Origin of the sequence: Rhodococcus ruber (assembly GCF_027270735.1) — a bacterium.
Lineage (GTDB): Bacteria > Actinomycetota > Actinomycetes > Mycobacteriales > Mycobacteriaceae > Rhodococcoides > Rhodococcoides rubrum_A.
The window spans coordinates 1-57,671 of record NZ_JAPWIJ010000007.1 but is presented as its reverse complement, the minus strand read 5'-3'; the positions used below and the strand labels follow the sequence as shown (position 1 = coordinate 57,671).

The 57,671-nt window shown below is 64.9% G+C and carries 52 protein-coding genes (1 of these 52 running past the window's edge); 16 read left to right on the top strand and 36 right to left on the bottom strand.

Annotation, left to right across the window (positions count from 1 at the left end; all coding sequences use genetic code 11):
• The 8 genes from O4220_RS17330 to O4220_RS17295 all read right to left on the bottom strand — a co-directional run.
• Positions 1 to 886, bottom strand: the 5' portion of a protein-coding gene (locus O4220_RS17330) for a ferrochelatase (protein WP_269606449.1). It extends 197 nt beyond the left edge of the window; only the first 886 of its 1,083 coding nucleotides appear in the window; it begins with the start codon at positions 884 to 886; its stop codon lies beyond the left edge, outside the window.
• Positions 887 to 989: 103 nt separating this feature from the next.
• Positions 990 to 1,814, bottom strand: a complete 825-nt coding sequence (inhA, locus tag O4220_RS17325) for an NADH-dependent enoyl-ACP reductase InhA (RefSeq protein WP_032377850.1) — start codon at positions 1,812 to 1,814, stop codon at positions 990 to 992.
• 60 nt (positions 1,815 to 1,874) lie between these two features.
• Complete coding sequence (gene fabG1 / locus O4220_RS17320) at positions 1,875 to 2,597, bottom strand: 3-oxoacyl-ACP reductase FabG1 (RefSeq protein WP_269606446.1); 723 nt, start codon at positions 2,595 to 2,597, stop codon at positions 1,875 to 1,877.
• A gap of 66 nt (positions 2,598 to 2,663) precedes the next feature.
• On the bottom strand, positions 2,664 to 3,662 hold the full coding sequence (locus tag O4220_RS17315) for a VWA domain-containing protein (protein ID WP_269606443.1): 999 nt from the start codon (positions 3,660 to 3,662) through the stop codon (positions 2,664 to 2,666).
• A complete protein-coding gene (locus O4220_RS17310; RefSeq protein WP_420030412.1) occupies positions 3,659 to 4,657 on the bottom strand; it encodes a DUF58 domain-containing protein in 999 nt (332 codons plus the stop codon). Before O4220_RS17310 ends, O4220_RS17315 begins: the two co-directional genes overlap by 4 nt.
• A complete protein-coding gene (locus O4220_RS17305; RefSeq protein ID WP_269606943.1) occupies positions 4,654 to 5,910 on the bottom strand; it encodes an AAA family ATPase in 1,257 nt (418 codons plus the stop codon). Before O4220_RS17305 ends, O4220_RS17310 begins: the two co-directional genes overlap by 4 nt.
• A gap of 256 nt (positions 5,911 to 6,166) precedes the next feature.
• Entirely contained in the window at positions 6,167 to 7,678 is a 1,512-nt protein-coding gene (locus O4220_RS17300) for an NlpC/P60 family protein (RefSeq protein WP_420030411.1), read from the bottom strand.
• Positions 7,679 to 8,117: 439 nt separating this feature from the next.
• Positions 8,118 to 8,660 carry a DUF6676 family protein gene (locus O4220_RS17295; RefSeq protein ID WP_269606441.1) on the bottom strand — a complete coding sequence of 181 codons (543 nt, stop codon included), beginning with the start codon at positions 8,658 to 8,660 and terminating at the stop codon, positions 8,118 to 8,120.
• Positions 8,661 to 9,007: 347 nt separating this feature from the next.
• Here O4220_RS17295 and O4220_RS17290 point away from each other — a divergent pair, with 347 nt between their 5' ends.
• Together O4220_RS17290 and O4220_RS17285 are read left to right on the top strand one after the other, a co-directional pair.
• The gene (locus O4220_RS17290) at positions 9,008 to 11,818 is read left to right on the top strand and encodes an aconitate hydratase (protein ID WP_269606439.1); all 2,811 of its coding nucleotides are present in this window, start codon (positions 9,008 to 9,010) and stop codon (positions 11,816 to 11,818) included.
• Positions 11,819 to 11,935: 117 nt separating this feature from the next.
• Positions 11,936 to 12,502: a TetR/AcrR family transcriptional regulator gene (locus tag O4220_RS17285; protein ID WP_032377845.1), complete on the top strand. Its 567-nt coding sequence runs from the start codon at positions 11,936 to 11,938 to the stop codon at positions 12,500 to 12,502.
• A 7-nt stretch (positions 12,503 to 12,509) separates the two neighbouring features.
• Here O4220_RS17285 and O4220_RS17280 read toward each other — a convergent pair whose 3' ends face one another.
• Complete coding sequence (locus tag O4220_RS17280) at positions 12,510 to 14,141, bottom strand: ABC-F family ATP-binding cassette domain-containing protein (protein WP_057478701.1); 1,632 nt, start codon at positions 14,139 to 14,141, stop codon at positions 12,510 to 12,512.
• 155 nt (positions 14,142 to 14,296) lie between these two features.
• On the opposite strand from O4220_RS17280, the gene O4220_RS17275 reads away from it, so the two are divergent.
• The 3 genes from O4220_RS17275 to O4220_RS17265 are packed head-to-tail and all read left to right on the top strand — an operon-like array spanning position 14,297 to position 17,229.
• Positions 14,297 to 15,085 carry an SDR family oxidoreductase gene (locus tag O4220_RS17275; protein ID WP_269606433.1) on the top strand — a complete coding sequence of 263 codons (789 nt, stop codon included), beginning with the start codon at positions 14,297 to 14,299 and terminating at the stop codon, positions 15,083 to 15,085.
• Entirely contained in the window at positions 15,082 to 16,227 is a 1,146-nt protein-coding gene (locus O4220_RS17270; protein ID WP_269606431.1) for a lycopene cyclase family protein, read from the top strand. Before O4220_RS17275 ends, O4220_RS17270 begins: the two co-directional genes overlap by 4 nt.
• A gap of 51 nt (positions 16,228 to 16,278) precedes the next feature.
• Positions 16,279 to 17,229, top strand: a complete 951-nt coding sequence (locus O4220_RS17265) for a Ku protein (RefSeq protein WP_269606429.1) — start codon at positions 16,279 to 16,281, stop codon at positions 17,227 to 17,229.
• 21 nt (positions 17,230 to 17,250) lie between these two features.
• Here O4220_RS17265 and O4220_RS17260 read toward each other — a convergent pair whose 3' ends face one another.
• Genes O4220_RS17260 through O4220_RS17230 form a run of 7 tightly spaced genes read right to left on the bottom strand, consistent with a single transcriptional unit; the run spans position 17,251 to position 23,595 of the window.
• A complete protein-coding gene (locus tag O4220_RS17260; RefSeq protein ID WP_269606424.1) occupies positions 17,251 to 17,628 on the bottom strand; it encodes a metal-sulfur cluster assembly factor in 378 nt (125 codons plus the stop codon).
• Positions 17,625 to 18,122, bottom strand: a complete 498-nt coding sequence (sufU, locus tag O4220_RS17255) for a Fe-S cluster assembly sulfur transfer protein SufU (protein ID WP_269606423.1) — start codon at positions 18,120 to 18,122, stop codon at positions 17,625 to 17,627. The genes O4220_RS17260 and sufU overlap by 4 nt, the downstream gene beginning before the upstream one ends.
• Complete coding sequence (locus tag O4220_RS17250; RefSeq protein WP_269606421.1) at positions 18,123 to 19,415, bottom strand: cysteine desulfurase; 1,293 nt, start codon at positions 19,413 to 19,415, stop codon at positions 18,123 to 18,125.
• Between the two features lie 2 nt (positions 19,416 to 19,417).
• Complete coding sequence (gene sufC / locus O4220_RS17245; RefSeq protein WP_032403380.1) at positions 19,418 to 20,194, bottom strand: Fe-S cluster assembly ATPase SufC; 777 nt, start codon at positions 20,192 to 20,194, stop codon at positions 19,418 to 19,420.
• Between the two features lie 39 nt (positions 20,195 to 20,233).
• Positions 20,234 to 21,424 (bottom strand): Fe-S cluster assembly protein SufD, encoded by a 1,191-nt coding sequence (gene sufD / locus O4220_RS17240; protein WP_269606939.1) that lies wholly within the window; start codon positions 21,422 to 21,424, stop codon positions 20,234 to 20,236.
• A gap of 24 nt (positions 21,425 to 21,448) precedes the next feature.
• The gene (gene sufB, locus O4220_RS17235) at positions 21,449 to 22,894 is read right to left on the bottom strand and encodes a Fe-S cluster assembly protein SufB (RefSeq protein ID WP_032377835.1); all 1,446 of its coding nucleotides are present in this window, start codon (positions 22,892 to 22,894) and stop codon (positions 21,449 to 21,451) included.
• The gene (locus tag O4220_RS17230; RefSeq protein WP_420030425.1) at positions 22,891 to 23,595 is read right to left on the bottom strand and encodes a helix-turn-helix transcriptional regulator; all 705 of its coding nucleotides are present in this window, start codon (positions 23,593 to 23,595) and stop codon (positions 22,891 to 22,893) included. Before O4220_RS17230 ends, sufB begins: the two co-directional genes overlap by 4 nt.
• A gap of 346 nt (positions 23,596 to 23,941) precedes the next feature.
• Between O4220_RS17230 and mptB the strand changes: the two genes are divergently transcribed.
• From mptB to O4220_RS17210, 4 genes are read left to right on the top strand one after another with little or no spacing between them, the layout of a single operon-like run.
• Positions 23,942 to 25,612, top strand: a complete 1,671-nt coding sequence (mptB, locus tag O4220_RS17225; protein ID WP_420030424.1) for a polyprenol phosphomannose-dependent alpha 1,6 mannosyltransferase MptB — start codon at positions 23,942 to 23,944, stop codon at positions 25,610 to 25,612.
• Positions 25,609 to 26,553, top strand: a complete 945-nt coding sequence (locus tag O4220_RS17220) for an ABC transporter ATP-binding protein (RefSeq protein ID WP_170944818.1) — start codon at positions 25,609 to 25,611, stop codon at positions 26,551 to 26,553. Before mptB ends, O4220_RS17220 begins: the two co-directional genes overlap by 4 nt.
• 2 nt (positions 26,554 to 26,555) lie before the next feature.
• Complete coding sequence (locus O4220_RS17215; RefSeq protein ID WP_420030423.1) at positions 26,556 to 27,350, top strand: ABC transporter permease; 795 nt, start codon at positions 26,556 to 26,558, stop codon at positions 27,348 to 27,350.
• 55 nt (positions 27,351 to 27,405) lie between these two features.
• Positions 27,406 to 28,392 (top strand): COX15/CtaA family protein, encoded by a 987-nt coding sequence (locus O4220_RS17210; protein WP_269606412.1) that lies wholly within the window; start codon positions 27,406 to 27,408, stop codon positions 28,390 to 28,392.
• Positions 28,393 to 28,530: 138 nt separating this feature from the next.
• On the opposite strand, the gene O4220_RS17205 is transcribed toward O4220_RS17210, so the two are convergent.
• Positions 28,531 to 28,902, bottom strand: a complete 372-nt coding sequence (locus O4220_RS17205) for a hypothetical protein (RefSeq protein WP_269606410.1) — start codon at positions 28,900 to 28,902, stop codon at positions 28,531 to 28,533.
• Between the two features lie 136 nt (positions 28,903 to 29,038).
• Here O4220_RS17205 and O4220_RS17200 point away from each other — a divergent pair, with 136 nt between their 5' ends.
• Positions 29,039 to 30,004 carry a quinone oxidoreductase family protein gene (locus O4220_RS17200; protein ID WP_269606408.1) on the top strand — a complete coding sequence of 322 codons (966 nt, stop codon included), beginning with the start codon at positions 29,039 to 29,041 and terminating at the stop codon, positions 30,002 to 30,004.
• Between the two features lie 23 nt (positions 30,005 to 30,027).
• Here O4220_RS17200 and O4220_RS17195 read toward each other — a convergent pair whose 3' ends face one another.
• On the bottom strand, positions 30,028 to 31,035 hold the full coding sequence (locus O4220_RS17195; RefSeq protein WP_269606406.1) for a heme o synthase: 1,008 nt from the start codon (positions 31,033 to 31,035) through the stop codon (positions 30,028 to 30,030).
• 416 nt (positions 31,036 to 31,451) lie between these two features.
• Between O4220_RS17195 and tkt the strand changes: the two genes are divergently transcribed.
• From tkt to pgl, 5 genes are read left to right on the top strand one after another with little or no spacing between them, the layout of a single operon-like run.
• Positions 31,452 to 33,551, top strand: a complete 2,100-nt coding sequence (gene tkt / locus O4220_RS17190) for a transketolase (RefSeq protein ID WP_269606404.1) — start codon at positions 31,452 to 31,454, stop codon at positions 33,549 to 33,551.
• Positions 33,552 to 33,554: 3 nt separating this feature from the next.
• On the top strand, positions 33,555 to 34,679 hold the full coding sequence (gene tal, locus O4220_RS17185; RefSeq protein WP_269606402.1) for a transaldolase: 1,125 nt from the start codon (positions 33,555 to 33,557) through the stop codon (positions 34,677 to 34,679).
• Positions 34,680 to 34,685: 6 nt separating this feature from the next.
• Positions 34,686 to 36,242 (top strand): glucose-6-phosphate dehydrogenase, encoded by a 1,557-nt coding sequence (zwf, locus tag O4220_RS17180; RefSeq protein WP_269606400.1) that lies wholly within the window; start codon positions 34,686 to 34,688, stop codon positions 36,240 to 36,242.
• The gene (opcA, locus tag O4220_RS17175; RefSeq protein ID WP_269606398.1) at positions 36,239 to 37,147 is read left to right on the top strand and encodes a glucose-6-phosphate dehydrogenase assembly protein OpcA; all 909 of its coding nucleotides are present in this window, start codon (positions 36,239 to 36,241) and stop codon (positions 37,145 to 37,147) included. Before zwf ends, opcA begins: the two co-directional genes overlap by 4 nt.
• Positions 37,140 to 37,886, top strand: coding sequence for a 6-phosphogluconolactonase (pgl, locus tag O4220_RS17170; RefSeq protein ID WP_269606396.1), 747 nt, complete (start codon positions 37,140 to 37,142; stop codon positions 37,884 to 37,886). The genes opcA and pgl overlap by 8 nt, the downstream gene beginning before the upstream one ends.
• Before the next feature lie 232 nt (positions 37,887 to 38,118).
• Here pgl and O4220_RS17165 read toward each other — a convergent pair whose 3' ends face one another.
• The 16 genes from O4220_RS17165 to rpe form a co-directional block, all read right to left on the bottom strand.
• Entirely contained in the window at positions 38,119 to 38,508 is a 390-nt protein-coding gene (locus O4220_RS17165; protein WP_269606394.1) for a hypothetical protein, read from the bottom strand.
• 79 nt (positions 38,509 to 38,587) lie between these two features.
• Entirely contained in the window at positions 38,588 to 41,419 is a 2,832-nt protein-coding gene (ppc, locus tag O4220_RS17160; RefSeq protein ID WP_269606393.1) for a phosphoenolpyruvate carboxylase, read from the bottom strand.
• 51 nt (positions 41,420 to 41,470) lie between these two features.
• Positions 41,471 to 41,704 carry a preprotein translocase subunit SecG gene (gene secG / locus O4220_RS17155; RefSeq protein ID WP_027497008.1) on the bottom strand — a complete coding sequence of 78 codons (234 nt, stop codon included), beginning with the start codon at positions 41,702 to 41,704 and terminating at the stop codon, positions 41,471 to 41,473.
• 119 nt (positions 41,705 to 41,823) lie between these two features.
• A complete protein-coding gene (tpiA, locus tag O4220_RS17150) occupies positions 41,824 to 42,609 on the bottom strand; it encodes a triose-phosphate isomerase (RefSeq protein ID WP_032403368.1) in 786 nt (261 codons plus the stop codon).
• A gap of 3 nt (positions 42,610 to 42,612) precedes the next feature.
• Positions 42,613 to 43,824 carry a phosphoglycerate kinase gene (locus O4220_RS17145; protein ID WP_032377823.1) on the bottom strand — a complete coding sequence of 404 codons (1,212 nt, stop codon included), beginning with the start codon at positions 43,822 to 43,824 and terminating at the stop codon, positions 42,613 to 42,615.
• Positions 43,825 to 43,829: 5 nt separating this feature from the next.
• Positions 43,830 to 44,849 (bottom strand): type I glyceraldehyde-3-phosphate dehydrogenase, encoded by a 1,020-nt coding sequence (gene gap, locus O4220_RS17140; protein WP_032365753.1) that lies wholly within the window; start codon positions 44,847 to 44,849, stop codon positions 43,830 to 43,832.
• A gap of 120 nt (positions 44,850 to 44,969) precedes the next feature.
• Entirely contained in the window at positions 44,970 to 45,953 is a 984-nt protein-coding gene (gene whiA, locus O4220_RS17135) for a DNA-binding protein WhiA (protein ID WP_032377822.1), read from the bottom strand.
• Positions 45,944 to 46,969 (bottom strand): gluconeogenesis factor YvcK family protein, encoded by a 1,026-nt coding sequence (locus O4220_RS17130; protein WP_269606390.1) that lies wholly within the window; start codon positions 46,967 to 46,969, stop codon positions 45,944 to 45,946. The genes whiA and O4220_RS17130 overlap by 10 nt, the downstream gene beginning before the upstream one ends.
• Positions 46,966 to 47,832: an RNase adapter RapZ gene (rapZ, locus tag O4220_RS17125; protein ID WP_269606935.1), complete on the bottom strand. Its 867-nt coding sequence runs from the start codon at positions 47,830 to 47,832 to the stop codon at positions 46,966 to 46,968. The genes O4220_RS17130 and rapZ overlap by 4 nt, the downstream gene beginning before the upstream one ends.
• An 83-nt stretch (positions 47,833 to 47,915) precedes the next feature.
• A complete protein-coding gene (gene uvrC, locus O4220_RS17120; RefSeq protein ID WP_269606388.1) occupies positions 47,916 to 50,006 on the bottom strand; it encodes an excinuclease ABC subunit UvrC in 2,091 nt (696 codons plus the stop codon).
• A gap of 72 nt (positions 50,007 to 50,078) precedes the next feature.
• On the bottom strand, positions 50,079 to 50,537 hold the full coding sequence (locus tag O4220_RS17115) for a PH domain-containing protein (protein ID WP_269606933.1): 459 nt from the start codon (positions 50,535 to 50,537) through the stop codon (positions 50,079 to 50,081).
• 29 nt (positions 50,538 to 50,566) lie between these two features.
• Positions 50,567 to 51,064 (bottom strand): 6,7-dimethyl-8-ribityllumazine synthase, encoded by a 498-nt coding sequence (gene ribH, locus O4220_RS17110; RefSeq protein ID WP_269606386.1) that lies wholly within the window; start codon positions 51,062 to 51,064, stop codon positions 50,567 to 50,569.
• A complete protein-coding gene (locus O4220_RS17105; RefSeq protein ID WP_094618512.1) occupies positions 51,061 to 52,314 on the bottom strand; it encodes a bifunctional 3,4-dihydroxy-2-butanone-4-phosphate synthase/GTP cyclohydrolase II in 1,254 nt (417 codons plus the stop codon). The genes ribH and O4220_RS17105 overlap by 4 nt, the downstream gene beginning before the upstream one ends.
• Before the next feature lie 87 nt (positions 52,315 to 52,401).
• Entirely contained in the window at positions 52,402 to 53,013 is a 612-nt protein-coding gene (locus O4220_RS17100; RefSeq protein WP_032377818.1) for a riboflavin synthase, read from the bottom strand.
• A complete protein-coding gene (ribD, locus tag O4220_RS17095; RefSeq protein ID WP_269606379.1) occupies positions 53,014 to 54,045 on the bottom strand; it encodes a bifunctional diaminohydroxyphosphoribosylaminopyrimidine deaminase/5-amino-6-(5-phosphoribosylamino)uracil reductase RibD in 1,032 nt (343 codons plus the stop codon). It lies immediately after the preceding gene.
• A 22-nt stretch (positions 54,046 to 54,067) separates the two neighbouring features.
• Positions 54,068 to 54,742 carry a ribulose-phosphate 3-epimerase gene (gene rpe / locus O4220_RS17090; RefSeq protein WP_269606377.1) on the bottom strand — a complete coding sequence of 225 codons (675 nt, stop codon included), beginning with the start codon at positions 54,740 to 54,742 and terminating at the stop codon, positions 54,068 to 54,070.
• Positions 54,743 to 54,777: 35 nt separating this feature from the next.
• Between rpe and O4220_RS17085 the strand changes: the two genes are divergently transcribed.
• The gene (locus tag O4220_RS17085) at positions 54,778 to 55,167 is read left to right on the top strand and encodes an MmcQ/YjbR family DNA-binding protein (protein ID WP_269606376.1); all 390 of its coding nucleotides are present in this window, start codon (positions 54,778 to 54,780) and stop codon (positions 55,165 to 55,167) included.
• Between the two features lie 17 nt (positions 55,168 to 55,184).
• Here O4220_RS17085 and O4220_RS17080 read toward each other — a convergent pair whose 3' ends face one another.
• Positions 55,185 to 56,654: an RsmB/NOP family class I SAM-dependent RNA methyltransferase gene (locus tag O4220_RS17080; protein ID WP_269606375.1), complete on the bottom strand. Its 1,470-nt coding sequence runs from the start codon at positions 56,652 to 56,654 to the stop codon at positions 55,185 to 55,187.
• Complete coding sequence (gene fmt, locus O4220_RS17075; protein ID WP_269606373.1) at positions 56,651 to 57,574, bottom strand: methionyl-tRNA formyltransferase; 924 nt, start codon at positions 57,572 to 57,574, stop codon at positions 56,651 to 56,653. Before fmt ends, O4220_RS17080 begins: the two co-directional genes overlap by 4 nt.
• Between the last annotated feature and the right edge of the window lie 97 nt (positions 57,575 to 57,671).

Genomic DNA, 57,671 nt, shown 5'->3' with positions numbered 1-57,671 from the left:
CACGGGCAAAGGCCAGCCCGAGCTCGCGAGCTTTCTCCTCGGCCTCGGTGTCGAGATCCCACACGACCTCGAGATGGTCGGACACGAATCCGATCGGACACACGATCACCGCGTCGACCGACCGAGCCGAGAGCGCCTCGAGATGGTCGCAGATGTCCGGGTCCAACCACGGAACCTGTGGCGGTCCCGATCGGGACTGCCACACCAGGTCGTAGTCCTCGATACCGGACGCGGCCGCGACGAGCCTCGATGCCTCGGCAACCTGACGGCTGTAGAGGTGACCGGCGTCTTCGGGCGGACCGGCGTTGACATCGGCGGCCGAGGGGATGGAGTGTGCGGTGAACACCAGGCGTGCACCAGCGCGGTGCTGCTCGGGCAACGAGGCTCGCGCCGATGCGACGGCGTCGCTGAACGCGTCGACCATCAGCGGGTGGTCGTAGTACTGCCGGATCTTGAGCAGATGCGGTGCTCCATCGCCCACTGCGTCGCGGGCCCGAGCGATGTCCTCGTGATACTGCCTGCACCCGGAGTAGCCACCCCACGCCGACGTCGGGAACACCAGGGCATTGGCGATCCCGTCCGACTTCATGGTCGCCACGGTGTCCTCGATCATCGGATGCCAGTTGCGGTTTCCGAAGTAGATCGGCAGATCGATTCCGGCCGAATCGAATTCGTCACGAAGTGCAGAGATGATGTTGCGATTGAGCTCGTTGATCGGGGAAACACCCCCGAAATGCATGTAGTGCTCGACGACGGCGTCCAGGCGCTCGGGCGGCACTCCGCGGCCGCGAGTCACGTTCTCCAGGAACGGGCGTACGTCGGCAGGCTGTTCCGGTCCGCCGAACGAGAGCACCAGCAGTGCGTCGAAGTTTCCAGGGGTGGTCATATATCCATTGTGCCCTCGCCGCCGACAGGCCCGGGTGGGGGTCCGATCGGCGAACGAAACCTCCCGGTGGGCGAAACCACGCGCGGTTCCGCCCACCGCGACGTCACATGTTTTCGGGCAGGTACGTGTTGTGACTGGCTCCACCGTCGACGTACACGATGGATCCGGTGGTGCCGGGCAGCCAATCCGACAGAAGCGCAACGATCGACTTCGCGACGACGGTCGGATCGTTGACGTCCCAACCGATGGGAGCGGCACCGTCCCAGTACACGTTGAGCTGGTCCATCTTGGCTGCATCACCGGTCGCGGTACCCGCAATTGCCTTGGCGGCAAGAGTCCTGATCGGCCCTGCTGCAACAAGATTGGAGCGGATGCGCTTGGCTGCGCCCACTTCCCGTGCCACGTAACGGTTCACCGATTCGAGTGCGGCCTTGGCCACACCCATCCAGTTGTAGTACGGCATCGAGGTGCGGGGATCGAAGTCCATTCCTACGATCGAGCCACCCTCGTTCATGACCGGGAGCACGGCGCGCGCGAGCGACGCGTAACTCCACGCGGAGATCTCGAATGCCCTCGCGGCATCGGGGCCGGGGCCGTCGAGGAACGGCTTGGCATCCGGTCCCATCAGGGTGCGCGGTGCGAATGCGATGGAGTGCAGAACTCCGTCGATGCCCTCGGGGGCCACTTCGCGGACACGGTCGGCCAGCGCCGCCAGGTGCTCCTCGTTGGTGGCATCGAGCTCGATCGCCGGGGGCACCTCCTTGGGCAGCCGCTGCGCGATGCGGTCGATGAGCCGAAGCCGATCGAACCCGGTGATGATCACCTTCGCACCCTGCTCCTGCGCCATGGCAGCGGCGTGGAACGCGATGGAGGCATCGGTGATGATGCCGGTGATGAGAATGGTCTTGCCTTCGAGCAATCCGCCCATAGTGCTGTTTTCCTTAATTCGGAGGTGTACGTCTATCGAAAGCGTTGTGCGAGTAGGACTTCAGTGCCCCATACCCATACCGCCGTCGACGGGGATGACCGCGCCGGATACGTACGACGAGTCCGGTCCCGCGAGGAAGCTCACGACGGCCGCGACGTCCTCGGGCTGACCGAGACGTTGAAGGGGGATGAATTCCTTTGCCTTGCCGCGCAGGTCGTCCGAGAGCTCTGCGGTCATGTCGGTTTCGATGAACCCCGGGGACACGACATTCGCCGTGATGGACCGCGAACCCAGTTCCCTCGTGATCGACCGAGCCATGCCGATGACGCCCGCCTTGGACGCTGCGTAATTGATCTGGCCCGGTCCACCGGCCATGGCCACGACCGAACTCAGGAAGATCATCCGGCCCCAGCGTGCACGCAGCATGGCGCGGTTGGCGCGCTTGGCGACGCGGAAGGCTCCGGTGAGGTTTGCATCGATGACCCGCTGGAACTGATCCTCGGTCATCCGCATCAGCAACGTGTCGTCGGTGATGCCCGCGTTGGCCACCAGCACCTCGACGGGTCCCTGCTTCTCCTCGACCTCTTTGAAGGCAGCGTCGACCGAGTCGGAGTCGGTGACGTCGCAGACGACTCCGAACAGACCGTCGGGCGCTCCCGATCCGCGGTGGGTGACGGCCACCTTGTGTCCGTCGGCACTGAGCCGTTGGGCGATGGCCAGACCGATACCCCGGTTACCTCCGGTGACGAGTACCGATCGCGCGATGAAGTCAGGTGTGGACATGCCTAGCAACCTATCTGTTCGTCCTGCAATGACAAAGCGAAACTTACTGGTGAGTAATGACAGCGATCACGGCAATCGTTGCCGCATCACCAATGCCGACCCCAAGCCCGACGCGATGAACAGGACGCCGAGGATCAACCACGGCCGCGACGCGTCCCCTCGGGTGATCTCGAACCCGATCTGTTCCTCCAGGGTGTCGTACACGTCGCGCAGGTCCTCCAGCGACGACGCGGTGAAGAAGCTGCCTCCCGAGAGGGTCGCGATCTCGCGCAAGGACGGGTCGTCGACCGGCACCGGAACTCGTTCGACCCCGCCGCCGCCCTCGTCCTCGATCTCGACCGAGCCGTAGCTCGTGCCGAACGAGATAGTGGAGATCGGCACGCCCTTGTCCTTTGCCGCCCGTGCGGCGGTGTAGCCGCCGCGCGGGTCGTCGAGTTCCTGCGGCACGGTCTGCTTGCCGTCGGAGAGCAGCACGATCCGAGCAGGTGGGGCCGCGTCACCGCCGCCGAGAATGGCTCCGAGAGTGTCGATCGACTGCAGCGAGGTGAAGATCGCCTCACCGGTGGCCGTTCGCTCGCTCAGCTGCAACTTGTCGATGGCGGACTTGGTGGCTTCGCGGTTGGCCGTGGGAGACACCAGTACGGACGCGGTGCCCGCGAATGCGACCAACCCGAGGTTGATTCCTGGAGTCAGACCGTCGGCGAAGGACTTCGCGGCTTCCTGAGCGGCGGCCAACCGGGTCGGCTCGACGTCGGTGGCCTCCATCGACAGCGAGACGTCGATGACGAGCATGACGGTGGCACGGTTGCGTGGGACGCGCTCGTCCGCCGTGGGGCCCGCCATCGCGACAGTCAGAAACAGCAAACCGACCAGCACCAGGGCGGTGGGTAGGTGTCGCAATCGGTTCGGCCGGACGGGCGCAACCGACTCGAGCAGTTCCATGTTGGAGAAGCGAAGAACGTGCTTCTGCTTGCGCCGTTGGATCCAGATGTAGCCGACTGTCAGTGCGAGGACGACGACGAGAAATCCGAGCCACCACGGCGAAGCGAAATCGGTCAGGCTCATCGTGTACCGGTCCGAGCAGTATTGGTGAAACCGGATCCGATGGTGTGTCTGCGCGCGGTGACGAAGCGGACGACGTCGGCGATCCAATCACCGTCGGTACGTAGTGTCAGCCGGGGCGCTCCGCATCGCCGCAGCGCCTTCTCCACGTCGTCGCGATGCGCAGCCGCGGCACGGGCGAAATCTGCTCGTAGCCGAGGCGTCGTGCTGAATTCGCGAGTGCGGCCCGATTCAGGATCGTGCAGCACCACGTCACCGACGTCGGGTAGCTCGAGGTCACGTGGGTCGAGTACCTCGACCGCGAGTACGTCGTGCCGTGCCGAGATGGCTCGGAGCGACCGCTCCCAGTCGATAGGCCCGAGAAAGTCGCTGATCACCACAGCCATGCCACGACGGCGTTCCGGCCGACGCAACGCCTCGATGGCAGCTCGAAGATCGCCGCGTACGCCGTCGGCTGCCGCGGGTGTCGTGGCGATGGCGCGCAGCATCGACTGGGTATGCACCCGGCCGCCTCGTGCCGGAATCCGAGTGGTGCTGGCTCCGGTGGCCACAACCGCGCCGATTCGGTTACCGCCCCCGCCGGACAGATGGGTGATGGCTGCCGAGGCGGCAACGGCGAGATCACGCTTCTCACACCCGGTGGTGCCGAAGTCCAGGCTGGCCGACAGGTCGACCACGAGCCAGGTCTCCAGCTCGCGGTCGGCCACGGACTGGCGCACGTGCGGATGCGTCGTGCGCGCAGTGACCGACCAATCCATCTGGCGAACGTCGTCGCCGGGCTGATACTCCCTCGCGTCCCCCGGCTCGGAACCGGGACCGGGGATCAGCCCGAGGTGGTCCCCGTGCAGAACACCGTCCAGCCGTCGGCGCACCGTCAGTTCGAGGGTCCGCAATGCTGCGGCCAACTTCGGATCGCGCAGCTCACCCGAACGGAACGACGGCGGCCGAGAAATGGGGTTACTGCCGGCAGTCACAGGTGCGGTGTCGGGTCCGCTCACTGCCCCGGCGTACCGATCGACGATCCGTCACCCGACGGCTTCTGAAACGACGGTGCCGGTTGACCGTACTGGCCGCCCTGCGAAGGCTGCTGAGGTCCTGGCTGCTGCGATGGCGGCACCTGGCCCTGTGCGGGAAATTGCCCCGGAGCAGGGAACTGGCCGGCTGCGGGATACTGGCCCTGGGCCGGGTACTGACCCTGTGGCCCGGCTTGACGCCCGTCGAAGTGCGGGCCGTCGGAACCGGCTCCGTTGGTCTGCGGCACCGGAACCGCCTGCGGCGACACCTGCGGCAAACCGACGGTCTGCAGTACCCGAGAGATGACCGTCTCCGGAGTGACCTCGTCCGCGAGGGCGTCGTAGGACAACACCAGACGGTGCCGAAGCACATCGGGAATGACCTCGAGGACGTCCTGCGGCACCACGTAGTCGCGACCCCGGAGCAGAGCCAGCGCTCTCGACGCCGCGATGATCCCCAGCGTTGCGCGCGGCGATGCACCGTAGGCGATCCAGCTGGCCACGTCGTCCAGACCGAACTGCTCGGGCGTACGCGTGGCAGCAATGACCCGAACGACGTAGTCGACGAGCGCATGGTGCACGAACACCGAGCTGGCCAGATTCTGAAGCCGAACCAACTCGACCGGGTCGAGGATCTGCTTGGGCTCGGGCGCCTTGATGCCCATGCGGTAGACGATCTCGCGTTCCTCCTCGACCGTCGGGTAGTCGACGACGATCTTGAACAAGAATCTGTCGCGCTGAGCCTCGGGAAGGGGGTAGACGCCCTCGTTCTCGATCGGGTTCTGCGTTGCCATCACCAGGAACGGATCTGGCATCGGGAAAGTCCGGCCGCCGATGGTGACATGACGCTCGGCCATGACCTCGAGCAACGCGGACTGCACCTTCGCCGGCGCGCGGTTGATCTCGTCGGCCAAGACGAAGTTGGCCACGACAGGTCCGAGTTCGGTGTCGAACTCCTCACGGCCCTGACGGTAGATCCGGGTTCCGACGAGGTCGGTCGGGACCAGGTCGGGAGTGAACTGGACTCGCGAGAACGAGCCACCCACGACGCGCGCGAACGTCTCGACGGCAAGTGTCTTGGCGACGCCAGGAACACCCTCGAGCAAGACGTGTCCGCGGGCGAGCAATCCGACCAAAATGCGTTCGACCAGGCGATCCTGACCGACGATGACGCGTTTGACCTCGTACACGGCCTTCTCGAGAAGTTGGACGTCCTCGGCCAGGCCTGGGCTGTCCACCCGCTTCGGCTCCCCACCCTGTGGATCACGAGTCGAGGTCTCGACGTGGGCCGACTCCTCGTCGTTCGAAATCCGGCCGTCACGTGATGTCACCAAGAATTCACCGCTTTCAGTCGATCATCGTCGGGCGCGTGTCGATACCGCCGCGATCAACTATTCCAGGTGATCGCCGAGCGCGCCGAAAGGCACCCCCGCCGCGTGGCCGGAGTGGAGCCTGCGGAACGACTCGAGAGGCCGGAGTGGAGCCTGATCGTGCTCAGGACACCATGCGCACTGCGTAGGGAGTCATGCCGCTGTATCGCACGTCGGACACCTTGACCACCGAACCCGACTGTGGGGCTTCGAGCATCTTGCCGTCGCCGAGGTAGAGCGCAACATGCTGGCTGGCGTTCGGGCCGTAGAAGATCATGTCGCCGCGCTTCATGTCCGAGGACGGCACTTGCTTGCCTGCGGTGTATTGATAGCCGGTGTAGTGGGGCAACGAGATGCCGAGGCCGGCGAAGGCGTAGATCATCAGGCCGGAGCAATCGAACCCGACCTTGTTGTAATCGCCGTAGCTGTCCGCGACGCCGCCGTCCCTGATGCCCTTGGTCGGACCGTTCTCGTCGCCGCCGCCCCAGGAATACGGCACTCCCAATTGGCTCATTCCGCGATCGATCGCCAGTTCGACGGCCGCGCTTCCGGTGACCGACGGCGTGGTGGACGTCTTCGGTTTGGTCGGTGTCTTCGGCTTGGTGGGCGTGGTTGTGGTCGAGCTGTCCGTGTCGGTCGTCGCGCTCGAATCGTCGTCGACGTCCACGTGCGAGCGCTGGCCCTCAGCGATGGCCGCTGCGCGCTGCTGCGCCGCGAGGTTGGCCGACACGCGGGCAGCTGCCTGCACAGCAGCTTCCTTCGCTGCGGCGGTGGCGGCCGCGATGGCCGCATCCTCGGCTGCCTTCTGGGCTTCCCAGTCGCCGTAGGCCGCGCGCTGATCCTGCAGGCCAGCGACATTGCTGCGCGCCGAATCGAGCTCGGTCTGGGCAGCGTCACGCTGAGACTCGATCGCTGCTTTCTGGTCGGCCTCGGCCTGCAGAGCAGCTTGGGCCTCGGCGATGGCTTGCTCTGCCTCGGCCTTCTTGGCCTCGGCTTCCGACGCCGCAGCATCTGCCTGCTGCTTCGAGTCCCGCGCCGCAGAATCGCGATTCGCCTGTTCGGTCCGGGCCCGCTGGAGCCCGTCGAGCACCGCGTTCTGGCTGTTGGAGAGCACCTTCAGTACTTGGGCCCGATCCAAGACGTCGTCCGGTCCGCTCGAACCGAGGAACGACGCCATCGATGCAACCCCGGAACCCTGGGTATAGCTGGACTTCGCGAATTCGTCGAACTTGCGCTGGGCTGCCTGAATTTGGGTACCGGCATCGGCAAGTGCCTGTTGTGCTGCACCGACGACCGCGGCAGCGACGTCTGCGGCGTCGCGCGCATTCTGCAGATCCACCAGGGCCTTGTTGACGCCCTCTCGCTTCGAGGCAACTTCGTCGTCGAGTCGAGCGAGTTGCTGGTTGGCCGACGCAATCGCGTCGATCAGCTGACCGACCTGGCCAAGTCGGGAATCGACAGCACTTCCGGCGGCAGCGATATCGCTGTCGGATGGGTTCGGCGGCGGCGGCGGCACGGCGGCGGCAACTCCGGGAAGGGTTGCCATCAACGCGATGACGAGGCCGGCACCTACCAGCACGAATCGGGTACGGACGAGCGCTTTACGGCGGGTGGCGCGGACTGGACGTCGGCTCACGAATATCTCCCTCGGGTCCGGCATTCACTCAGGTCCGAGTCGAACCGTCGTGCCGCCGCAGCGCTTGCCGTCCCCACCCCGATCGCAGGTGACGGTGAGCGCTGTCGCCGGGCGGGAAAGAAGCACGCAGCGACACGACAGGTGTGAACCACGTCAGTCACACCCGAAGCAGTGGCCTCCCGAGTTCCCCACGGACGACACTCTGCCTTCTGCGACACTCCTTCCCCAGCAGTGCCAATGGCACCGTACGACACTTTGCACCCTAAAGAAACTCCAGTCCCAAATGACACATTTGTAATTTCACCAGGCACAACGCCGTGAACTCGGGGTTTGCCGGAAACAATTTTTCCGACTTTTTCCTGCGGCGCGGCCGTCATGATCGAGGGCCGGATCCACGGTGCGGGCGTCGGTCACCCGAACGACGCGTCGACGCGTAGGTTCAATTCTCGCCGGAGTCGCGATTCGCGCTCTCGGTGGCCGCGGCCCGAGCCCGGAATCTGCGGGCCTTCACAACTGCAGTCAGTGTGGCGACGGCAGCTACGACGACAACGAGTCCACCGGTGAGCAGGCCCCACGGCGTCTGATCTTCGACGAGTGTGTCCACGAAATTGTCGGCCGCGACGATGTGGTTTCCGGTGTACGTGCGGTCTTGACCGGCCTCGAGGGTCACTCGGCTGATGGAGTCGCTGAAGGTGCCCACCTGCCCGGGGCTCAAGACCAATACGGTGCCACCCTCGCGTGCACCGACCGCCGTGGCGAGGTCGCGCAGCTGCGAGTCGTGGCGCGGTTCGTTCGGCACGATGACGATGCTCAGATCGATGCCGTGTTCTTCGGCGCGGGCCACAGCTGCGGACAACGCTGCTTCCTCGTCGGCGGGCCCACTCACGCCGGTCTCGCGGACCGTGGCGACGATGCTGTCGACGTCCAGACCTGCCGGAATATCGGTGGCAAGTGGGGAAACGGCGTGAATCGGTTCAGGCATCTCTCGTCCAGTCGGTAGGAACCAGTCGCGTGAAACCCTACGTCACAGTGCTCTCGATACCCGGGAGGCGTGCAACTCCGAGGCAGCAACTGAGGCCGCCCTTCATTGCGTCGCTCGAAACAGTACGTGAGGATTGTGACGCGGGTCGTTCTGTCGGCATCCGCCGAGAAACGGACCCGCAAGTTTTCACAGGACAAGCGTACTGTTAGACTTCCATCGAGACGCTGCCCGAGCGTCCGCAGGCAATTCGCACGCCGGATGCCATGCCGAGACACACGGACATCGCCTCGCTTCAACCGTCGACACAGCCCCGTCGGCGGTGTGCCTCATAGACGAGTGGAGCTGAAGTGACCGCAAGTAATGATTCATTCGGTGCAAAGGGCACCCTCGAAGTCGGAGAGAACTCGTACGAGATCTTCCGACTGTCGGCTTTGCCCGGTGCCGAGAAATTGCCCTATGCACTGAAGGTCCTCGCGGAGAATCTCCTTCGCACCGAGGACGGTGCCAACATCACCGCCGACCACATTCGTTCGATTGCGTCGTGGGATCCGTCCGCGGAGCCGAGCTTCGAAATCCAGTTCACCCCTGCACGCGTCATCATGCAGGACTTCACCGGCGTTCCGTGCATCGTCGACCTCGCCACGATGCGTGAAGCCGTCACCACCCTGGGCGGCGACCCCAACAAGGTCAACCCCCTCTCCCCCGCCGACATGGTCATCGACCACTCGGTGATCCTCGACGTCTTCGGCCGCGCCGATGCCCTCGAGCGCAACGTCGACCTCGAGTACGAGCGCAACGGCGAGCGTTACCAGTTCCTGCGTTGGGGACAGGGTGCCTTCGACGACTTCAAGGTCGTCCCGCCGGGCATGGGCATCGTGCACCAGGTCAATATCGAGTACCTGGCACCGACCATCATGACCCGCAAGGGCCAGGCGTACCCCGACACCTGCGTCGGCACCGACTCGCACACCACGATGGTCAACGGACTCGGTGTGCTCGGCTGGGGCGTAGGCGGCATCGAGGCCGAGGCTGCGATGCTCGGTCAGCCCGTCTCCATGCTCATCCCGCGCGTCGTCGGCTTCAAGCTCTCGGGCGAAATTCAGCCTGGTGTCACGGCGACCGACGTGGTGCTCACCGCGACCGAGATGCTCCGCAAGCACGGCGTCGTCGGCAAGTTCGTCGAGTTCTACGGCGAGGGTGTGGCCGAGGTTCCGCTCGCGAACCGCGCAACCCTGGGCAACATGAGCCCCGAGTTCGGGTCCACCGCAGCCATTTTCCCGATCGACGAAGAGACGATCAACTACCTGCGCCTGACCGGCCGCAGCGACGAGCAGCTCGCGCTCGTCGAGGCGTACGCCAAAGAGCAGGGCATGTGGCACGACCCGAAGAACGAAGCCGTGTACTCCGAGTACATCGAGCTCGACCTCAACACCGTCGTTCCGTCCATCGCAGGCCCGAAGCGCCCGCAGGACCGAATCCTGTTGTCCGAGTCCAAGGTTGCCTTCCGCAAGGACATCCACAACTACGTCGAGGAGAACCACCCGAAGCACGAGGGTGACAGCAAGCTCGACGAGGCCCTCGACGAATCGTTCCCGGCAAGCGACTCCGCTTCGCTGAGCTTCGCCGAAGAGGATTCCGTCGACGTTCGTTCTGCCGCATACGGTTCCGAGGGCCGACCGAGCAAGCCGGTCCGGGTCACCACCGACGAGGCAGGCGAATTCGTCCTCGATCACGGGGCCGTTGTGGTTGCGGGTATCACCTCCTGCACCAACACCTCGAACCCGTCGGTGATGCTCGGCGCAGCACTGCTCGCCCGCAACGCCGTGGAGAAGGGCCTGTCCACAAAGCCCTGGGTCAAGACCAACATGGCACCCGGCTCGCAGGTCGTCACCGACTACTACGAGAAGGCCGGCCTCTGGCCGTACCTCGAGAAGCTCGGCTACTACCTCGGTGGTTACGGCTGCACCACATGCATCGGTAACACCGGCCCGCTGCTCGAGCCCATCTCGAAGGCGATCAACGACAACGACCTCTCGGTCACCGCAGTGCTGTCGGGCAACCGTAACTTCGAGGGTCGTATCTCCCCCGACGTCAAGATGAACTACCTGGCCTCACCGCCGCTGGTCATCGCCTACGGCCTCGCGGGCACGATGGACTTCGACTTCGAGACCGACCCCCTCGGCGAGGATCACGAGGGCAACCCCGTGTTCCTGAAGGACATCTGGCCGTCGTCGCAGGAAATCGAGGACACGATCAAGTCCTCGATCAGCCGGGACATGTTCAGCAAGTCCTACGAGACGATCTTCGCCGGCGACAGCCGCTGGCAGAACCTGTCCACCCCCGAGGGCGACACGTTCGAGTGGGATCCCAAGTCGACGTACGTGCGCAAGCCTCCGTACTTCGACGGCATGACGATGGATCCGGCTCCGGTCGAAGACATCAAGGGTGCACGCGTGCTGGCCCTGCTCGGCGATTCGGTCACCACCGACCACATCAGCCCGGCAGGACCCATCAAGGCAGGTACACCCGCTGCGCAGTACCTGGATTCGCACGGTGTCGAGCGCAAGGACTACAACTCGCTCGGATCGCGCCGCGGTAACCACGAGGTCATGATTCGCGGAACGTTCGCGAACATCCGCCTCAAGAACCAGCTGCTCGACGACGTCTCGGGTGGCTACACCCGCGACTTCACTCTCGACGGTGGTCCGCAGTCGTTCATCTATGACGCGTCGCAGAACTACCAGAAGGCCGGCATCCCGCTGGTCGTGCTGGGCGGCAAGGAGTACGGCAGTGGCTCCTCGCGCGACTGGGCTGCCAAGGGCACCTCGCTCCTGGGCGTCAAGGCCGTCATCACCGAGTCGTTCGAGCGCATCCACCGCTCCAACCTCATCGGCATGGGCGTCGTTCCCCTGCAGTTCCCGGCCGGTGAGAGCGCATCGTCGCTCAAGCTCGACGGCACCGAGACGTTCGACATCGTCGGCGTCGAGAAGCTGAACGAGGGCACTACCCCGAAGACGATGGCAGTGACTGCGACCAAGGAAGACGGAACCAAGGTCGAGTTCGACGCCGTGGTCCGTATCGATACCCCCGGTGAAGCGGACTACTACCGCAACGGCGGAATCCTGCAGTACGTTCTGCGCAACATGATCAGAGGCTAGTCACACGGCACTGTAGACAGACGCCACGCACAGCGATGGGCCCGGAACTCGATATGTGTTTCGGGCCCATCGCCGTATCGGTACGAGCCCCTTCATCGAAAAGTAGGAGTTTCACACGTGCCCAAGGTCAGCGAAGACCACCTGGCCGCTCGCCGCAGCGAAATACTCGACGGTGCGCGTAAATGCTTCGGAGAGTTCGGCTACGAGGGCGCGACGGTGCGACGCCTCGAGGAGGCGACGGGCCTCTCGCGCGGAGCCATCTTCCACCACTTCAAGGACAAGGACGGTCTCTTCCTCGCCCTGGCGCAGGAGGATGCCCGCCGCATGGCAGAGGTCGCGGCGACGCAGGGTCTGGTTCAGGTGATGCGAGACATGCTGGCCCAGCCGGAGCAGTTCGAGTGGCTCGGAACGCGGCTCGAGATCACCCGACGACTGCGAACCGACGCCGACTTCCGAACCAGCTGGGCCGAACGGTCGGCAGAGCTCACCGACGCGACCCTGGGCCGACTGGAACGGCAGAAGACGGCAGGAAAACTGCGCGATGACGTGCCCAACGACGTCTTGGCCGATTACCTGGACCTCGTGCTGGACGGTCTGGTCGCCCGAATCGCGTCAGGGCAGGGCGGGTCCAACCTTTCGGCCATTCTGGATCTGGTCGAAGAATCGGTTCGCAGGCAGGACTGAGGCCAGGTCAGGCGAGCTGAATGAGCTCCAGGTAGTCCTGCGACCAGTGATCCTCGGTGCCGTCGGGAAGGAGAATCACGCGTTCGGGTGAGAGTGCCTCGGCGGCGCCCGGATCGTGAGTAACCAACACCACGGCACCCTTGTAGCTGCGCAGCGCGTCGAGGACTTGCTCGCGCGAGATGGGATCGAGGTTGTTGGTCGGCTCGTCGAGCAGCAGCACGTTCGCCGCCGAGGACACCAGTCCGGCGAGCGCCAGACGCGTCTTCTCACCGCCGGACAGTGTTCCTGCCGGCTGCTCGAGCTGCGGACCGGTGAACATGAAGGCACCGAGCAGTGACCGCAGTTCCTGCTCCCCGGTGTCGGGTGCCGCATGACGGATGTTCTCCCACACCGACGCCATGTCGTCGAGGGTGTCGTGCTCCTGGGCGAAGTAACCCACGCGCATGCCGTGGCCGGGTTCGATCTCGCCGGTGTCGGCCTTCTCGGTGCCTGCGAGGATCCGGAGCAGCGTCGTCTTGCCCGCACCGTTGAGCCCGAGCACCACCACTCGGCTTCCTCGGTCGATCGCCAGATCGACGCCGGCGAAGATCTCCAGCGACCCGTACATCTTGGTCAGGTTCTTGGCCATCAACGGTGTCTTGCCGCACGGAGCGGGCTCGGGAAAGCGAATGTGCGCGACCTTGTCCGATACGCGCTCCGCATCGAGGTTGGCCATCAACTTGTCTGCGCGCTTCGCCATGTTTTGTGCCGCAACGGCTTTTGTTGCCTTGGCACCCATCTTGGCGGCCTGGACGCGCAGCGCACCCGCCTTCTTCTCCGCGTTCGCGCGCTCGCGACGGCGCCGCTGCTCGTCCGTCGCGCGTGCGTCGAGGTACTTCTTCCAGTTCATGTTGTAGATGTCGGCCTCACCGCGTACGGCATCGAGGAACCACACCCTGTTCACGACATCACCGAGCAGTTCGACATCGTGACTGATCACGATGAGTCCACCCTCGTGGTTCTGCAGGAAACTGCGCAACCAGGTGATGGAATCGGCGTCGAGGTGGTTGGTGGGCTCGTCGAGCAGCAGTGTGGTGTTCGATCGTCCGCCACTGCCGTCGGACGCGGCGAACAGAATGCGAGCGAGTTCGACGCGTCGGCGCTGACCACCGGACAGGGTCCGCAGCGGTTGACCGAGAATGCGGTCGGCCAAGCCGAGGCTGTTGCAGATGCGGGCCGCTTCGCTCTCGGCTTCGTAGCCGCCGAGGGATGCGAAGCGTTCTTCGAGTTCGCCGTACTTGCGGACGGCCTTGTCGAGCAGTGCCTCGTCGGCCACCTCGGCCATCAGGGCCTGTTGCTTCTCCATACTGTGCAGGAGCGTATCCAGGCCTCGGGCCGACAGCACTCGGTCCTTGGCCAGCACGTCGAGGTCGCCTTCTTTGGGGTCCTGCGGGAGGTACCCGAGGTCGCCGGTGCGCACGACCTCGCCCGCATAGGGCTCGCCCTCGCCGGCCAGAATCCGCAGCGTGGTGGTCTTACCTGCCCCGTTGCGACCCACCAGACCGATGCGGTCGCCTGCCTGTACCCGGAGCGCGGGCCCCTCGGTGGACAGAAGGGTCCGCACACCGGCACGAACTTCCAGGTCGGTGGCGGTGATCACGCGTGAGCTCCTAGCGATTGCCGAACAAGATCGTTGCCCGTCGACCGACGAGCGAACACAGGTGCGCCGAACGACGGCACAGCAAACCGCTATTTTAGCTCAGCATTCACGTGCCACCACCCAGGAACGACGGTGACACCGGTAACGTCTGGTCGATGACCGACGCCTCCGAACCAGTCACCCAACGCAGCGCACCGATTGCCGACCTCACCGGGCGTACCGCACTCGTTACCGGCGGCAGCCGGGGCATCGGCAAGGCAATCGCCGCAGAGCTGCTCGTTCGCGGCGCGAATGTAGCCATCACCGCACGTAAGCGCGAACCTCTCGTGGCGGCAGCAGCAGAACTGGGTGATTCCGTGCTTGCACTGGACGGCAATGCAGGCGATCCGGAACATCGACGCGACGCCGTGGCGCAGACCGTGGAGACCTTCGGCTCGCTGGACATCCTCGTGAACAACACCGGTATCAATCCCGTCTACGGTTCCCTGATGGATGCCGATCTGACCGGCGTGAGCAAGATCTTCGATACGAACGTCGTCGGCACCCTCGGCTTCGTCCAGCAGGCATTTCACGCCTGGATGGGCCAGCACGGCGGCGCGATCGTCAACATCGCCAGCGTGGCAGGCATTCGATCCACCGGTGTGATCGCGGCCTACGGTGCGTCCAAAGCCGCCCTGATAAGGCTCACCGAGGAGCTGGCCTGGCAACTCGGCCCCAAGATCCGCGTCAATGCCGTGGCACCGGGCGTCGTGAAGACCAAGTTCGCCGAGGCCCTCGTCGCCAACGGCGAAGACGCGGCGGCCGCCGGCTACCCGATGAAGCGTCTCGGAAACCCGGAAGACGTGGCCGCCCTTGTCGCCTTCCTGGTCTCGGATGCGTCGTCCTGGATCACCGGCGAAACCGTGCGGGTGGACGGTGGTCTACTCGCCACCGGCGGAATGTGAACGATTTCTCGGCCGATGTCGCGGTGGTCGGTCTGGGTCCGGCAGGCCGAGCAGTCGCTCATCGCTGTTCCGCGGCGGGCCTGGACGTGCTGGCCCTCGATCCACACCCGTCGCGTACGTGGACGCCGACGTACTCGGCCTGGGCAGACGAATTGCCGTCGTGGTTACCCGAGACCGCAGTCGCCTCGACAGCGCTCGAGCCTGCGGTGTGGACCGACCGCCATCGGATCATCGATCGCACGTACTGCGTGCTGGATACATCTGCTCTGCAAGCCTCGCTGGCTCTCGACCTCGTGCGGGTGCTCGCTGGAACGGCCGTCGACGTCACCGGTTCCCGCGTGACCACGTCCGACGGCACGATCATCGACGCTGGTCACGTCGTCGATGCCCGAGGGACGTTCGATTCGCGCGACCTCGCGCAGCAGACCGCTTACGGGATCGTCGTCGAACGGCAGCGCGCCGAGCCGATCCTCGAGGGAGCCGACGCCTGGTTCATGGATTGGCGCACCGACAACGGCGCGTCGCCCGGCGAAGCGCCCAGCTTTCTTTACGCCGTGGCGCTCGATGACGATCGCGTACTGCTCGAGGAGACCTGTCTCGTCGGTCGACCAGCGCTCGGCCTGGACGTCCTCCGTACGCGATTGCACCACCGGCTGTCCCAGCGCAATCTCGAACCCACAGGGCACGAGGCTGTCGAGCGAGTCCGCTTCTCTGTCGAACCGCCGCCGCGTTCGCGAGAACACACCGGACGAGGAGGTCCTGTGCTCTTCGGATCCCGGTCCAATCTGATGCACCCTGCCACTGGGTACAGCGTTGCGGCATCGCTGGCTTCCGCGGACCATCTGGTCGAGAGGTTCCGCGGCGGCGGTCATCCGCGACGAAGCCGTGCGATGCACATCTGGACGGTCCAGAAGCTTCGCAATCTCGGCCTCCGCACCGCGCTGGGGCTGGAACCGGAGATGGTGCCCCAGTTCTTCTCCAGCTTCTTCTCGCTCCCGGTCGAACTGCAGCGCTCGTACCTCTCCGGACACGACGATGCGATCGGAACCATGACCGCAATGCTGAAGATGTTTCCTACGCTCCCGCCCTCGGCCAGGCTGGCGATCGCGCGCACGGTAGCTCGACCGCTGCACGGAGCCTGACTTTCCTGCCAACGGTCGACACGCGGGTGCTCGGTCGGCGATCATGGACAGATGCGCAGCATATGGAAGGGCTCGATCGCCTTCGGACTGGTCAATGTTCCGGTGAAGGTCTACTCGGCCACCGAGCAGCACGACATTCGGTTCCATCAAGTGCACGCGAAGGACGGCGGTCGCATCAAGTACGACCGCATCTGTCAGGAATGCGGAAAGTCGGTGCAGTTCGCCGACATCGACAAGGCCTACGACTCCCCCGACGGCGAACGCGTGATTCTCACCGACGACGACTTCGACAAACTTCCGGCAGCCGAGAAGCACGAGATTCCGGTTCTCGAGTTCGTACCGACCGAGCAGATCGATCCGATTCTCTACGACAAGAGCTACTTCCTCGAACCGGACTCTGCGTCACCGAAGGCGTACGTTCTGCTGCGGGAGACGTTGGAAGAAACCGAACGCACTGCGCTCGTTCACTTCACGCTGAGGCAGAAAACCCGGTTGGCCGCGTTGCGGGTGCGTGACGACGTGTTGGTGATTCAGACGCTGCTGTGGCCGGACGAGGTCAGGGCAGCCGAGTTCCCCTCACTCGAAGATGCGCCGTCTGCGCGTCCGCAAGAGGTGAAGATGGCCACGTCGCTGGTCGAGAGCATGTCCTCGGAGTTCGACCCCACCGAATACACCGACGACTACCAGATCGAACTCCGCAAGCTGATCGACGAGACCCTTGCCAACGGGGGCGAGAAGGTCATCCATACCGAAGCCGAGAAAGACGACGACGGTGAGGATGCCGAGGTCGTCGATCTGGTCGCAGCGCTGCAGCGCAGTGTCGAGGCGGCCGGCAAAAACGCGAAGTCGGGCTCGTCGTCGACCTCGACGTCGACTCCCGCCAAGAAGGCACCCGCCAAAAAAGCGGCCGCGAAGAAGGCACCGGCCAAGAAAACTGCGGCAAAGAAGTCTGCTCCTGCCAAGGCCACGGAGTCGAAAGCCGACGAAGCGAAAGGCGCTTGACCGAGCAAAACCGTCGTCGGGTCAGACGGTGAAGCCGAGTGCCCTGAGCTGCTCGCGGCCGTCGTCGGTGATCTTGTCCGGACCCCACGGCGGCATCCACACCCAGTTGATCTTCAGGTCGGCGGCCAGACCGCTACGAACGAGCGCGCCGCGGGCCTGATCCTCGATGACATCGGTCAGCGGGCACGCCGCCGAGGTGAGCGTCATGTCGACTGTGACGATGTCGTCGGCGTCGATCTTGATGTCGTACACCAGACCCAGGTCTACGACATTGATTCCGAGCTCGGGATCGACCACGTCGCGCATGGCTTCTTCGAGGTCTTCGAGCACCTTGATCTCGTCGGCGGTCAGTTCCACCGGCGTGGCTTCGGCCGGCGTCGTATCTGTTGCATCGGTCATGATTGCTGTCCTCCGGAAAGTGCCGACTGGGCGGTCCCGCCCGTCGTAGCTGTCGAATCTGCGTCCACTACTTGAACAACCGCATCCTTGAAAGCCATCCAACCCAGCAACGCGCATTTCACGCGAGCCGGATACTTGGCCACGCCGGCGAACGCAATGCCGTCGCCGATGACGTCCTCGTCACCCTCGACGGTACCTCTGCTGCCCACCATGTCGCTGAACGCGTCCACCGTCTTCAGCGCATCGCCCACGCTCAGACCGACGACCTGATCGGTGAGAACGGACGTCGCGGCTTGACTGATCGAGCAACCCTGGCCGTCGTACGAGACATCTGCGACGGTGCCGTCCTCGATCTGCACGCGCAGAGTGACCTCGTCGCCGCAGGTGGGGTTGACATGGTGTACCTCTGCACCGAACGGCTCGCGCAGTCCGCGGCCGTGCGGGTGTTTGTAGTGATCGAGGATCACTTCCTGATACATCTGTTCCATCCGCATCTAGAGTTCCCCTCCCCCGCCTTGGTCGGTGGTTCCGAAGAACGATTGCGCGCGGCGGATTGCCTGTGCAAGAACCTGTACTTCTTCGAGCGTGTTGTACAACGCGAACGAGGCGCGCGCTGTCGCAGCAACACCGAACCGGCGATGCAGCGGCCACGCACAGTGGTGCCCGACGCGAATGGCGACGCCCTCATCGTCCAGGATCTGTCCGAGGTCGTGCGCGTGAATGCCGTCCACCACGAACGACACCGCAGAACCACGGTCGACATTCTCTGTCGGGCCGATGACGCGAACCCCGTCGATCTTCGCGAACTCGGCGAGAGTTGCTGCGACCAAAGCCTTCTCGTGCGCAGCAATGACGTCGATGCCGATGTTTTCCAGATACCGCACAGCTGCGCCCAGTCCGACGACCTGCGAGGTCATCGGAACCCCGGCCTCGAAACGTTGCGGAGGCGCGGCGAAGGTGGTCTTCTCCATGGTGACGGTCTCGATCATCGAACCGCCGGTGATGAACGGTGGCATCGCCGCGAGGAGTGCAGCCTTGCCGTACAACACGCCGACCCCCGAGGGACCGAGCATCTTGTGACCCGAGAACGCGGCGTAGTCGACATCCAGTGTGTGGAAATCGACCTTCATGTGCGGCACCGACTGGCATGCGTCGAGGACGACGAGCGCACCGACCGCCCTGGCCCGACGCACCAATTCCTCGACCGGAGCCACAGCACCGGTCACATTGGACTGGTGCGTGAATGCGAGAACCTTGACGGCCGAGGACAATTCGAGTGAATCGAGGTCGATGCGGCCGTCGTCGGTCACGCCGTACCACCGCAGCGTTGCGCCGGTTCGAGCTGCAAGCTCCTGCCACGGAACGAGATTGGCGTGATGTTCGAGTTCGGTGACGACGATCTCGTCCCCGGGTCCGAGATGGCGATCGAAGCGTTGATCGGCCAGGACGTACGTCACGAGGTTGAGCGACTCGGTCGCGTTCTTGGTGAAGACGATCTCGTCGACGTCGGCCCCGACGAACGATGCGATGGCCGCCCTGGCTCCCTCGTACGCATCGGTGGCTTCCTCGGCCAGCTGATGCGCGCCGCGGTGCACTGCGGCATTGCACGTGGTGAGGAATTCGCGTTCGGCATCGAGTACCTGCACCGGCCGCTGCGAGGTGGCACCGGAATCCAGGTACACCAACGGCTTTCCGTCACGGACGGTGCGCGCGAGGATAGGGAAATCGCGGCGAACGGCAGCGACATCGAACGATGCCGCCACCGCTACAGCTGCCGGCGCAGCCATGCTCATGCTCCGGTGGTCGCGGCCTGGGTGTAGCCGGCGTATCCGTTGGCTTCGAGCTCGTCTGCCAGCTCCGCACCGCCGGACTTCACGATCTCACCGTTGACGAAGACGTGCACGAAATCGGGCTTGATGTAGCGCAGGATGCGGGTGTAGTGCGTGATCAGCAGTACTCCGCCGTCCTCGCGTTCCTTGTACTTGTTGACGCCCTCGGACACCACTCGCAGAGCGTCGACGTCGAGGCCGGAGTCGGTCTCGTCGAGGATCGCGATCTTGGGCTTGAGCAGTCCCAGCTGGAGAATTTCGTGCCGCTTCTTCTCGCCGCCGGAGAAGCCTTCGTTGACGTTGCGCTCGAGGAAGTTGGCCTCGATCTCGAGTTCGCTCATGGCGGTCTTGGCTTCCTTGACCCAGTGCCGCAGCTTGGGGGCCTCACCGCGCACAGCGGTGGCGGCGGTGCGCAGGAAGTTCGACATCGAGACGCCGGGCACCTCCACCGGGTACTGCATCGCCAGGAAGAGGCCGGCGCGGGCGCGCTCGTCGACGCTCATCTCGAGCACATCTTCACCATCGAGGGTGATGGTGCCGGAAGTGACGGTGTATTTCGGATGGCCGGCAATGGCGTAAGACAAGGTGGACTTGCCGGAACCGTTGGGCCCCATGATCGCGTGCGTCTCGCCGGACTTCACGGTCAGATCGACACCCTTGAGGATGTTGATCGGCTCGGCGGACGAGTCGGTGTTGGCGACGCTGACGTGCAGGTCGCGGATTTCGAGTGTGGACATCAAAGTTCCTTTGTGCAGTCGAGAGGAGTTCGGGTGGACCTACGCGCCGACGACGGCGAGTTCGGCCTCGATAGCGGCGTCGAGACGCTCGCGTACAGCGGGGACCGGAATCTTGTCGATGATTTCGTGGAAGAAGCCGCGCACGACCAGTCGCCGGGCCACCTCCTCCGAGATGCCGCGAGCACGCAGGTAGAACAGCTGCTCGTCGTCGAAGCGGCCGGTTGCACTGGCGTGCCCGGCTCCGACGATCTCGCCGGTTTCGATTTCCAGGTTCGGCACCGAGTCGGCGCGAGCGCCATCGGTGAGCACCAGGTTTCGGTTCAGCTCGTACGTCTCGGTGCCCTCGGCCTCCGCGCGGATGAGCACGTCGCCGATCCACACCGTGTGCGCATCGTGCTTGCCCGGACCGACTTCGCCTTGCAGCGCACCCTTGTACATGACGTTCGACTTGCAGTGCGGTGCCGAGTGGTCGACGAGCAGTCGCTGCTCCAGATGCTGGCCGGCGTCGGCGAAGTACACCCCGAGCAGGTTCGCGTCACCACCGGGTGCGCTGTAGCGCACGGTCGGGCTGATGCGGACCAGATCGCCGCCGAGGCTGACGTTGTAGTGCCGCAACACGGAATCGCGACCGAGCAGCGCGTGATGCGCAGCCACGTGCACGGCGTCGGACTGCCAATCCTGGATCAAGACGACGTGCAACTGCGAGCTGTCACCCAGAACGAACTCGATGTTCTCGGCGTACGTTCCGCTGCCGCGCTGATCGATCACCACGGTCGCACGAGCGAACGTGCCGAGTCGAACCTGCACATGTCCGTAGGCGATGTGGTCGACACCGGGGCCGTCGATGGTGATCTCGATGGGATCGGCCACCTCGACCTCGCTCGGCACGGAGACGATCGTCGCCTCGGTGAACGCCGAGAATGCCTGAGCGGCAATGCGATCGGCCGGTACTCCGGCCTTGCCGAGGCGCTCGTCATCGCGTCCGACAGTTTCCACGACCACCGAGTCCGACGCTCCGACGGTGACCTGGGCGGCCCCGTCTGCAACGGCGGAACCGTCGTGCAGGCCGCGAAGGCGACGCAGCGGCGTGAAGCGCCACAGCTCGTCGCGGCCCGACGGCACCTCGAACGCGTTCACGTCGTACGACGTGAACTGAGCGCCCTTGTTCGCAACGAGCTTCGACTTGTCTTCCTTGGCGGAATCGGGGTTCTCGGATGCCACGGCACCCATGACTCCGGTGAGGGGGTTGTTCACTTATCCGACCGACCCTTCCATCTGCAACTCGATGAGCCGATTGAGCTCGAGTGCGTATTCCATCGGCAGTTCGCGAGCGATCGGCTCGACGAATCCGCGGACGACCATTGCCATGGCCTCGTCCTCGGTCATGCCGCGGCTCATCAGGTAGAACAACTGATCGTCACTGACCTTCGAGACTGTGGCCTCGTGACCCATCGACACGTCGTCCTCGCGGATGTCGACGTACGGGTACGTATCGGACCGACTGATCGTGTCGACGAGCAACGCGTCGCACTTGACCGTCGAGCGAGAGCCGTGCGCGCCCTTGTTGATCTGGATCAAACCGCGGTAGGACGTCCGTCCACCCCCACGAGCGACGGACTTGCTGACGATGTTGGACGACGTGTGCGGCGCGAGGTGCAGCATCTTCGACCCGGTGTCCTGGTGCTGGTCCGGGCCGGCGAACGCGACCGAGAGAACCTCGCCCTTCGCGTATTCACCGGTCATCCACACAGCGGGGTACTTCATGGTGACCTTGGAGCCGATGTTGCCGTCGACCCACTCCATCGTCGCGCCTGCTTCTGCTTTGGCGCGCTTGGTGACCAGGTTGTAGACGTTGTTCGACCAGTTCTGAATGGTCGTGTAACGGCAACGACCACCCTTCTTCACGATGATCTCGACCACAGCGGAGTGCAGCGAATCCGACTTGTAGATCGGCGCGGTGCAGCCCTCGACGTAGTGCACGTATGCACCCTCGTCGACGATGATCAGTGTTCGCTCGAACTGACCCATGTTCTCGGTGTTGATCCGGAAGTAGGCCTGCAGCGGGATGTCGACATGGACGCCCGGCGGGATGTAGATGAACGATCCACCGGACCACACCGCGGTGTTCAGTGCGGAGAACTTGTTGTCACCTGCGGGAATGACGGTGCCGAAGTACTCGCGGAACAGCTCCGGCTGCTCCTTGAGTGCGGTATCGGTGTCGAGGAACAACACGCCCTGCGCCTCGAGATCTTCACGGATCGAGTGGTAGACGACCTCGGACTCGTACTGAGCGGCGACACCGGAGACCAGGCGCTGCTTCTCCGCCTCGGGGATGCCGAGCTTGTCGTACGTGTTCTTGATGTCCTCGGGCAGGTCTTCCCACGTCGCAGCCTGCTTCTCGCTGGAGCGCACGAAGTACTTGATGTTGTCGAAGTCGATACCGTCGAGGTTGGAACCCCAGTTGGGCATCGGCTTGCGCTCGAACGTCTTGAGAGCCTTCAGGCGTGCCTCCAGCATCCATTCGGGCTCGCTCTTCTTCTGCGAGATGTCCCGAACGACGGCCTCGGAGAGACCTCTCTTGGCGCTTTCACCGGCTACGTCCGAGTCGGCCCAGCCGTATCCGTAGGTGCCGAGCGAGGCGATGGTCTCGTCCTGAGTCAGCGGCGCGGTGGGTGTCACCTGGTCTGGTGTGACGGTCATGCGGGCTCCTTCCGGAGGCTTGGGCGTTCTCCGACACGGGGCTGCGCGTCGGAAGTCTTCTTGTCGGAACTATCGGTGTTCGAGTACCGCGTCGGTGACAGCGGTACGTGCGTCGTGCAGGCGCAATTGCCGTTGGCGATGGTCGCCAACCGCTGCACGTGTGTGCCGAGAATCTCTGCGAACGCGGACTGTTCCGCTTCGCACAGCTCCGGAAACTCCGAGGCGACGTGCGATACCGGGCAATGGTGCTGGCAGATCTGCACACCGTTGCCCACCTGACGCGTGGTGGCGGAGAACCCGGCCGCGCTGAAGGCGTCGGCGATTCGCTCTGCCGCATCCTCCACGGAGTGCGCATCGGACCCTGCGGCCGGCTCGACGTCGGCCACGATGGTGTTCACGCGTTGCCGGGCGAACGTCTCGATGGCCGCGTCCCCGCCGATCTTGCGGAGTTGCCGCATTGCGGCACCGGCGAGATCGTCGTAGGTGTGGCCGAGGCGGTTACGACCGGCTGCCGTGAGCTGAAAGTACTTGGCCGGTCGACCGCGGCCACGCTGACGCGCGCCTGCCGGGGTGGTGATACGAGCCTCGCCGGCATCGATGAGCGCATCGAGATGACGTCGCACCCCTGCCGCGCTCAATCCCAGCCGTGTACCGATGTCGGAGGCCGTGATGGGGCCCTCTTCCAGCAGTAGAGTGACCACCGCACCCCTGGTCTGTCCCTCGGGGAGCGAGGCCTGTCGAACCGACGGCGCGCCTGCGCCGGCGGTCGAGGAATCGACACTCCCCGGACGCGCGAACGTGCTTTCGGTTGTTTTCACAACACCAGTGTGACGGAATTGTTTTGCCTGGTCCACCAAGGGTGCCCTATGCCGGTCGCGATCCTCGTCCCATCTCGGTCGGGAGGACGGTGCGGGCCTCGGACATGAGCACAGCTACGCTCCCACTGTGCCATCGACCGACAGTGAGCAGAGCTCCGCTCGCTCGCGCTTCACGGGCAGAGCACGTCCGCAGACCGGTACCGGCGACTCGAGATCGGCGCTCGGACAGATTCTCGACCGGTACGTCGTGGCCCCCGCACGCCGGGTCATCGGACTGGAACCCACTCCACCGGGCGGCGTGGTGGCCACGCTGCACGGAAACGAACAAGAAGCGCCCGGGCTGAATCCGGCGGAGACGGTTCAGCTCCGCAACATTCGTCGTTTCGGGGCGGCGGGGGCACTGCTGATGACAATCGGCGCCCTCGGTGCCGGTGCGCAGCCGGTGCTGCAGAACCCCGTCGCCGGGGTTCGGTTCCTGAGCCTGCCGTCCCGCATGGCCACCCCTGCCCTGACGGTCACGATGACCGGCACCGTCATCGTGGTGATCGCCTGGCTGCTGCTGGGCAGATTCGCCCTGGGTCGGACGCGATCCGGAAACATTCCGCGGCGACTGTCCCGTTCGCAGATGGACCGCACTCTGCTGCTGTGGATTCTGCCGCTGTGCGTTGCGCCGCCGATGTTCTCGCGTGACGTCTACTCGTACCTGGCGCAGAGCGAGATCACCGCGCGCGGACTCGACCCCTATGAGGTCGGCCCTGCGACGGCCCTCGGCGTCGACAACGTGCTGACTCGTACTGTTCCCACCATCTGGCGCGATACGCCTGCACCGTACGGTCCGCTGTTCCTGTGGATGGGTCGCGGTATCACGTACTTGACCGGCGAGAATATCGTCGCAGGCATCTTTCTGCACCGCCTCCTCGCGCTTGCCGGCGTCGCGCTGATCGTCTGGGCGCTGCCGCGGCTGGCACGGCGTTGTGGCGTGGCCTCGGTGAGTGCGCTCTGGCTCGGGGCTGCCAACCCACTTCTGCTCTTTCATCTGGTGGCCGGCATCCACAACGAAGCCCTGATGATCGGGCTCATGCTCGCAGGGACCGAGTTCGCCCTGCGAGCCGTCGAACGCACGGGGTCTCTGCGCAAGACCGACATTGCATTCCTCGTCGGCGGAGCCGCCCTGATCGCCCTGTCTTCTACTGTCAAGATCCCATCGCTCATCGCGTTGGGCTTCGTGGGAATGGCACTGTCGAAGCGGTGGGGTGGCACCCTCCGATCCGTGGTGTACGTGGCTGTCCTCCTCGGCGCGATCGTCGTCACGGTCCAAGTCGCCGTCAGTCTGGGTAGCGGGCTCGGATTCGGTTGGATCAACACTCTCGGCACCGCAGGCGTCGTACGAAGCTGGATGTCGATCCCGACGATCCTCGGCCTGGGCACCGGATTCGTAGGCGTGCTGCTCGGTCTGGGTGACCACACCACCGCTGTGTTGGGACTCACTCGTCCGATCGCGGCCGTCGTGGCCGGCGTCATCGTCGTCCGCATGCTGATCGCGGTTCTGCGTGGACGATTGCATCCGGTCGGCGCGCTCGGCGTCGCTCTCGGCGCAGTCGTGCTGCTGTTTCCGGTCGTGCAACCCTGGTATCTGCTGTGGGCGGTGATTCCGCTCGCGGCCTGGGCCACGACGCCGTCGTTCCGTCGACCTGCGGTCGCTTTCTCCGCTCTGGTCAGCGTGATTCTGATGCCGAACGGCAGCGAGTACCAGCCCTTCCAGATCGTGCAGGCCGCGGTGATGACGATCCTGACCATCGCAGTGTTGTATTTGTCGACACGAAACCGTATGCCGTGGCCCACACGCACCGGACCACCGGCACGCGACCGGGGTGCCGACGAATACGCTGAGTCCTCGTGATCTCCGGGACGTCGAAAGCGGCGCAACCTGTCGTACAGCTCAGCGACGTACGCAAGTCGTACGACGGCGTCACCGCTGTCGACGGCCTCAGCCTCGATATCGGCCCCGGCGAGGTCCTGGCACTCCTCGGCCCGAACGGTGCAGGCAAGACCACCACCGTCGAGATGTGCGAAGGTTTCGTCGTCCCCGACAGTGGCTCGGTACGCGTCCTCGGACTCGATCCCATCGCAGAGTCGGCGCAGCTGAGGCCGCGTATCGGAGTCATGCTCCAGGGCGGCGGCGCGTATCCCGGTTCCAAAGCCGGTGAGATGCTCGAGCTCGTTGCGTCGTACTCGGCCGATCCACACGATCCGGCGTGGCTTCTCGACTGCCTCGGTCTGACCTCGGCTGTCCGCACCCCGTATCGGCGCCTTTCCGGCGGACAGCAGCAGCGGCTCGCGCTGGCGTGCGCCATCGTAGGGCGCCCCGAACTCGTATTTCTCGACGAACCCACAGCCGGTCTCGACGCCCAGGCCCGGCTGCTGGTGTGGGAGCTGATCGACGCATTGCGGCGCGACGGCGTGGGCGTGCTGCTCACGACGCATCTCATGGACGAGGCCGAACAGCTGGCGGATCGGTTGACGATCATCGACAACGGCCGCGTCGTCGCTTCGGGATCGCCGTCGGAACTGACCAAACAGGGTGCCGAGGGCCAACTGCGCTTCACCGCTCCCCCTGGTCTCGAACTGTCGATGCTCGACGCAGCGCTCCCCCCGGGGTACGTACCGTCGGAACCGACGCCCGGGTCCTACGTGGTGTCGGGTGTGATCGAGCCGCAGATACTGGTGATCGTCACGTCCTGGTGCGCCCAGCAGGACGTCCTGGCCACCGAGTTGCAGGTCGATCAGCGCCGTCTCGAGGACGTATTTCTCGAACTGACCGGTAGAGAATTGAGGAAGTGACGGTGCGCAGAGAAGCCCGGCTCGCCGACAACCGATTCGAGACAGGTCTGTTCGAGCCTCGTCCTCGACCGGCCTCGGCGTCGCGAATGCTGTTCGCGCAGACCCGACTCGAACTGAAGTTGCTGCTACGCAACGGCGAACAGTTGCTGCTGACGATGTTCATCCCGATCACGCTGCTGATCGGCCTCACTCTGCTGCCGTTCGGCGCACTGGGCGACGACCGAGTTGCCCAGGTGGTGCCTGCGGTGATGATGGTGGCCATCATGTCGACGGCGTTCACCGGCCAAGCCATCGCGGTCGGTTTCGACCGCCGCTACGGCGCGCTGAAACGGCTCGGTGCAACACCGCTTCCGCGCTGGGGAATCATCGGCGGCAAATCCGCTGCAGTAGTGATCGTCGTGATCCTGCAGTCGATTCTGCTCGGCTCCATCGGCGTCGCTCTCGGCTGGCGCCCGACCGCCACGGGCCTGTTGCTCGGTGCCGTGATCATCGCTCTCGGCACCGTCACTTTTGCGTCCATGGGATTGCTGCTCGGCGGCACGTTGAGGGCGGAGATCGTGCTGGCGTTGGCGAACATCGCCTGGTTCGTCATGCTCGGCATCGGCAGCGCGGTGTTCGTCGACGATCAGATTCCCCAAGGCGTGCAGAACGTTGCTCGCATCGTTCCGTCCGGAGCGCTCGGCGAGGCATTGAGCCGAGGCGTCGGATCGTCCTTCGACGTGTTCGGCGTGGTCGTACTGCTGGTGTGGGCAGCGGTGTGCAGCACTCTGGCAGTCCGCACGTTCAAGTTCACCTGATGCAGCCTCACCACCCAACGACGCTGTGTAGTTGATCGGCGTTTACCATCGTGGTGTGCTGTACAGAGCGTTCTTGCGCGTCGTCGATCTCCTTCCTCTTCCGTCGCTTCGTGTGCAGCGAATTCTGGCGTTCATCGCGATAGTGACCCAGGGCGGCATCGCCGTCACCGGTGCAGTCGTGCGAGTGACCGGTTCCGGCCTCGGGTGCCCCACCTGGCCGCAGTGCTTTCCCGGCAGCTTCACTCCGGTCGGTGTGTCCGAGGTCCCCGTGCTGCATCAGGCCGTGGAGTTCGGTAATCGGCTACTCGCGTTCGTCGTCGTCATCTCCGCTGCTGCGGTGGTACTGGCAGTCGTTCGCGCCCGTCGGCGCCGCGAGGTGCTCTTCTTCGCATGGTTGATGCCGCTCGGCACCGTCGTGCAGGCCGTGATCGGCGGGTTCACCGTATTGACGGGCCTGCTGTGGTGGACGGTAGCCATTCACCTCGTCGTCTCGATGGCGATGGTCTGGTTGGCCACGCTGCTCTACGCCAAGGTGGGCGAGAGCGACGAAGCGTCCGAGTCGACCCCCACAGTCCCGGCTGCGCTGCGTGCACTCGTCGGACTGTCCGGAGTCGCCCTGACCGGTGTGCTGATTGCGGGCACTATGGTCACCGGGGCCGGCCCCCACGCCGGCGACAAGAGCATCGAAGAGCCGGTGCCACGTCTCGGCATCGAGATCGTGACACTCGTTCACGCTCATTCCCAATTCTTGGTGGGCTACCTGGCCCTGCTGGTCGGGCTGGGATTCGCGCTGTACGCGGTGCGTGCGCCGAGCGCAGTCAAACGTCGCCTGCACGTTCTGATCGCGTTGGTGCTGGCTCAGTCTCTGATCGGATTGGTGCAGTACTTCACCGGCGTTCCGGCGGTGCTCGTCGCCTTTCACGTCGCAGGAGCGGGAGCGTGCACTGCTGCGACCGCGGCGGTCTGGGCCGCCTGCCGTGCCCGCGGCCCCGTAGACACCGCACGAACCCCGGACGTCGAGGGCATCGCGGTCGGTTCGTGAACTCGGGTCCGGCTTCGAACAGGGTGGAGGGGCAGCCGACCTCCCCCTCAGATGGCCGACTGCCCCTCCACTGACTTCGACGCACCGGATACCGAGATGGTTCCCGACGGATCGAACAACTTTCAGCGCGACTATTGCTCAGACGATTGCCTGATTGCGCGCCGTGGGGAACTTCTTCTGACGCGCCACCCAGCCGGCCATCTTCTCGTAATGGCCCGGAGCCGGGTTGACGGAGCTGACCAGCTCACGGTCCCATTCGGCCTCGGTCAGTTCGTCGAACTCGTCGACGACGGCACGGGCGACGGCATGCGTGGCAACCACCTGATCGCCGAGCACTCCGTCGGCAGCGACCATGGTGAGCCGGGTTCCGGCGCGGCCGATGGGCTGAATCACGACCTGAGCAGAATTGCCGTGATCGGCGAGAAAACTCTTCACTGCCGCCCGCGTTCCCTTGGGGACATCGTTCGACGTGTTCTTTTCGATGCCCGCACTGTCGATTTCGGTAGCCATGCGGACACGATACCGAGCCCGTTCACCGACCCCCCATCGACCCACCCAGTCGTTACTGATCGGTAACTTCGGTCGAACGCGCTCACTACGCACACCCGGGTGCCGGGGCTCGGCATGCCCGTGTAGAACGGTCTTCATGCGAGCCATTCGAATAGACAACACAGGTGGGCCCGAGGTCTTGACTGTCGTCGATCTCCCGGTACCGACACCTGGAGCTGGTCAAATCCTGGTGCGGACCGATGCCATCGGAATCAACTACATCGACACCTACTTCCGCCGCGGCCTGTACCCGCGCGCGCTGCCGTACGTTCCCGGCGACGAGGGGGCAGGGGTGATCGATCGGATCGGCTCGGACGTCTCCGACTTCGCTCCGGGAGATCGCGTCGCCTGGGCCGCAGCGCCCGGTAGCTATGCCGAGTACGTGCTCGTCGACGCCTCGTCGGCCATCGCGGTTCCCGAGGGGGTTCCGGCGGATCAGGCCGCGTCGGCGCTGTTGCAGGGCATGACGGCGCACTATCTGCTCGAGTCCACTTACCCCGCTCAGCGGGGCGACACCGTGCTCGTCCACGCCGGAGCGGGTGGCGTCGGATTGATCTTGACGCAGCTGGCGGTGGCCAAAGGCGTGAACGTGATCACGACGGTGTCGACGGACGCGAAGGCCGAACTCTCCAGACAGACCGGTGCAGCGCACGTGCTCCGGTACGACGACGACATCGCCGCACGTGTTCGCGACATCACCGGCGGCGAAGGAGTGCACGCGGTGTACGACGGCGTCGGTGCGGACACGTTCGAGGCCAGCATGGCGTCGCTACGGATCAGAGGCACGCTGGCGCTGTTCGGTGCCGCCAGCGGTCCGGTGCCGCCCATGGATCCGCAGCGTCTCAACGGTGCGGGTTCGCTGTTCCTCACCAGGCCCACGCTCGCGCATCACATACGAGACCGAGCCGAACTGGAGTGGCGGGCCGGTGACGTGTTCGCCGCGATGGCGAGTGGAGCGCTCACGGTCCGGGTGGGTGCACGCTATGCACTCGAGGATGCAGCGCAGGCCCATATCGATCTCGAGTCACGCAAGACGACCGGGTCCATCGTTCTGGTTCCCTGATCGGACTCTCGGCGGACGCTCGCTCAGGAGAAGATCTGGGCGAGCGTGTGCCACCCGAGCACCGAGTCGACAGCAAGGCCGCAGAACACCAGTGCCAGATACTCGTTGGAAAGAATGAACAACTTCAGTGGTTTGACCGGAGTTCCGGCTCGAACTCCCGCGTACAGGCGGTGAGCGACGACGAGGAACCAAGCTCCCGACGCCACGGCGACGACTGCATAGATGACGCCCGAGCCCGGTGCCAGGGCAAGTGTGGCGGCAACGGTGGCCCACGCGTAGAGCACGATGTGCTTGGTGACCTTGGTTTCCGAGGCCACTGCCGGCAACATCGGCACGTTTGCCGCCTGGTAGTCCTCCTTGTAGCGCAACATCAACGCCCAGGTGTGCGGCGGTGTCCACAGGAAGATGACCAGGAACATCACCAGCGCCTGCCAGCCGATCGTTCCGGTCACGGCGGACCAGCCGATCATCACCGGCATGCATCCGGCCGCGCCGCCCCACACCACGTTCTGTGAGGTGCGTCGCTTGAGAATCAATGTGTAAACGAAGATGTAGAAGCAGATCGTCACAACCGCGAGCACGCCGCTGAGCAGGTTTGTCGTGGCCCACAACCAGAAGAACGAAAAGACGCCGAGTACGAGCCCGAAGATCAGGGCATGCGAGACGGGCATCGCACCACGGGCGAGCGGGCGCTTCTCGGTCCGCTTCATCACCTTGTCGATATCGGCGTCGACCACCATGTTCAGGGTGTTCGCACTGGCTGCAGCCAGCATCCCACCGAAGAGCGTGGTGAGGATCAGCCATGGATCGACGTGACCGCGGTCGGCCAACAGCATCGCAGGAATGGTTGTCACCAGAAGAAGTTCGATGACGCGGGGCTTCGTCAGCGCGACGTACGCGAGGAGGAGGGCGAACGCTCGACGCGGGGCGGACGTCACCGGTGCGGCCTCCGCCGACTCACCCTGATCGTCGGCTCCGAATCCGGGGCCGCCGGCGAATCCGTGTCCGCCCGGCTGCTGCCCAATTCGCACTGCGTCTCCTTGCACGACTGTCATTCTCTGGCGCTGGGCCACTTGCTCACGCGCCACTGGCACGCGGGTTCACTCTGCACGACGACCGTGGACGCCAGCGCGCACGTTCGGTCGCCACGATTCGCAAACCTGCCAACGGATCGGACGCACGTGCACCTACTACACACGATGGTAGACGGCAGGGTTTGCACCTCCAATTCGCAGGGCACCCAAAGTGAGGAATATGTCGTCTGCGAGTAACCCGCGCGCAATCGGCCGGGGGAAGGCACGACAGTAGGGTCGGACAGAACTAGGCTGGTGGAGGACGTCCTTCGGCCCCGACCATGTGCGTGCTCGATGCAGGCGCACGGCAGTCGCGGCCGAGCGACGAATTCCACAGAGCCACAACTCGAACGAATGTCAGGAGATTTCTGCTCGTGTCGATCACAAACGATATTGACGTCCTCACCACGGCGCACCACCCGAGCGACTGGACGGACCTGGACACCCGAGCGGTCGACACCGTTCGTGTTCTGGCAGCGGACGCAGTGCAGAAGGTCGGCAACGGCCACCCAGGAACCGCGATGAGCCTGGCCCCCCTCGCCTACACCCTCTTTCAGCGCACCATGCGACACGATCCCACCGACACGCACTGGATCGGTCGCGACCGGTTCGTCCTCTCGTGCGGACACTCGAGCCTGACCCTGTACCTGCAGCTGTACTTGGGCGGCTTCGGACTCGAACTCGCAGACATCGAGGCGCTGCGCACCTACAAGTCGAAGACCCCCGGACACCCGGAATTCCGGCACACCGACGGCGTCGAGATCACCACCGGACCGCTGGGTCAGGGACTTGCCTCGGCCGTCGGCATGGCGATGGCCGCACGCCGCGAGCGTGGACTGTTCGACCCCGAGCCTGCGCTCGGCGAGAGCCCGTTCGATCACTTCATCTACGTGATCGCCTCCGATGGCGACATCGAAGAAGGCGTCACGTCCGAGGCGTCCTCCCTTGCAGGCACGCAGCAGCTCGGCAATCTCATCCTGTTCTACGACGACAACAAGATTTCGATCGAGCACTCCACCGACATTGCACTCTCCGAGAACACGGCTGCACGTTACGAGGCCTACGGCTGGCACGTGCAGGTGGTCGAGGGCGGCGAGAACGTCACCGCGATCGAAGAGGCCGTCGAGGCGGCCAAGGCCGTCACCGACAAGCCGTCGATCATCGTGCTGCGCACGATCATCGGCTTCCCGGCCCCCACCATGATGAATACCGGTGCCGTTCACGGTGCTGCGCTCGGCGACGAGGAAATCGCCAAGGTCAAGCAGGCACTCGATTTCGACCCCGCCAAGACCTTCGAGGTCACCGACGAGGTGATCGGGCACACTCGCAAGCTGCAAGAACGTGGCCGCAAGGCTCACGCCGACTGGAACACCGAGTTCGACGCCTGGGCTGCACGCGAACCCGAGCGCAAGAAGCTGCTGGACCGCCTGACCCAAGGCACGTTGCCCGAGAACTGGACCGACGTACTTCCCACGTGGGAGCCCGGCAGCAAGGCCGTCGCGACGCGTGCGGCGTCGGGCGAGGTCCTCAACGCCGTCGGACCCGTTCTGCCCGAACTGTGGGGCGGCTCGGCCGACCTCGCAGGAAGTAACAACACCACGATCAAGGGTGCGAAGTCCTTCGGCCCCACGTCGATCTCCACCGACGACTGGGATGCCGAGCCGTACGGCCGGACGCTGCACTTCGGAATTCGTGAGCACGCGATGGGTGCCATCCTTTCGGGCATCGTCATGCACGGCCCGACCCGCGCGTACGGCGGAACGTTCATGCAGTTCAGCGACTACATGCGACCGGCAGTTCGGCTCGCGTCGTTGATGGACATCGATCCCATCTACGTGTGGACCCACGACTCCATCGGCCTCGGCGAGGACGGCCCGACGCACCAGCCGGTCGAGCACCTCGCGGCACTGCGGGCGATTCCCAACCTGTCGGTCGTGCGTCCGGGCGACGCCAACGAAACCGCGTTCGCCTGGCAAGCCGTGCTGGCCAAATCCAGCAGCAGCGGTCCCGTCGGTCTTGCACTGACGCGTCAGGGCATCCCGATTCTCGACGGCACCAGCTTCGAGGGTGTCTCCAAGGGTGGATACATCCTCGTCGAGTCCTCCAAGGCGACTCCGGACGTCGTGTTGATCGGTACCGGCTCGGAGCTGCAGTACGCCGTCGAGGCACAGAAGCAGCTCGAGGAGCAGGGCATCGCCGCCCGCGTCGTCTCGATGCCGTGCGTCGAGTGGTTCGAGAGCCAGGACCAGAACTACCGCGACCAGGTCATCCCGCCGACGGTCAAGGCACGAGTGTCGATCGAAGCCGGCATCGCTATGCCGTGGTGGAAGATCGTCGGTGGTTTCGGTGAGATCATCTCGCTCGAGCACTACGGCGAATCTGCCGACGCTGCAACACTGTTCCGCGAGTTCGGCTTCACGGCGGAGGCCGTCACCGCAGCCGCACAGCGCTCCATCACCAACGTGAAGGGATAATCCATGACCCAGAACAAGAATCTCGCAGAGCTCTCCGCCGCCGGAATCTCGGTGTGGTTGGACGACCTGTCCCGCGACCGCATCCGCTCGGGAAATCTGAAGGACCTCATCGACACCAAGAGCGTCGTGGGCGTCACCACCAACCCGTCGATTTTCCAGGCGGCACTGAGTAAGGGCGATGCGTACGACGAGCAGGTCACCAAGCTCGCCGGTGAAGGTGCCGACGTCGAGACCACCATCCGCACCGTCACCACGGACGACGTTCGTGAGGCCTGCGACATCCTGATGCCTCAGTACGAGGCCAGTGCAGGCGTCGACGGACGTGTGTCCATCGAGGTCGACCCCCGCATGGCTCACGACGCCGACAAGACCTACGAGCAAGCCGTCGAACTGTGGAAGATCGTCGACCGCCCGAACCTGCTGATCAAGATCCCGGCCACCGAAGAAGGCATACCGGCCATCGCCAAGGTGGTCGGCGAGGGCATCAGCGTCAACGTCACGCTGATCTTCTCCGTCGAGCGCTACGAGCTGGTGATGAACGCGTACCTCGACGGTCTGGAGACCGCGCGAGCCGCCGGTCACGACCTCGACAAGATCCACTCGGTTGCGTCGTTCTTCGTCTCCCGTGTCGACAGCGAGATCGATTCCCGCCTGGACGCGATCGGCACCCCTGATGCCGAGGCACTCAAGGGCAAGGCCGCTCTGGCCAATGCTCGTCTCGCATATGTGGCATACCAGCAGATCTTCGAGGTCGCTCCCCGGTTCCGCGAGCTCGTCGGTAGCGGCGCGCGTCCGCAGCGCCCGTTGTGGGCCTCGACCGGCGTGAAGTCCGACGCTTACCCGGACACCATGTACGTCACCGAGCTCGTCTCGCCGAACACGGTGAACACGATGCCGGAGAAGACCATGGACGCGGTTGCCGATCACGGCGAGGTCGTCGGCGACACCGTCTCGGGAAAGGGACCGGAGTCGCAGGAGATCTTCGACCGCATCTCGGCGCTCGGTGTGGACATCACCGACGTGTTCTTGACGTTGGAGAACGAAGGGGTCCAGAAGTTCGAGGCCGCGTGGAACGAGTTGCTCGAGGCCACCGGCGAGCAGCTTCGCCAAGCGGGTCAGAAGAGCTGACCGACTGTGCCCACCGCAGAAACCGAACCTCTCCACTCCGCGGACTGGCTCAACCCGCTCCGCGACGCACGAGACAAGCGGCTCCCCCGCATTGCGGGTCCGTGCAGCATGGTCATCTTCGGAGTGACCGGCGATCTCGCGCGTAAGAAGCTCATGCCTGCGGTGTACGACCTGGCGAACCGGGGGCTGCTTCCCCCCGGTTTCGCCCTGGTCGGCTTTGCCCGGCGGGAATGGCAGAACCAGGACTTCGCGAAGATCGTGCACGATTCCGTTCGCGATCACGCGCGCACTCCGTTCAGCGAGGAGGTCTGGGACACCCTCGCCGAGGGTTTCCGATTCGTCCAAGGCACGTTCGACGACGACGCGGCGTTCGACGAGCTGTCGCGAACACTGACCGAACTCGACGAGACCCGTGGTACCGGCGGCAATCACGCCTTCTACCTGTCCATCCCGCCGAGTGCGTTTCCCGTCGTTCTCGAGCAGCTGTCACGCTCCGGCCTGGCTCAGAGCAAGGCCGGCAATTGGCGGCGCGTGGTGATCGAGAAGCCATTCGGCCACGACCTGCAGAGCGCGAAAGAGCTCAACGCGGTCGTGAACCGCGTGTTCCCCGAGGACACCGTGTTCCGCATCGATCACTACCTCGGTAAGGAGACGGTGCAGAACATCCTGGCACTGCGGTTCGCAAACCAGTTGTTCGATCCGATCTGGAATGCGCACTACGTCGACCACGTTCAGATCACGATGGCCGAGGACATCGGATTGGGCGGTCGCGCAGGGTATTACGACGGCATCGGCGCGGCCCGCGACGTCATCCAGAACCACCTTCTGCAGCTGCTTGCCATCACCGCGATGGAGGAGCCGGTCAGCTTCAACCCCAAGGAGTTGCAATCGGAGAAGATCAAGGTGCTCTCGGCTACCAAGCTCGCCGAGCCCCTGGATCGCACCTCAGCCCGCGGGCAGTACTCCGCAGGCTGGCAAGGCAGCCAGAAAGTGAAGGGGCTCAAGGAAGAAGAGGGATTCGATTCCGAGTCCAATACCGAGACCTACGCGGCCATCACTCTCGAGGTGGATACGCGACGGTGGGGCGGAGTGCCGTTCTATCTCCGCACCGGCAAGGCACTCGGTCGCCGAGTCACCGAGATCGCCATGGTGTTCAAACGCGCACCGCACCTGCCCTTCGACGCCACGATGACCGAGGAACTCGGCCAGAATGCGTTGGTCATCCGAGTGCAGCCCGACGAGGGCGTGACGATGCGGTTCGGCTCCAAGGTTCCCGGATCCAGCATGCAAGTACGTGACGTCTCCATGGACTTCAGTTACGGCCAGGCGTTCACCGAATCCTCGCCCGAAGCATACGAGCGACTCATCCTCGATGTGTTGCTCGGTGAGCCCTCGCTGTTTCCGGTCAATGCAGAGGTCGAGCTGTCGTGGAAGATTCTCGACCCGATTCTGGACTTCTGGGCCTCGGGTGGCACCGCGGAACCGTACGAAGCCGGTACCTGGGGTCCCTCCTCGGGTGACGAGATGATGCACCGCACCGGACGCGAATGGAGAAGACCGTGATTGTCGACATCCCCGCCACCACGACGGCCGAAGTCGGCAAGAAGTTGGTGGAGGTTCGCGAGGCAGGTGGCGCGGTGACCATCGGCCGCGTGTTGACACTGATCGTCGCCAGTCGCGATCCGGCCAAGGCCGAGCGAGCTATCGACGCAGCGAACGAGGCGAGCCGAGAGCATCCGTGCCGCGTCATCGTGCTCATTCACGGCGACCGATCGGCCGAGTCGAGCCTCGACGCCCAGATCCGCGTCGGAGGTGACGCAGGTGCATCGGAAGTCGTCGTGTTGCGTCTGAACGGCGAGCTCGCCGATCACGAGCACAGCGTGGTCATCCCGTTCCTTCTTCCCGACACCCCGATCGTGGCATGGTGGCCGGACGAAGCACCTGCTGTCCCGGCGAAGGATCCGTTGGGGCGCTTGGCAATTCGGCGAATCACCGATGCCACCAACTCCCCCGACACCACCGCAACCATCAAGGGGCGGTTGAGCAGTTACACCGAGGGTGACACCGATCTCTCCTGGAGCCGCATCACCTACTGGCGCGGGCTGTTGGCCACTGCCCTCGACCAGGCTCCATACGAGGCGGTCGTCTCGGCGACGGTATCGGGCCTGGCCGCGGAGCCCGCACTCGACATCTTGGCCGGTTGGCTGGCCGCCAAACTCGACGTGCCGGTGCATCGCCGAGCGGGCGAGCTGAAGGTGGAGCTCATCAGAGAGAACAGCAGCATCTCGCTGACGCGTCCGCAGACCGGGAAGACCGCCACGTTGCGGCGCACCGGGCAGCCGGACGCCGAAGTCGCACTCGCCCGACGCAACACCCGCGAGTGCCTGGCAGAGGAACTGCGCCGACTCGACACGGACGAGATCTACGAACTGGCCCTGCACGGACTGTCGAAAGTGAGCTATGAGTAAGACATCGTTCCTTCAGTACCTGGACGCGCAGGCGTTGGTCGACGCCGCGCGATCTCGATTCGTCGAGGTCGTCACGGCCGCGCAGGCCGTGCGAGGCTCGGCTTCGGTGGTGCTCACCGGCGGTGGTACGGGTATCGCATTGTTGGAGGCGCTGCGCCAGAATTCCGGATCCATCGACTGGGGCAAGGTCGACATCTACTTCGGCGACGAACGCTTCCTGCCCTCGGGTGACCCGGAGCGCAACGAGGTTCAGGCCGCTGAGGCACTGCTCGACCACGTCGACGTTCATCCTGACCGAGTCTTTCGGATGGCAGCGTCCGACGGACCACACGGAAGCGACCCCGAGGTGGCCGCAGCGACGTATGCGCAGATCCTTCACTCCCGCTCCGAGGGAGAGCCGACACCTGCATTCGACATCCATCTGTTGGGTATGGGCGGTGAGGGCCATATCAATTCGCTGTTCCCCCACACGGATGCCGTGCGTGAAGAGCATCGCTACGTCGTCGCGGTGGAGGACTCCCCCAAGCCTCCGCCGGTTCGCATCACGCTGACGCTGCCCGCGGTTCGCCGCGCACAGCACGTGTGGCTGCTCGTATCGGGAGCGAACAAAGCCGACGCCGTCGCTGCAGCGGTAGGTGGAGCCGAGTCGGATGACGTCCCGTCGGCAGGCGCACTGGGTACCGAAGCAACGGTGTGGTTCCTCGACTCCGGCGCAGCTTCCCAGCTGGACACTGTCTGATCTCACAGGATCAGTCGGTTTCGGCCGCGTCGGGGTCACATCCTTGCCGCTCGCCGTCGTAGTCGTCGACGCACCGCGCACCTGCTGCTTCCGAGCGACCGATCCGCCTACCGTTCGTGCGGTAGGCGGATCTGTCACGCCAGGCATCGATATCGTTGCTGCACTGCCTCATACCTCGTTGGACGCGACCCATCATCGACCGGTTCCGCGAAATGCGAGCCCGCTGGACGCGTCAGAACATCCACGCGAACAACGACCCGAGCGGAATGATCGTCCATACCATTGCGTACGCCAGGCCGAACGCGTGCGCGATTCCCACCGCGACCACGACAATCGTCCAAGCCCACACGGTGCCCCGTGCATACTCGGTGCGATTGTGTACGTCCGCCACCGTCCGTACGGCAAGCGACCAGAACCCGATCCACAGCACCCACGCCGCAACAGCAACCAGTTGCGTCCCGAACAGGTGCAGCATGTTCGGTTCGGCCTCCGCCACGACGGACCACGCTGCCGCACCCGAGAACATCCCCAGTACCGGTGCAGCGATCGCGCAACCCACAGTGCCGAGAAACCGTAGCCGCAGCCGTCGCCCTGATACCCGCACCTGCGTCGATATCGTCATGCACAACACTGTGCTCGACGACAACGACGAAGCGCGCGAGTAGAACTACTCGATCGAGGCGAGCCGACTACTCCCTCTGCTAGCCGCTGTTGCGCAGTGCCGTCGCGAGACCGTTCATCGTCAGCAGAATCCCACGCTTGACGCGTTCGTCGTCGTCACCGTTGCGATATCGGCGGAGCATCTCGACCTGCATCTGATTCAGCGGTTCCAGGTAGGGGAATCGGTTGTGCACCGAGCGCTCGAGCGACGGGTTGTCTTCCAACAGACGACTGTGACCGGTGATCTTCAGGTACATCCGTACCGTTCTGGCGTGTTCGACCTCGATCATGCCGAAGATCCGCGAGCGCAAGTCGGCGTCGGGAACCAGCTCGGCGTACCGCGCGGCAATGCCCAGATCCGACTTGGCCATGACCTGGGCGAGGTTCGACAGGACGGTCTGGAAGAACGGCCACTTTCGATACAGGTCGGTCAGCACCTCGAGCTTGGCATCGTCGTCGCCGACCCACTCCTCGAATGCCGAACCGGTGCCGTACCAACCGGGCAGCATCACGCGGCACTGGCTCCACGACATCACCCATGGAATCGCTCGGAGGTCGTACACCGAGTTCGTGGGCTTCCGTGACGCAGGCCGGGATCCGATGTTCAGCTCACCGACCTCGGCGACCGGCGTCGACGTGCGGAAGTACTCGACGAAACCGGGCTCCTCGTGCACCAGCCGGCCGTATGCCGCGCGGGCCTTCGCGGCGAGGTCGTCCAGGATGTCGTACGCGGCTTCTGCGCCGTCACCCAGGCCCTCGACATCGAGGAGAGTCGATTCCAGGGTTCCCGCGACGAGGGATTCGAGATTGCGACGCGCCATGGACGGTTCGGCGTACTTCGCCGCGATGATCTCACCCTGCTCGGTGAGCCGCAGCGATCCCTGCACCACTCCGGGCGGCTGCGCCAGGATCGCGTCGTAACTGGGACCGCCGCCGCGACCGACCGTACCGCCGCGACCGTGGAACAGCCGCAGGCGAATACCCGTCTTGCGTGATGCCTCGAGCAGGTCGAGCTCGGCGCGGTACAGTGCCCAGTTCGCCGCGAGGTATCCACCGTCCTTGTTCGAATCCGAATACCCGAGCATGACTTCCTGATTCATGCCGCGCCCGGCCACCAGAGCGCGGTAGATCGGAACGTCGAGCGTGGCGAGCAACGTCGCTGCACCCTGTTGGAGATCCTCGATGGTCTCGAACAGCGGAACGACACCCACCGTCGACGTAGGCGCCGAGCCGTCGGTTCCGGGGTCGAATATCCCCGCTTCCTTGAGCAGCAACGCCGCTTCGAGCATGTCACTGACCGACTGACACATGCTGATGATGTAGTTCTGGACAGTGTCGGGGCCAAGGTGGTCGATGGCCTCCTTGGCGGCCCTCACGATGCCCAGTTCCTTGGTGGCGAGTTCACTGAGTTGCGCGTTGGGGCCGACGAGCGGCCGCCTGGTCGCAAGTTCCTGCGACAGAACCGAGACCCGCTCGTCCTCCCCGAGGGACGTGTAGTCCGGGTGTACACCGGCCCAGGCCAGCAGCTCGGCGACCACCTCTTCGTGTGTCTCGGAGTTCTGCCGCATGTCCAGAGCCTGCAGATGGAATCCGAACGTCTCGACCGATTGCCTGAGCCGGAGCAAGCGATCGTCGGCGATCAATCCGTCTCCGTCGGCCCGCAGGGCATGATCGATGACGTCGAGGTCGTCGAGTACGTCCTGTGAACCGTCGTACTTCTCCGCCCCGAGGTCGATGCCGGACACCGGAACCGCGTCGAGCACAGCATGAGCGGTGGCAGTCAGTCTGGCCCGGATGCCGACGACAGCTACCCGGTACGGCTCGTCCGCCCGACGATCGTCCGGTTCCGCCGATGCGCCGGCCAGAGCCGCCAGCTCCTCGGTCACGTCCACCAGACGCGCAGACATGGACAGTTCCTTCTCCAGCGCCACCAGTTCGTCCAGATAGTGCTCGAAGGCGACGTAGCCCGCCTGGTGCGTCGCGGTGTGCACCACGTCTCCGGTGACGTTCGGGTTGCCGTCTCGATCACCGCCGATCCACGATCCCGGGCGAAGAATGGGGCGAGGCAGCAGGTCGTCCTCGGGCCACCGTGCGCGCAGCGCCGCGCGCACATCCGCGTTGAGCGCCGGCATGACGTCGAAGAGCGAGGACTCGAAATAGCGAAGGCCTACTTCGATCTCATCCTGAATTCGCAAGCGCGACAGTCGAATCAGAGCCGTCTCCCACAGGGTCAGCACCTGTCTGCGAATCTGCACGTCGACGACGGCCAATTCCTTGGCCGCGCTTGCCGCCTTGCCCTCGAGAGCTGCGGTGGCCACATCGCGCCGGCGCATCAGTTCGGTGATCTTCGATTGCACGTCGAAGACGGTCCGTCGACGGGTCTCGGTGGGGTGCGCGGTGATCACCGGAGCCACCAACGCATCGGTCAACGCCGCGGCCACCTGCTCGCGCGACGGTGCCGCGGCATCGATCTTGAGCCAGGTGGCGTCGAGGCTGCTGTCCTGTGGCGGATCCTCGCGGTCGAGGTGAATCGCGCGACGACGTTCGCGGTGTAGGTCCTCGGCGAGGTTGGCCAGGAGCGAGAAGTGGCTGAAGGCTCGGATGAGCGGAACCGCTTGCGCCACTTCCACATCGGTGTACCGATCTACCGAATCGTCGCGTTCGATCTCGGACCGTCGAACCGCGAACGACTCGACGCGTGCAGACTCGATGAGGTCGAAAACATCCTCGCCCTCGTGCTCACGAATGATTTCACCCAGGATGCCGCCGAGATAGCGGATGTCCTCACGAAGAGGCTCTGTCAACTCTCGACCCTGAGCTGTCGGTGGGACGAAGGCTGGGGAACCGACTGACTCGTAAGAGGATTCGCTCATCCACCCAGTATCGTCGCTTCGTCACCAACTCGCACTCGGAGCCGAAGTGGATCAGGTGTACTTGATCTCCAGGCCGATTCCGAGGATCGCGATGAGCCAGATCAGGCCGGTGAACACGGTCAGACGATCCAGGTTCTTCTCGACAACGGTGGAGCCGGACAGGCTGGACTGCACACCGCCACCGAACAGGCTGGACAACCCGCCGCCCTTGCCGCGATGCAGCAGGATCAGCAAGATCAGCGCCAGACTGGTGATGACCAGCAGAATATCCAGAAACAGATCCATGTCCACCTCAAACTCGATTCGATGCCTTCAGCAGCCTACCTGGCCCCGAGAACGGCTTCGGACACCCCGCCGAAGCGAGGTGTCCGAGAACCGTTCGGTACAGCGTTGCCGATGGCCGATCAGGGCAGCGGTCCGCCTGCGGCAATGGCCGACAGTGTGGCGAACTCGTCCGCCTTGAGCGAGGCTCCCCCGACCAGGGCACCGTCGACATCGGGCTGGCCGACGATTTCGCCGACGTTCTTGGCGTTGACCGAGCCGCCGTACAGCACCCGCACACCCGCCGCGACCTCGTCGGAGGACAGCGCCTTCAGTTCTTCGCGAATCGCCCCGCACACTTCCTGGGCGTCCGATGCCGACGCGACCCGACCGGTGCCGATGGCCCACACCGGCTCGTAAGCGATGACGACCTTGGAGATGTCGTCGGCCGACAGACCGCTGAGCGAGCCACGCAACTGGGCCACGTTGTAGGCCACGTGCTCGCCGGCCTCGCGGATATTCAGCCCCTCACCGATGCAGACGATCGGAGTGAGGCCGTTCTTCAACGCCGCCTTCGTCTTGGCCAGCACGACGGCGTCGTCCTCGCTGTGCAGCGTGCGTCGTTCGGAGTGACCCACTACGACGAAGGTGCATCCCAATTTGGCCAGCATCGAACCGCTGATCTCGCCGGTGAACGCACCCTTGTCCTCGGACGACACGTCTTGTGCACCGTAGGTGAGCAGCAACTTGTCGCCCTCGACCAGCGTCTGCACGCTACGAATGTCGGTGAACGGCGGAATCACCGTCACATCGACCTTGTCGAAGTACTTCTCGGGCAGCGAGAAAGCGATCTTCTGCACCAGCGAAATGGCTTCGAGGTGGTTGAGGTTCATCTTCCAGTTGCCCGCGATGAGCGGCTTACGTGCCATGCGTTACGCCTCCAGAACGGATAGGCCGGGGAGCTGCTTGCCCTCGAGGTATTCGAGGGATGCACCACCTCCGGTGGAGATGTGCGAGAAGCCGTCGTCGGGCAGCCCGAGGGTGCGCACGGCCGCCGCGGAGTCGCCGCCGCCGACCACGCTGAACGCGCCCTTCTCGGTGGCTCCGATGATCGCTTCCGCAATGCCCTTGGTGCCGGCCGAGAACTTGTCGAACTCGAACACGCCGGCCGGTCCGTTCCAGAAGACGGTCTTGGCGTTCGAGAGTACGACCGCAAAACGACTGACCGAGTCCGGACCGATGTCCAGACCCATCCAGCCGTCCGGAATCTCGGAGGCCTTCACGGTCTTCGCCTCGGCGTCCGCCGCGAACTTGTCTCCCACGACGATGTCGACAGGAAGGTGGATCACGTCGCCGAAACGCTCGAGCAGATCCTTGCAGACTCCGATCTGATCCTCCTGAAGAAGCGAGTTTCCGACCGAATAACCCTGTGCTGCAAGGAATGTGAAGGCCATTCCGCCACCGATCACCAGGGTGTCGACCTTGGGAGCCAATGCCTCGATGACGCCGAGCTTGTCCGAGACCTTGGAGCCGCCGAGCACCACCGCGTACGGACGTGCCGCATCCTCGGTGAGCTTGGCCAACACCTCGACCTCGGCCGCAACGAGGGTGCCCGCGTAATGGGGCAACAACTGCGCCACGTCGTAGACCGATGCTTGCTTGCGGTGCACGACGCCGAATCCGTCGGAGACGAATGCTGCGTCGTCTCCGGCCAGCGCGACGAGCTCACGGGCCAGAGCAGCTCGCTCGGACTCGTCCTTGCTGGTCTCGCGCGGATCGAAGCGAATGTTCTCGAGCAGCAGCACGTCGCCGTCGGTCAGACCCTCGGCGCGAGCCTCGGCGTCCTGGCCCACCACGTCGCCCGCGAGCTGAACGTGCCGTCCCAACAGCTCGCCCAGCTTCGCTGCAACCGGAGCCAGGCTGTACTTCGCGTCGGGCTTGCCGTCCGGACGCCCGAGGTGAGCGGTGACGATGACCTTGGCACCGGCCTCGACCAACGCTCGAAGCGTAGGGATCGACGCCTGGATGCGGCCCGGATCGGTGATCGTGCCGTCCTCGAGCGGGACGTTGAAGTCCGATCGCACGAGGACGCCACGGCCTTCGACACCGGCATCGAGCAGATCCTGCAGTGTCTTGACAGCCATCGGTGTCAGAGGGACTTGCCGACGAGACCGATGAGGTCGGCGAGGCGGTTGGAGTAGCCCCACTCGTTGTCGTACCAGGAGACGATCTTGACCTGGTCGTCGATGACCTTCGTCAGCGGCGCGTCGAAGATCGACGAGTGCGGGTCGGTGACGATGTCGGAGGAGACGATCGGATCGGTGTTGTACTTCAGAATGCCCTTCAGCGGGCCTTCGGCAGCGGCCTTCATCGCGGCGTTGATGTCGTCCGCGCTGGCCTTCTTCTTCAGCAGCGCGGTCAGGTCGGTGACCGAGCCGGTGGGGATCGGAACCCGGAGTGCATAGCCGTCGAGCTTGCCGAGCAGCTGCGGGAGAACCAGGCCGATGGCCTTGGCTGCACCGGTACCGGTGGGGACGACGTTGAGCGCTGCAGCGCGGGCGCGACGCAGATCGCTGTGCGGGCCGTCCTGCAGGTTCTGATCCTGCGTGTACGCGTGAATCGTGGTCATCAGACCCGAGACGATGCCGAACTCGTCGTCGAGAACCTTGGCGATGGGGCCGAGGCAGTTGGTGGTGCACGACGCGTTGGAGATGATGTTCTGGCTACCGTCGTACTTGTCGTCGTTGACGCCCATCACGATGGTGATGTCCTCACCCTTGGCGGGCGCGGAGATGATGACCTTCTTGGCACCGGCGTCGATGTGACCCTGGGCCTTGGCAGCGTCGGTGAAGATGCCGGTGGACTCGACGACGACGTCGACGCCCAGGTCACCCCACGGAAGTGCGGACGGGCCTTCGCGCAGCGACAGCGCCTTGATCTTCTGGCCGCCGACGACGATGGTGTCCTCGCCCTCGAGCGAGACATCGTGCGGCAAGCGGCCCAGGATCGAGTCGTACTTGAGCAGGTGTGCGAGCGATGCGTTGTCGGTCAGGTCGTTGACAGCAACGATTTCGATATCGGTGGTTCCGAGCGCCTTCTGCGCGTCGACTGCCCTGAAGAAGTTACGCCCGATGCGGCCGAAGCCGTTGACGCCTACCCGGATCGTCACTGTTCGCTCCTAAAAGTTGTGAAAACAGATGTCTGATTGTGCCTGCATGCGGGGTGCCACACGCGGTTCCTACCCTAGTGTGCGCGCAGGCAGAGCGCGCGCATCACTCGATCGGAGCGGTTACGCCTCGTCGAGCAGCTCCGCGGTGACCGCGGACTCGGTGTCTGGAATTCCGGTTTCCTTCGCCTTGCGGTCGGCCATGGACAGCAGCCGTCGGATTCGGCCCGCCACCGCGTCCTTGGTCATCGGCGGGTCGGCCAATTGGCCGAGCTCCTCCAGGGAAGCCTGGCGATGCTGCACTCGGAGCGAACCCGCAGCAGCGAGATGATCCGGCACGTCCTCACCGAGGATGTTGAGGGCTCGCTCGACCCGTGCTGCGGCGGCAACGGCCGCCCGAGCCGAGCGACGGAGGTTGGCGTCGTCGAAGTTGGCGAGTCGGTTGGCCGTGGCTCTCACCTCGCGCCGCATCCGACGTTCTTCCCAGACGAGCCGGGTGTCCTGTGCGCCCATGCGGGTGAGAAGCGCTCCGATCGCCTCGCCGTCGCGCACGACCACTCGATCGGTTCCGCGCACCTCACGGGCCTTCGCGGCGACTCCGAGTCGGCGGGCTGCACCGACGAGCGCCAGAGCTGCTTCCGGTCCTGGGCAACTGATCTCGAGCGCCGAGGATCGGCCCGGCTCGGTGAGCGAGCCGTGGGCGAGGAACGCACCGCGCCATGCTGCTTCGGAGTCCCCCACCGTGCCGCCGACCACCTGCGCGGGCAGTCCGCGAACCGGTCGCCCGCGCAGATCAAGCAGCCCGGTCTGGCGAGCCAGGGCCTCCCCGTCCTTGGCCACCCGGACCACGTAACGCGAGGTCTTGCGCAGCCCGCCGGCACCGAGCATGTGCACGTCGGAGGAGTAGCCGTACAGCTCGAAGATCTCCCGGCGCAGTCGTCTCGCGATGGACCCGAGGTCCACCTCTGCCTCGACCACCACACGGCCGGCCACAATGTGCAATCCACCGGCGAATCGCAGGAGTGCGGACACCTCGGCCTTGCGGCAACTGACCTGACTGACGGTGAGCCTGCTCAGCTCGTCCTTGACCTCCGCTGTCATGGCCACGAAGTGATCCCCTCTCTGCGTGCAGCAGTCGGTGCTGTGCCGCCGGTGGGCGTCACGATGGAGCCGAGAGCTGCAGCAAGCTTTCCGTAATGATGTGCGTGAGTGCCGTTTTCGGCAACATCGACGTAAACGACCTCGGCACCGAGCCGGGCCGCTGCCCGCGCTACGTGTTCGCGGTTGCTGCCCTCCGGGACCGAGGCGGAATCGACCAACACGTAGTCGATTCCCAAATCAGGTGCGTGTTGGGAGAGTACGTGGACATGGCGCTCGGCGGAGAATCCGGTGGTCTCCCCCAGCTCCGGTGCCAGGTTCAGCACGAGCACTTTCGGCGCGGAAGTACGTGCCAGGGCGGCAAGCTGATCCGGAACGAGGACGTGCGGAATGACACTCGAGAACCAGGATCCGGGACCGAGTACCACCAGGTCGGCTGCGTCGATCGCCGCGAGGGCATCTGCCGAGGCAGGCGGGTCGGGTGGCAGCAACCGCACCCGCCGAACCTTGCCGGGAGTCGTCGCTACTGCTACCTGCCCACGAATGACGCGGCTGACGCGAGGATCGTCCTCGAGTCCGGAGACGTCCGCTTCGATGTCGAGTGCGATGGGCGACATCGGGAGCACTCGACCGTCGATCCCGAGCATCCGCACCATCTCGTCGAGCGCGGCGATCGGATCGCCCAGCACTTCGGTGAGTCCGGCGAGGATGAGGTTGCCCACAGAGTGCCCGGCCAATGCCCCCGTACCCCCGAACCGATGCTGCAGAACGTCGGTCCACAGCTGCGTTCGCGCATCGGAGCGTGCCAGCGCAGCGAGCGCCATACGGAGATCTCCGGGCGGAATGACGCCGAGCTCGGCCCGCAGACGCCCCGACGATCCGCCGTCGTCGGCGACCGTGACGATGGCGGTGACATCGTGACCGAGCAGCCTGGCCGCCGACAGGGTGGCGTACAGACCGTGACCGCCTCCGAGCGCGACGATCTTGGGGCCCAGTCCCGGAGTTGCGGAGCCGACCTCACTCATTCGCGGCCCAGATCGCGATGCAGCACCCGGACGGACACATCACCCTGCTCGGCGAGAATTGCAGCCAATGCCTCCGTCATCGCGACGCTTCGATGCTTCCCTCCGGTGCAGCCCACGGCTACCGTCATGTACCTCTTGCCTTCCCGCACGTATCCCTCGATCGTCAAATTCAGCAGGTGTGTGTACGTCTGCAGATAGTCGTGGGCTCCGTCCTGGCCCAGGACGTAATCGCGTACCTCAGCATCCTGTCCCGTGTGCTCACGGAGTTCGGGCACCCAATGTGGATTGGGGAGAAAGCGGACGTCGCAGACGAGATCGGCGTCCATCGGCAGGCCGTACTTGAATCCGAACGACTGCACGGTGACACCGACGCCGCTGGTGTCGGCATCACCGAAGACGGTCTCGATCTTGCGCCGCAGTTGGTGCACCGACAGCGACGTGGTGTCGACCGTCAGGTCTGCCGCCGCCTTGACCTGGGCGAGCCGCAGACGTTCCGCCGCGATGCCCTCGGTCAGCGTTCCGTCCTGACCGTCGTTCTGCAACGGATGGCTGCGCCGATTGGACTCGAATCTGCGAATGAGCACTGCGTCGGACGCGTCCAGGAACAGTACTCGGTTGCGCACACCCTTGGAGTCGAGCTCTTTGACAACCCAGCCCAGATCGCCTGTGAACAGTCGGCTTCGGACATCCATCACCAGGGCGAGTCGCTCGATGCGGGGCTTGGATTCCAGTCCGAGGTCGACCATCTTGGAGATGAGCTCGGGGGGCAGGTTGTCCGCGACGTACCAACCGAGGTCCTCCAGAATCTTGGCTGCGGTACGCAACCCTGCGCCGGAGACGCCGGTGACCAGTGCCACCTCTATCCCGTCGTGCCGCGACTCCGCCTCGGAAGGCGGTTCGAGATGCTCGTCGGATGGCGGATGTCTCTGTGTCTGGTGTTCGCTCACTACGAAGCCTGTCCCGCCGATTCCACGCGCGGCGCGATCGCATGTTCCGTCGTGTTCTCGCCCGATGTCGTTGCAGTTGCGTTGTCATCATCGCCTACATCGGCGCCGTCCGTGTCCGAACCGAGCGCCGCCAGCACCGACTTCGCGGTGGTCTCACCGATTCCCGGCACCTCGACGATCTCCGCGACCGTCGCGCGCTTGAGGTTGGCAACCGAACCGAAGTGTGCGACCAGGGCCGTTCGCCGCGATTCACCGAGGCCACGGACCGAATCGAGTGCCGAGGCCGTCATCCGACGAGACCGCTTGCTGCGGTGGAACGTGATCGCGAATCGGTGTGCCTCGTCGCGAACTCGCTGCAGCAGATAGAGGGACTCGCTCGTTCGCGGCAGGATCACCGGATCCTCCTCGCCCGGCACCCATACTTCCTCGAGTCGCTTGGCGAGACCGACCACCGCCACATCGGTCACGCCCAGTTCGTCCAGCACAGCCGCGGCTGCGGCCACCTGAGGCGCACCGCCGTCCACGACGAACAGGTTCGGTGGGTAGGCGAATTTTCGAGGCCTGCCCGTCTGGGGATCGAGCGCAGCTTCCGGAGCCAGATCGCCTCCGCTCGCTTCGGTCGACCCGTCGGCGGAGTGTCGAAGGAATCGACGCCGAGTCACCTCGGCAATACTGGCGACGTCATCGGAATGCCCGTCACCGGCCGCTTCCTTGATCGCGTAGTGGCGGTAGTCGCTCTTGCGAGGCAGCCCGTCCTCGAAGACGACGAGAGATGCCACCACATCGGTTCCCTGTACGTGGGAGATGTCGATGCACTCGATGCGTAACGGTGCCGAATCCAGATCGAGAGCTTCCTGAATCCCTTGCAGCGCAGCCGATCTGGATGTGAAATCTCCCGCTCGCTTCAGCTTGTGTTGCTGCAGGGCCTCCTTGGCGTTGCGCTCGACGGTCTCGGCCAGCGCCTTCTTGTCGCCGCGTTGAGGAACGCGCAGAGTCACGTTGGACCCCCGAAGCTCGCTGAGCCACGTCTGGACCTCGTCGGCGTTGTCCGGCAGAACCGGCACCAGCACTTCGCGCGGAACTGCATTGGAGTTACCGTCGTCGCCGCCCGGTGCCTGCGCAGTCAGCGCGGCCTGCTCGCCGTAGAACTGAGTGAGAAACTGCTCGACCAGTGCGGGCAGATCGGCCTCGTCCTGCCGCTCTATCACTTCGCCTGCCTTCTCCACCACCCAGCCGCGTTGTCCGCGAACCCGGCCGCCGCGAACGTGGAACACCTGCACGGCAGCTTCGAGGGCATCGGTGGCGAATGCGACGAGGTCGGCGTCGGTACCGTCGCCGAGCACCACCGCCTGCTTCTCCAATGCCCGACGCAATGCGCCGACGTCGTCGCGCAGGCGCGCTGCGGTCTCGAAGTCCAAGTCCTCGGATGCCGCTTGCATCTTCTTCTCCAGCTGACGAACGAGCTTGTCGGTCTTGCCGGCGAGAAAGTCGCAGAAGTCCTCGACCGTGCGTCGGTGCTCGTCGGCGCTGACCCGGCCGACGCACGGTGCCGAGCACTTGTCGATGTACCCCAGCAAGCAGGGTCTGCCGATCTGATTGTGCCGCTTGAACACTCCGGTGGAGCACGTGCGCGCCGGAAACACCCGAAGCAACAGATCCAGCGTCTCGCGAATGGCCCACGCATGTGCGTACGGGCCGAAGTAGCGCACGCCCTTGCGGCGGGGTCCGCGGTACACGAACAGACGTGGGTATTCCTCGTTCATCGTCACCGCGAGCATCGGATAGCTCTTGTCGTCGCGGTAACGGACGTTGAATCGAGGATCGAATTCCTTGATCCAGTTGTACTCGAGCTGCAGTGCCTCTACCTCGGTGGTGACGACCGTCCATTCGACCGACGCTGCGGTAGTGACCATCTGCCGGGTACGAGGATGCAGCGAGGCGACGTCGGCGAAGTAGGAATTGAGCCGACTGCGGAGGCTTTTGGCCTTACCCACGTAGACGACGCGACCGTGGGGATCTCGAAACTTGTACACCCCCGGCTCCACCGGGATGGTTCCGGTGGCCGGGCGGTAGGTAGCGGGGTCGGACACGGCTTCCACGTTAGCCGTCGGGTCCGACGTTCTCCGCATCCGCAGCTCAGGTGTGGTGCATGCCCTGCTGCGTCAGTCCTGATCCACCGTGTCGGTCTGAACGGATGCGGCGGGTGCGTATTTGCGTTCGAGTGTCCGGAATTTCCGCACTGCGGCGACCGCGTGCTCTCGATCGTTCGACTGGATGGCCATCACGTTGATGAACTCGTCGTCGGGGATGTCGACGCGCGCCCACATCGCCCCGTCGGGAAAGGACAGTCCGCGCACCAGATCCCACTCGATCAGGCGCTCCGAGAGCAGATTACGTACCGCGACACCTGCGGGCCCGACGCGGATCCGCGGGCGAGTCAGCACCAGCGCCAAGCCGCCGAGCAATACGCCGATTCCTGCCATCGCGAGTTGGTCGGCGGTCCGGAAGTACACCCCGGTCGGAGACACCCGGAGCAGGACGGCGACGGTCGAATGCGCCACGACGAGCAACACTGCCGCCGCGATGGCGTAGCGCGCAGACTTGCGCGACTTCACCTGCATGTCCCACTGCGGGGTCGGTTCGCCGCCGGTCACGTGAACTCCTGGTTCGTCCAAGGTTGACGCAGATGCTTGAGAGTCAGTGCCGTGTCGATTGCGGCTGCAGTGGCCTGAGCGCCCTTGTCCTCGAACGAGCCGGGCAGGCCGGCGCGATCGAGCGCCTGCTGCTCGTCGTTGGTGGTGAGCACCCCGTTGGTGACCGGAGTGCCCTCGTCCAGCGATACTCGCGTCAAGCCGGCCGTGACCGCGTCGCACACGTACTCGAAATGCGGTGTGCCGCCGCGGATGACGACGCCGAGCGCAACGACGGCGTCGTGGTTGCGGGCGAGGGCTTGAGCGACGACGGGCAATTCGATAGCACCGGCGACGCGGATGACCGTGACGTCGCGCACTCCCGCCGATTCGGCTTTGCGCAGCGCGCCCTCGAGCAGCGCCTCGGAAATCGTTCGATGCCATTGGCCGGCCACGATTGCCAGCTTCAGGTCACTCGCGCCGGCGAGCTGGAGGGTGGGTTCGCCGTCGCCGCTCATGAGGTCACTCCGTTTTCGAAGTCGTCCAGACCGGTGAGGTCGTGGCCCATGCGGTCGCGTTTGGTGCGCAGGTACGTGAGGTTCTCGGCGTTGGCGCGCAACGGCATCGGTACCCGCTCGGTGACGTGCAGACCGTATCCGTCGAGTCCGACTCGCTTGGCCGGATTGTTGGTGAGCAGACGCATCGACGACACGCCCAGGTCGACGAGGATCTGGGCACCGATTCCGTAGTCGCGGGAGTCGGCGGGCAGGCCGAGTTGCAGGTTGGCGTCGACGGTGTCCGAGCCCGCGTCCTGCAACTGATACGCCTGTAGTTTGTGCAGCAGACCGATTCCGCGGCCCTCGTGTCCGCGCATGTAGAGGACGATTCCACGGTCCTCGGCGGCGACCATTTCGAGGGCGGCGTCCAGTTGCGGTCCGCAGTCGCAACGCAGCGATCCGAAGACGTCGCCGGTGAGGCATTCGGAGTGCACGCGAACGAGGACGTCGTTGCCGTCACCATCGGGACCGGCGATGTCGCCGCGCACGAGCGCTACGTGTTCGACCTCGTCGTAGATGCTCTGGTAACCGACGGCACGGAAGGTGCCGTGGCTGGTGGGGATTCGGGCGTCGGCGACGCGGAGGACGTGCTTCTCGTGCTTGCGCCGCCATGCGATCAGGTCTGCGATCGAGATGAGCGCGAGGTCGTGCTCGTCGGCGAACACGCGCAGCTCGTCGGTCTGGGCCATCGCGCCCTCGTCCTTCTGGCTGACGATTTCGCAGATGACGCCTGCGGGCCGCAGATCGGCCATGCGGGCCAGATCGACCGCGGCCTCGGTGTGCCCGGGGCGACGCAGCACTCCGCCGTCCTTTGCGCGCAGCGGTACGACGTGCCCGGGCCGGGTGAAGTCGCCGGCTCCGGTGTCGGGGTCGGCCAGCAGTCGCATCGTGGCAGCGCGGTCGGAGGCCGAGATTCCGGTTCCGATCCCCTCGCGGGCGTCGACGGTGACTGTGTACGCCGTTCCGTGCTTGTCCTGGTTGGTGGCGAACATCGGCGGCAGGCCGAGTCGGTCGCAATCCTCACCGGACAGCGGAACACAGAGATAGCCGGAGGTGTAGCGGACCATGAAAGCAACCAACTCCGGGGTGGCCTTCTCGGCGGCGAAGATCAGATCGCCCTCGTTTTCGCGGTCTTCGTCGTCGACTACCACCACGGCTTTGCCCGCAGCGATGTCCGCAACTGCGCGCTCGATACTGTCGAACCTGGTCACGAAAGTGCGCTCCATAGGTCTCGGGCCTGGCTCAGCACCCTTGGAATGTCTCCGATGCACCGTTGACTGCATGCACTTCAACAGTACTTACTGTGCGTCGATCGACTGCAGCCGCTCCACGTACTTGGCGATGACGTCGACTTCGAGGTTGACCGGTGATCCGACCTCGGCCGTGCCGAGCGTGGTCAGATCGAGGGTGGTGGGTATCAGCGAGATCTCGAACCAGTGCGAGCCGTCGTCCACACCCAATCCGGACACGGTCAGCGATACTCCGTCGACGGTGATCGAGCCTTTTTCCACGACGTAGCGCGCGACCGAGGTGGGCATGGTGATGCGTACGACGGTCCAGTTCTCGGACGGCGAGCGGCCCGCCACGGTTCCGGTTCCGTCGACGTGGCCCTGGACGAGGTGCCCGCCGAGCCTGCTGCCGAGTGCCGCGGCGCGTTCGAGATTGACGCGGCTGCCGACGTCGAGGGCACCCAGGCTCGACCTGTTCAACGTCTCCTGCATCACATCGGCGGTGAAGCCGCCGTCCGGCAGTACCTCCACGACGGTCAGACACACCCCGTTGACCGCGATGGAGTCCCCGTGGCCCGCATCGGACGTCACCACCGGGCCGCGGACGGTGAAGCGAGCAGCGTCGGGCAGTTCGTCCTTGGCCACGATCTCGCCCAGCTCTTCGACGATTCCGGTGAACATCTAATTCGCTCCTTCGGGCACGACGCCGATCAGTATGTCGTTGCCGATCATGGTGACTGTCTCCGTGCGGAACCGAATTGCGTCGGCAATTGTTCCGATGCCCGCATTCTCCACCGCCGCGGGTCCACTGCCCAACACGGCCGGGGCGACGTATGCCACGACACGGTCGATCAGCCCGGCAGCGAGGAACGCTCCGGCCAGCGTCGGACCGCCTTCGATCTGGACATCGGTGTGTTCGCCGAGAGCTTCGATCACCGCCGCCGGATCGTGTGTGTCGAGGAACACCGTGGGTGCCTCAGACCCGCGAATCGCCGCGGTCGCCGGTATCTGCCGCGATCCGACGACGACGCGCACGGGCTGGTGGAGCGCGAGGGAACCGTCGGGACGACGGGCGGTCAGCCGCGGGTCGTCGGCCAGCACGGTTCCGGTTCCCACGACGATGGCGTCGAGCTTGGCCCGCTCGGCGTGCACGTGCGCCCGCGCCTCGGGTCCGGTGATCCATTGACTCGTACCGTCCGCCGCGGCGCTGCGTCCGTCGAGAGTCGCGGCATATTTCCAGGTCACGTGCGGCCGTCCGGTGCGTTGCTTGTGCAGCCATGCCCGCAGTGGACCCTGCCGGACCTCGAGTTCCCTGATCCCCTGCTCGACGCGAATACCCGCACCGCGCAGGGTGTCGGCTCCGCCGGATGCGAGCGGGTTCGGATCGGCGACGGCGTACACGACCGTCGCGATGCCTGCCTCGACCAGTGCCTGCGAACAGGGCCCGGTGCGACCGGTGTGGTCACAGGGCTCGAGGGTCACCACCGCAGTGCCGCCGCGAGCTCGATCCCCGGCCTCGGCCAGGGCGACGATCTCGGCATGCGGTCCGCCGGGTGGACGCGTGGATCCGACACCCACCACGGTTCCGCGTGCATCGAGGATCACGGCACCGACCGCAGGGTTCGGCGCACTGATACCCCGGGCGGATTCGGAGGCCTCGATGGCGAGGTCCATGGCATCGGTGATCGACGCGGACCTGCCTTCGACGCTCATACGACTGTGCCCGGGTCGTCCATCAGGACAGGTGGTGCGATGCGTGGATGGCCCGGGCGCGAAGATCACGCACGGCTGCGGCGGGATCGGCGGTGTCGTAGACGGCCGATCCGGCGACGAAGCAGTCGATTCCGGCTTCGGCGGCTTGCTCGATCGTGTCGGAATTGATTCCGCCGTCGATCTCGACCACCAGTCGCAGATCGCCTGAATCGACAAGCGCCCGAACAGCTTTCGCTTTCGAGAGCACCTCGGGCATGAACGACTGCCCGCCGAAGCCGGGCTCCACGCTCATCACCAGCAGGGTGTCGAAGTCACGCAGGATCTCGAGGTACGGCTCGATGGGCGTGCCCGGCTTGACGGACAGGCCGGCTTTTGCGCCTGCTGCGCGGATGTCGCGCGCCACCGCGGACGGGTCATCGGTCGCCTCGGCGTGAAAGGTCACGTTGTACGCCCCGGCCTCGGCGTAGGGCGGGGCCCAGCGCGCCGGATCCTCGATCATCAGGTGGCAGTCGAGAGGGATGTTCGTCGCTTTCAGCAGACTCTTCACGACCGGGAGCCCAAGGGTGAGGTTGGGAACGAAGTGCGCGTCCATGACGTCGACGTGCAGCCAATCGGCTCCGGACACCGCCTCGGCTTCAGCGGCTAGCCGTGCGAAATCGGCGGACAGAATGGAGGGGGCAATCATCGGGGAAACCACGATTGACGAGCCTAGCCGAGCGGTATGGTGCGCCCATGGCCACCATCGACTCCGCGACGGCGATGATCGCCGAACTGCCCGAGGTCACCGTGGGCGTCAGGTACGGGCATTCGGCATGGGCGGTCGGCAAGAACGTGTTCGCGTGGATACGTCCGTTCAGCAAGGCCGACCTGAAACGGTTCGGCGACCGGACCCCGCCCCGCGGGCCTATCCTCGCCGTTCGCACCGCGGACCTACACGAGAAAGAGGCCATCCTTGCCGCACATCCGCGGGCGTGCTTCACCATCTCGCACTTCGACGGGTTCGCCGCGGTGCTGGTCGACCTCGACAACACCGACGACGACGAACTACGGGAACTGCTGACCGACGGGTGGCTCGTCTACGCCCCGAAGAACGTCGCCGAGACGTTCCTGGCGGGCGGCTGATCCTTCCGCCCTCGAAGTCACATCGGTTTGCGCAGCGCCGCCATGAACATCGCATCGGTGCCGTGTCGGTGTGGCCACAGTTGCACGGACGTACCGTCACCCAGCTGCGGTACGCCCGGCACGAGTTCGCGTGTATCGAGCGGCTCGACGCCGAATCGGCGGACCGCGTCGGCGACGACAGCCGTGGTTTCGGACAGGTGCGGCGAGCACGTCGAATACAGCACCACTCCACCGGGACGAACCAGATCGATCGCCGCTGCCAGCAACTCTTTCTGCAGCGTCACCAGCGCTGCGACGTCGGACGGCAGTCGTCGCCAGCGCGCCTCGGGCCGACGACGTAGAGCACCGAGCCCGGTGCACGGCGCGTCCACGAGCACGCGGTCGTAGCCGCCGTCGAGTCCGGACTGCCTGCCGTCGACGGTGTGCACCGTCACCGGAAGGTCCTTGGTCGTCTTGGACACCAGATCGGCGCGGTGCGGCGTCGGCTCGACGGCATCGACTGTGGCACCGTCGATCTCGGCGATGGCACCGAGCAGGGCAGCTTTACCTCCCGGGCCGGCGCACAGGTCCAGCCAACGACCCCCGTCCGCACCGACCAGTGGCGCAAGGGTGAGCGCCCGTCCGACGAGTTGACTGCCCTCGTCCTGAACCCCGGCCAGCCCGTCACGTACGGCGTCGAGCTTGCCGGGATCGCCGCCGTCGAGGTGCACGGCGTACGGGGAATATGGGCCCTCCTCTCCCCCGGTGATCAACGCCAGTTCTTCGGCCGAGATCTCTCCGGGCCGAGCGACCAGGTGAACCGAGGGCCGTGCGTCGTCGGCTTCGAGCACGGCAGCGAGTTCACCGGCATCGGCGCCGAGCGCGTCGGCGAAGGCCTGCGCGATCCACTTGGGATGTGCGTACTCGAACGCGAGGTGGCCGACCGGATCGGTCGCTGCAGGCGGCGCCAGTTCGTCGACCCACTGCGCTGCAGTGCGTTCGGACACGCGCCGCAGCACCGCATTGACGAAACCAGCCTTGCCGGTGCCGAATTCGGACCGGGCCAGATCCACCGACGTGGCGACGGCCGCGTGCGGTGCCACCCGGGTCCGAAGCAGCTGGTAGGAGCCGAGCCGCAGAATGTCGAGCAGAGGCCCGTCTATTTCCGACGCAGGCCGCCCGGCCGCATGGGCGATCACCGCGTCGAGCACCCCACGCGCGCGGGACGCGCCGTAGGCCAGTTCGGTGGCCAGCGCGGCATCGCGCGAGTCCAGCTTCCGTTCCCGCAACAAGCCGGGCAGCACCAGGTTGGCGTAGGCATCACGCTCACGGACCGCCTTCAGCACGTCCCTGGCCGCGCGGCGTGCTGGATCGATCGCATCGATTGCACGGGGCCCCGCGCCCTGCGGAGGACGGTTTCCTTTGGGACCGCGAGCTCCTGGCGACTTCTTCACGACCTTTCGTGGCTGACCGGACTCACGCTTACGGGGCCTGTCGGGTTCTGTCATCGCGCTACCGCCGTATCGTCCAGCCGAGCGCCGCGCGCCCAGTCGAGTGCTTTCATGACCTTCTTGCCCTGGGGTTGGATATCCCCGAGAACGAGTGCGGTCGTGCCCGTTCCGACGTGCACACCGGATTTGCGTACCTCGATCGCGCCGGGAGGCAACGAGTCGGGCACCAGCTGCACCGGGGCGATCTTGACGCGGAGGTCACCGATCGTCGTCCACGCGCCCGGTGCCGGGGTGACCGACCTGATGTGCCGATCGATGTAAGCGGCTGATCGGTTCCAGTCGATGCGCGCCGCGTCGACGGTGACCTTGCCGGCGTACGAAACACCGTCGTCGGGTTGCGGATGGGCGCCTGCGGTTCCGTCTTCTATTGCGTCGAGGGTTGCGGTCAGCAGCTCGGCTCCACTCGAGGCGAGTCTGGTGAGCAGGTCACCCGTGGTGTCGGCTGTGCGGATTCTCTCGGTGACGACGCCGAGCACCGGGCCGGTATCCATCCCCGCGTCGAGCAGGAACGTGGAAGCTCCGGTGATTTCGTCGCCTGCGGCGATGGCGGCCTGTACGGGCGCGGCACCGCGCCATGCGGGCAGCAGCGAGAAGTGCAGGTTGATCCAGCCGAAACGAGGAATGTCGAGAACCGGCTGAGGCAGCAGTGCGCCGTATGCCACAACCGGGCAGACATCGGGTGCGAGGTCGATCAGCTGCGATACGAAATCCGGGTCCGACGGCTTCGCGGGCGTGAACACCGGAATGCCGTGCTCGTCGGCCAGCAGACCGACCGGGGAGCGAACTGTCTTTCGACCCCTACCCGATGCGGCGTCGGGCCGGGTCACCACAGCGATCACCTCGTGGCGTTCGGACTCCAGCAACCTCCGCAGCGATGGGACTGCGGGGTCCGGTGTTCCGGCAAAGACGACGCGCACTGTAGGCAACTCCCTGGGATGGACGAAACGATCTCGGGTGTCCATCCTAATGGGACTTGATCGGCGAGTCTCCGGCTGGAATTGGCGCAACCGGAGA

What these genes read in the sequence shown, in the direction of transcription:
- O4220_RS17315 (WP_269606443.1), bottom strand. Translation starts at nt 3,662, where the DNA reads ATGAGCCTGACCGATTTCGCTTCGCCGTGGTGGCTCGGATTTCTCGTC.
- O4220_RS17265 (WP_269606429.1), top strand. Translation starts at nt 16,279, where the DNA reads ATGCGCAGCATATGGAAGGGCTCGATCGCCTTCGGACTGGTCAATGTT.
- tal (WP_269606402.1), top strand. Translation starts at nt 33,555, where the DNA reads ATGACCCAGAACAAGAATCTCGCAGAGCTCTCCGCCGCCGGAATCTCG.
- ppc (WP_269606393.1), bottom strand. Translation starts at nt 41,419, where the DNA reads ATGAGCGAATCCTCTTACGAGTCAGTCGGTTCCCCAGCCTTCGTCCCA.
- O4220_RS17250 (WP_269606421.1), bottom strand. Translation starts at nt 19,415, where the DNA reads ATGGCTGCGCCGGCAGCTGTAGCGGTGGCGGCATCGTTCGATGTCGCT.
- O4220_RS17165 (WP_269606394.1), bottom strand. Translation starts at nt 38,508, where the DNA reads ATGACGATATCGACGCAGGTGCGGGTATCAGGGCGACGGCTGCGGCTA.
- inhA (WP_032377850.1), bottom strand. Translation starts at nt 1,814, where the DNA reads ATGGGCGGATTGCTCGAAGGCAAGACCATTCTCATCACCGGCATCATC.
- tpiA (WP_032403368.1), bottom strand. Translation starts at nt 42,609, where the DNA reads ATGGCACGTAAGCCGCTCATCGCGGGCAACTGGAAGATGAACCTCAAC.
- O4220_RS17275 (WP_269606433.1), top strand. Translation starts at nt 14,297, where the DNA reads ATGACCGACGCCTCCGAACCAGTCACCCAACGCAGCGCACCGATTGCC.
- fabG1 (WP_269606446.1), bottom strand. Translation starts at nt 2,597, where the DNA reads ATGTCCACACCTGACTTCATCGCGCGATCGGTACTCGTCACCGGAGGT.
- O4220_RS17130 (WP_269606390.1), bottom strand. Translation starts at nt 46,969, where the DNA reads ATGAGTGAGGTCGGCTCCGCAACTCCGGGACTGGGCCCCAAGATCGTC.
- O4220_RS17295 (WP_269606441.1), bottom strand. Translation starts at nt 8,660, where the DNA reads ATGCCTGAACCGATTCACGCCGTTTCCCCACTTGCCACCGATATTCCG.
- sufD (WP_269606939.1), bottom strand. Translation starts at nt 21,424, where the DNA reads ATGGGTGCCGTGGCATCCGAGAACCCCGATTCCGCCAAGGAAGACAAG.
- O4220_RS17085 (WP_269606376.1), top strand. Translation starts at nt 54,778, where the DNA reads ATGGCCACCATCGACTCCGCGACGGCGATGATCGCCGAACTGCCCGAG.
- sufC (WP_032403380.1), bottom strand. Translation starts at nt 20,194, where the DNA reads ATGTCCACACTCGAAATCCGCGACCTGCACGTCAGCGTCGCCAACACC.
- ribD (WP_269606379.1), bottom strand. Translation starts at nt 54,045, where the DNA reads ATGAGCGTCGAAGGCAGGTCCGCGTCGATCACCGATGCCATGGACCTC.
- secG (WP_027497008.1), bottom strand. Translation starts at nt 41,704, where the DNA reads ATGGATCTGTTTCTGGATATTCTGCTGGTCATCACCAGTCTGGCGCTG.
- ribH (WP_269606386.1), bottom strand. Translation starts at nt 51,064, where the DNA reads ATGAGCGGCGACGGCGAACCCACCCTCCAGCTCGCCGGCGCGAGTGAC.
- O4220_RS17205 (WP_269606410.1), bottom strand. Translation starts at nt 28,902, where the DNA reads ATGGCTACCGAAATCGACAGTGCGGGCATCGAAAAGAACACGTCGAAC.
- O4220_RS17200 (WP_269606408.1), top strand. Translation starts at nt 29,039, where the DNA reads ATGCGAGCCATTCGAATAGACAACACAGGTGGGCCCGAGGTCTTGACT.
- O4220_RS17260 (WP_269606424.1), bottom strand. Translation starts at nt 17,628, where the DNA reads ATGACCGATGCAACAGATACGACGCCGGCCGAAGCCACGCCGGTGGAA.
- O4220_RS17145 (WP_032377823.1), bottom strand. Translation starts at nt 43,824, where the DNA reads ATGGCTGTCAAGACACTGCAGGATCTGCTCGATGCCGGTGTCGAAGGC.
- O4220_RS17115 (WP_269606933.1), bottom strand. Translation starts at nt 50,537, where the DNA reads ATGCAGGTGAAGTCGCGCAAGTCTGCGCGCTACGCCATCGCGGCGGCA.
- pgl (WP_269606396.1), top strand. Translation starts at nt 37,140, where the DNA reads ATGAGTAAGACATCGTTCCTTCAGTACCTGGACGCGCAGGCGTTGGTC.
- O4220_RS17080 (WP_269606375.1), bottom strand. Translation starts at nt 56,654, where the DNA reads ATGACAGAACCCGACAGGCCCCGTAAGCGTGAGTCCGGTCAGCCACGA.
- O4220_RS17100 (WP_032377818.1), bottom strand. Translation starts at nt 53,013, where the DNA reads ATGTTCACCGGAATCGTCGAAGAGCTGGGCGAGATCGTGGCCAAGGAC.
- sufB (WP_032377835.1), bottom strand. Translation starts at nt 22,894, where the DNA reads ATGACCGTCACACCAGACCAGGTGACACCCACCGCGCCGCTGACTCAG.
- sufU (WP_269606423.1), bottom strand. Translation starts at nt 18,122, where the DNA reads ATGCGGATGGAACAGATGTATCAGGAAGTGATCCTCGATCACTACAAA.